52 protein-coding genes and 1 tRNA gene (2 of these 53 running past the window's edge) are annotated in these 55,269 nt (G+C 69.1%); 20 read left to right on the top strand and 33 right to left on the bottom strand.

The features are described from left to right. On the top strand, positions 1-55 hold the final stretch of the coding sequence (locus Q344_RS0117565) for an N-formylglutamate amidohydrolase (RefSeq protein ID WP_028287914.1). The gene continues 686 nt to the left of window position 1, outside the view; 55 of the gene's 741 nt are visible here — the last part of the coding sequence; the start codon falls outside the window, past its left edge; the stop codon is at positions 53-55. A 12-nt stretch (positions 56-67) separates the two neighbouring features. Here the strand turns inward: Q344_RS0117565 and Q344_RS0117560 are convergent, their stop codons facing one another. After that, positions 68-1,114 carry a cyclase family protein gene (locus tag Q344_RS0117560; protein WP_028287913.1) on the bottom strand — a complete coding sequence of 349 codons (1,047 nt, stop codon included), beginning with the start codon at positions 1,112-1,114 and terminating at the stop codon, positions 68-70. Positions 1,115-1,184: 70 nt separating this feature from the next. After that, positions 1,185-2,162: an NADPH:quinone oxidoreductase family protein gene (locus tag Q344_RS0117555; protein ID WP_028287912.1), complete on the bottom strand. Its 978-nt coding sequence runs from the start codon at positions 2,160-2,162 to the stop codon at positions 1,185-1,187. 199 nt (positions 2,163-2,361) lie between these two features. On the opposite strand from Q344_RS0117555, the gene Q344_RS0117550 reads away from it, so the two are divergent. Together Q344_RS0117550 and Q344_RS0117545 are read left to right on the top strand one after the other, a co-directional pair. Beyond that, on the top strand, positions 2,362-3,999 hold the full coding sequence (locus Q344_RS0117550; RefSeq protein ID WP_028287911.1) for a long-chain fatty acid--CoA ligase: 1,638 nt from the start codon (positions 2,362-2,364) through the stop codon (positions 3,997-3,999). Between the two features lie 222 nt (positions 4,000-4,221). Then, the gene (locus Q344_RS0117545; RefSeq protein WP_028287910.1) at positions 4,222-5,319 is read left to right on the top strand and encodes a cystathionine gamma-lyase; all 1,098 of its coding nucleotides are present in this window, start codon (positions 4,222-4,224) and stop codon (positions 5,317-5,319) included. A gap of 343 nt (positions 5,320-5,662) precedes the next feature. On the opposite strand, the gene uvrB is transcribed toward Q344_RS0117545, so the two are convergent. Further along, on the bottom strand, positions 5,663-7,858 hold the full coding sequence (gene uvrB / locus Q344_RS0117540) for an excinuclease ABC subunit UvrB (protein ID WP_028287909.1): 2,196 nt from the start codon (positions 7,856-7,858) through the stop codon (positions 5,663-5,665). Between the two features lie 437 nt (positions 7,859-8,295). On the opposite strand from uvrB, the gene Q344_RS0117535 reads away from it, so the two are divergent. The 5 genes from Q344_RS0117535 (at position 8,296) to Q344_RS0117515 (ending at position 11,101) form a co-directional block, all read left to right on the top strand. After that, positions 8,296-8,607 carry an ETC complex I subunit gene (locus tag Q344_RS0117535; RefSeq protein WP_028287908.1) on the top strand — a complete coding sequence of 104 codons (312 nt, stop codon included), beginning with the start codon at positions 8,296-8,298 and terminating at the stop codon, positions 8,605-8,607. Positions 8,608-8,747: 140 nt separating this feature from the next. After that, the gene (locus Q344_RS24330; protein ID WP_051630795.1) at positions 8,748-9,938 is read left to right on the top strand and encodes a DUF2235 domain-containing protein; all 1,191 of its coding nucleotides are present in this window, start codon (positions 8,748-8,750) and stop codon (positions 9,936-9,938) included. A gap of 87 nt (positions 9,939-10,025) precedes the next feature. Beyond that, a tRNA-Arg gene (locus Q344_RS0117525) sits at positions 10,026-10,102 on the top strand. Between the two features lie 130 nt (positions 10,103-10,232). Next, complete coding sequence (locus tag Q344_RS0117520; protein WP_028287907.1) at positions 10,233-10,499, top strand: hypothetical protein; 267 nt, start codon at positions 10,233-10,235, stop codon at positions 10,497-10,499. Beyond that, on the top strand, positions 10,496-11,101 hold the full coding sequence (locus tag Q344_RS0117515) for a hypothetical protein (RefSeq protein WP_244881792.1): 606 nt from the start codon (positions 10,496-10,498) through the stop codon (positions 11,099-11,101). Before Q344_RS0117520 ends, Q344_RS0117515 begins: the two co-directional genes overlap by 4 nt. Positions 11,102-11,111: 10 nt before the next feature. Here Q344_RS0117515 and Q344_RS0117510 read toward each other — a convergent pair whose 3' ends face one another. After that, positions 11,112-12,776 carry a cyclic peptide export ABC transporter gene (locus tag Q344_RS0117510; RefSeq protein ID WP_028287905.1) on the bottom strand — a complete coding sequence of 555 codons (1,665 nt, stop codon included), beginning with the start codon at positions 12,774-12,776 and terminating at the stop codon, positions 11,112-11,114. An 84-nt stretch (positions 12,777-12,860) separates the two neighbouring features. Further along, positions 12,861-14,012 (bottom strand): hypothetical protein, encoded by a 1,152-nt coding sequence (locus tag Q344_RS0117505; protein WP_028287904.1) that lies wholly within the window; start codon positions 14,010-14,012, stop codon positions 12,861-12,863. 245 nt (positions 14,013-14,257) lie between these two features. Here Q344_RS0117505 and Q344_RS0117500 point away from each other — a divergent pair, with 245 nt between their 5' ends. Further along, positions 14,258-15,088, top strand: coding sequence for a Frag1/DRAM/Sfk1 family protein (locus Q344_RS0117500; RefSeq protein ID WP_028287903.1), 831 nt, complete (start codon positions 14,258-14,260; stop codon positions 15,086-15,088). Here the strand turns inward: Q344_RS0117500 and Q344_RS0117495 are convergent. Together Q344_RS0117495 and Q344_RS0117490 are read right to left on the bottom strand one after the other, a co-directional pair. After that, a complete protein-coding gene (locus Q344_RS0117495) occupies positions 15,018-15,641 on the bottom strand; it encodes a CDP-alcohol phosphatidyltransferase family protein (RefSeq protein ID WP_028287902.1) in 624 nt (207 codons plus the stop codon). The genes Q344_RS0117500 and Q344_RS0117495 overlap by 71 nt on opposite strands. Further along, positions 15,638-17,182: a xylulokinase gene (locus Q344_RS0117490; RefSeq protein ID WP_028287901.1), complete on the bottom strand. Its 1,545-nt coding sequence runs from the start codon at positions 17,180-17,182 to the stop codon at positions 15,638-15,640. The genes Q344_RS0117495 and Q344_RS0117490 overlap by 4 nt, the downstream gene beginning before the upstream one ends. A gap of 127 nt (positions 17,183-17,309) precedes the next feature. Here Q344_RS0117490 and Q344_RS26175 point away from each other — a divergent pair, with 127 nt between their 5' ends. Then, on the top strand, positions 17,310-18,278 hold the full coding sequence (locus Q344_RS26175) for a stealth conserved region 3 domain-containing protein (RefSeq protein ID WP_036539828.1): 969 nt from the start codon (positions 17,310-17,312) through the stop codon (positions 18,276-18,278). Here Q344_RS26175 and Q344_RS0117480 read toward each other — a convergent pair. Next, complete coding sequence (locus Q344_RS0117480; RefSeq protein ID WP_028287899.1) at positions 18,251-19,351, bottom strand: glycosyltransferase family 4 protein; 1,101 nt, start codon at positions 19,349-19,351, stop codon at positions 18,251-18,253. The two genes, Q344_RS26175 and Q344_RS0117480, sit on opposite strands and share 28 nt — an antisense overlap. Then, positions 19,348-20,043 carry a CDP-alcohol phosphatidyltransferase family protein gene (locus tag Q344_RS0117475; protein WP_028287898.1) on the bottom strand — a complete coding sequence of 232 codons (696 nt, stop codon included), beginning with the start codon at positions 20,041-20,043 and terminating at the stop codon, positions 19,348-19,350. The genes Q344_RS0117480 and Q344_RS0117475 overlap by 4 nt, the downstream gene beginning before the upstream one ends. A 111-nt stretch (positions 20,044-20,154) precedes the next feature. Here Q344_RS0117475 and Q344_RS24325 point away from each other — a divergent pair, with 111 nt between their 5' ends. Continuing rightward, complete coding sequence (locus Q344_RS24325; RefSeq protein ID WP_028287897.1) at positions 20,155-20,910, top strand: phosphocholine cytidylyltransferase family protein; 756 nt, start codon at positions 20,155-20,157, stop codon at positions 20,908-20,910. A 7-nt stretch (positions 20,911-20,917) separates the two neighbouring features. On the opposite strand, the gene Q344_RS0117465 is transcribed toward Q344_RS24325, so the two are convergent. The 11 genes from Q344_RS0117465 to Q344_RS0117415 all read right to left on the bottom strand — a co-directional run bounded on the left by Q344_RS0117465 (position 20,918) and on the right by Q344_RS0117415 (position 32,584). Then, positions 20,918-22,045 carry an LptF/LptG family permease gene (locus tag Q344_RS0117465; protein WP_028287896.1) on the bottom strand — a complete coding sequence of 376 codons (1,128 nt, stop codon included), beginning with the start codon at positions 22,043-22,045 and terminating at the stop codon, positions 20,918-20,920. Then, positions 22,045-23,178, bottom strand: coding sequence for an LptF/LptG family permease (locus tag Q344_RS0117460; protein ID WP_028287895.1), 1,134 nt, complete (start codon positions 23,176-23,178; stop codon positions 22,045-22,047). The genes Q344_RS0117465 and Q344_RS0117460 overlap by 1 nt, the downstream gene beginning before the upstream one ends. A 12-nt stretch (positions 23,179-23,190) precedes the next feature. Then, entirely contained in the window at positions 23,191-24,072 is an 882-nt protein-coding gene (locus tag Q344_RS25225; RefSeq protein WP_051630792.1) for a phosphatidate cytidylyltransferase, read from the bottom strand. Then, complete coding sequence (locus tag Q344_RS0117450) at positions 24,069-24,881, bottom strand: SDR family oxidoreductase (protein WP_028287894.1); 813 nt, start codon at positions 24,879-24,881, stop codon at positions 24,069-24,071. The genes Q344_RS25225 and Q344_RS0117450 overlap by 4 nt, the downstream gene beginning before the upstream one ends. Next, positions 24,881-25,993 carry an inositol-3-phosphate synthase gene (locus Q344_RS0117445; protein WP_036539824.1) on the bottom strand — a complete coding sequence of 371 codons (1,113 nt, stop codon included), beginning with the start codon at positions 25,991-25,993 and terminating at the stop codon, positions 24,881-24,883. The genes Q344_RS0117450 and Q344_RS0117445 overlap by 1 nt, the downstream gene beginning before the upstream one ends. Positions 25,994-25,995: 2 nt before the next feature. Next, complete coding sequence (locus Q344_RS25220; RefSeq protein WP_051630790.1) at positions 25,996-26,616, bottom strand: DUF4833 domain-containing protein; 621 nt, start codon at positions 26,614-26,616, stop codon at positions 25,996-25,998. Positions 26,617-26,620: 4 nt separating this feature from the next. Next, positions 26,621-27,856, bottom strand: coding sequence for an aminotransferase class I/II-fold pyridoxal phosphate-dependent enzyme (locus tag Q344_RS0117435; RefSeq protein ID WP_028287892.1), 1,236 nt, complete (start codon positions 27,854-27,856; stop codon positions 26,621-26,623). Between the two features lie 247 nt (positions 27,857-28,103). Further along, the gene (locus tag Q344_RS0117430) at positions 28,104-28,667 is read right to left on the bottom strand and encodes a PqiC family protein (protein WP_028287891.1); all 564 of its coding nucleotides are present in this window, start codon (positions 28,665-28,667) and stop codon (positions 28,104-28,106) included. A 4-nt stretch (positions 28,668-28,671) separates the two neighbouring features. Beyond that, positions 28,672-31,314, bottom strand: a complete 2,643-nt coding sequence (locus Q344_RS0117425) for an MlaD family protein (protein ID WP_028287890.1) — start codon at positions 31,312-31,314, stop codon at positions 28,672-28,674. Continuing rightward, positions 31,311-31,955, bottom strand: a complete 645-nt coding sequence (locus Q344_RS24310; protein WP_051630788.1) for a paraquat-inducible protein A — start codon at positions 31,953-31,955, stop codon at positions 31,311-31,313. The genes Q344_RS0117425 and Q344_RS24310 overlap by 4 nt, the downstream gene beginning before the upstream one ends. Next, positions 31,952-32,584, bottom strand: a complete 633-nt coding sequence (locus tag Q344_RS0117415) for a paraquat-inducible protein A (RefSeq protein WP_028287889.1) — start codon at positions 32,582-32,584, stop codon at positions 31,952-31,954. Before Q344_RS0117415 ends, Q344_RS24310 begins: the two co-directional genes overlap by 4 nt. 208 nt (positions 32,585-32,792) lie before the next feature. Between Q344_RS0117415 and Q344_RS0117410 the strand changes: the two genes are divergently transcribed. After that, positions 32,793-34,175 carry an NAD-dependent succinate-semialdehyde dehydrogenase gene (locus Q344_RS0117410; protein WP_028287888.1) on the top strand — a complete coding sequence of 461 codons (1,383 nt, stop codon included), beginning with the start codon at positions 32,793-32,795 and terminating at the stop codon, positions 34,173-34,175. Between the two features lie 114 nt (positions 34,176-34,289). On the opposite strand, the gene Q344_RS0117405 is transcribed toward Q344_RS0117410, so the two are convergent. The 7 genes from Q344_RS0117405 to Q344_RS0117375 form a co-directional block, all read right to left on the bottom strand. Next, positions 34,290-35,435, bottom strand: a complete 1,146-nt coding sequence (locus Q344_RS0117405; RefSeq protein ID WP_028287887.1) for an iron-containing alcohol dehydrogenase — start codon at positions 35,433-35,435, stop codon at positions 34,290-34,292. Between the two features lie 5 nt (positions 35,436-35,440). Continuing rightward, positions 35,441-36,814 carry an aldehyde dehydrogenase family protein gene (locus tag Q344_RS0117400; RefSeq protein WP_028287886.1) on the bottom strand — a complete coding sequence of 458 codons (1,374 nt, stop codon included), beginning with the start codon at positions 36,812-36,814 and terminating at the stop codon, positions 35,441-35,443. Between the two features lie 212 nt (positions 36,815-37,026). After that, positions 37,027-38,391 carry a glutamine synthetase family protein gene (locus Q344_RS0117395; RefSeq protein WP_028287885.1) on the bottom strand — a complete coding sequence of 455 codons (1,365 nt, stop codon included), beginning with the start codon at positions 38,389-38,391 and terminating at the stop codon, positions 37,027-37,029. Positions 38,392-38,483: 92 nt separating this feature from the next. Then, positions 38,484-39,521 (bottom strand): TRAP transporter substrate-binding protein, encoded by a 1,038-nt coding sequence (locus Q344_RS0117390; protein WP_028287884.1) that lies wholly within the window; start codon positions 39,519-39,521, stop codon positions 38,484-38,486. Between the two features lie 63 nt (positions 39,522-39,584). After that, on the bottom strand, positions 39,585-40,910 hold the full coding sequence (locus Q344_RS0117385) for a TRAP transporter large permease (RefSeq protein WP_028287883.1): 1,326 nt from the start codon (positions 40,908-40,910) through the stop codon (positions 39,585-39,587). Continuing rightward, positions 40,910-41,506 (bottom strand): TRAP transporter small permease subunit, encoded by a 597-nt coding sequence (locus tag Q344_RS0117380; protein ID WP_028287882.1) that lies wholly within the window; start codon positions 41,504-41,506, stop codon positions 40,910-40,912. The genes Q344_RS0117385 and Q344_RS0117380 overlap by 1 nt, the downstream gene beginning before the upstream one ends. Next, a complete protein-coding gene (locus tag Q344_RS0117375) occupies positions 41,503-42,267 on the bottom strand; it encodes an N-formylglutamate amidohydrolase (RefSeq protein WP_036539874.1) in 765 nt (254 codons plus the stop codon). Before Q344_RS0117375 ends, Q344_RS0117380 begins: the two co-directional genes overlap by 4 nt. 96 nt (positions 42,268-42,363) lie before the next feature. On the opposite strand from Q344_RS0117375, the gene Q344_RS0117370 reads away from it, so the two are divergent. Next, positions 42,364-43,230, top strand: a complete 867-nt coding sequence (locus Q344_RS0117370; RefSeq protein ID WP_028287880.1) for a MurR/RpiR family transcriptional regulator — start codon at positions 42,364-42,366, stop codon at positions 43,228-43,230. A gap of 238 nt (positions 43,231-43,468) precedes the next feature. Here Q344_RS0117370 and Q344_RS0117365 read toward each other — a convergent pair whose 3' ends face one another. Genes Q344_RS0117365 through Q344_RS0117350 form a run of 4 tightly spaced genes read right to left on the bottom strand, consistent with a single transcriptional unit; the run spans position 43,469 to position 48,462 of the window. Further along, the gene (locus Q344_RS0117365; protein WP_028287879.1) at positions 43,469-44,965 is read right to left on the bottom strand and encodes a phosphomannomutase/phosphoglucomutase; all 1,497 of its coding nucleotides are present in this window, start codon (positions 44,963-44,965) and stop codon (positions 43,469-43,471) included. Positions 44,966-44,989: 24 nt separating this feature from the next. Beyond that, complete coding sequence (gene kdsA / locus Q344_RS0117360; protein ID WP_028287878.1) at positions 44,990-45,823, bottom strand: 3-deoxy-8-phosphooctulonate synthase; 834 nt, start codon at positions 45,821-45,823, stop codon at positions 44,990-44,992. Position 45,824: 1 nt separating this feature from the next. Continuing rightward, positions 45,825-47,825, bottom strand: coding sequence for a KpsE/RkpR family capsule polysaccharide export protein (locus Q344_RS0117355; RefSeq protein ID WP_229669168.1), 2,001 nt, complete (start codon positions 47,823-47,825; stop codon positions 45,825-45,827). Continuing rightward, entirely contained in the window at positions 47,803-48,462 is a 660-nt protein-coding gene (locus Q344_RS0117350; RefSeq protein ID WP_028287876.1) for an ABC transporter ATP-binding protein, read from the bottom strand. Before Q344_RS0117350 ends, Q344_RS0117355 begins: the two co-directional genes overlap by 23 nt. A gap of 335 nt (positions 48,463-48,797) precedes the next feature. On the opposite strand from Q344_RS0117350, the gene Q344_RS0117345 reads away from it, so the two are divergent. Together Q344_RS0117345 and Q344_RS0117340 are read left to right on the top strand one after the other, a co-directional pair. Next, positions 48,798-49,388, top strand: coding sequence for a uracil-DNA glycosylase family protein (locus Q344_RS0117345; RefSeq protein ID WP_028287875.1), 591 nt, complete (start codon positions 48,798-48,800; stop codon positions 49,386-49,388). Continuing rightward, on the top strand, positions 49,385-50,173 hold the full coding sequence (locus Q344_RS0117340; protein ID WP_028287874.1) for an SseB family protein: 789 nt from the start codon (positions 49,385-49,387) through the stop codon (positions 50,171-50,173). Before Q344_RS0117345 ends, Q344_RS0117340 begins: the two co-directional genes overlap by 4 nt. Before the next feature lie 115 nt (positions 50,174-50,288). Here Q344_RS0117340 and Q344_RS0117335 read toward each other — a convergent pair whose 3' ends face one another. After that, positions 50,289-51,146, bottom strand: a complete 858-nt coding sequence (locus tag Q344_RS0117335; protein WP_028287873.1) for an LOG family protein — start codon at positions 51,144-51,146, stop codon at positions 50,289-50,291. Positions 51,147-51,267: 121 nt separating this feature from the next. Between Q344_RS0117335 and dapD the strand changes: the two genes are divergently transcribed. The 3 genes from dapD to Q344_RS0117320 all read left to right on the top strand — a co-directional run bounded on the left by dapD (position 51,268) and on the right by Q344_RS0117320 (position 53,667). Next, positions 51,268-52,095 carry a 2,3,4,5-tetrahydropyridine-2,6-dicarboxylate N-succinyltransferase gene (gene dapD, locus Q344_RS0117330; protein WP_028287872.1) on the top strand — a complete coding sequence of 276 codons (828 nt, stop codon included), beginning with the start codon at positions 51,268-51,270 and terminating at the stop codon, positions 52,093-52,095. A gap of 208 nt (positions 52,096-52,303) precedes the next feature. Further along, positions 52,304-53,281: a hypothetical protein gene (locus tag Q344_RS0117325; RefSeq protein WP_028287871.1), complete on the top strand. Its 978-nt coding sequence runs from the start codon at positions 52,304-52,306 to the stop codon at positions 53,279-53,281. 134 nt (positions 53,282-53,415) lie between these two features. Further along, positions 53,416-53,667: a GlsB/YeaQ/YmgE family stress response membrane protein gene (locus tag Q344_RS0117320; RefSeq protein ID WP_028287870.1), complete on the top strand. Its 252-nt coding sequence runs from the start codon at positions 53,416-53,418 to the stop codon at positions 53,665-53,667. Between the two features lie 41 nt (positions 53,668-53,708). Here Q344_RS0117320 and Q344_RS0117315 read toward each other — a convergent pair whose 3' ends face one another. Then, positions 53,709-54,329: a hypothetical protein gene (locus tag Q344_RS0117315; RefSeq protein WP_028287869.1), complete on the bottom strand. Its 621-nt coding sequence runs from the start codon at positions 54,327-54,329 to the stop codon at positions 53,709-53,711. Positions 54,330-54,501: 172 nt separating this feature from the next. Between Q344_RS0117315 and Q344_RS0117310 the strand changes: the two genes are divergently transcribed. Together Q344_RS0117310 and dapE are read left to right on the top strand one after the other, a co-directional pair. After that, positions 54,502-54,852, top strand: a complete 351-nt coding sequence (locus Q344_RS0117310) for a hypothetical protein (protein ID WP_028287868.1) — start codon at positions 54,502-54,504, stop codon at positions 54,850-54,852. A gap of 97 nt (positions 54,853-54,949) precedes the next feature. Beyond that, positions 54,950-55,269: the 5' end (the start) of a succinyl-diaminopimelate desuccinylase gene (dapE, locus tag Q344_RS0117305; RefSeq protein ID WP_028287867.1), read on the top strand. Its footprint extends 844 nt past the window's final position; the window shows 320 of its 1,164 coding nt (coding positions 1-320); it begins with the start codon at positions 54,950-54,952; its stop codon lies off the right edge, out of view.

Raw genomic sequence — 55,269 nt, 5'->3', positions numbered from 1 at the left:
GGCCGCGCGGCTGGCGCCGATGCTGGCCGAGGCGCTGGCGATCTCGGGGCTCTGAGGCGCTGCCGCCTCAGACCGTGGCGATCGGTGTCACCGGCGAGCCGACCGCGCCCGGCAGGCGCAGCGGCGGCGCGGTGAGCAGGAACCGGGTCCGGCCCTCGGCCCGCAGGTATTCGGCCAGGGGCGTCAGGTGCCAGAGCTCGCCCAGCGGGATGCCGTTCTTGAACAGGCAATGTTCGTGCAGCGGCAGGTTCGAACACATCTCGTGGTCGTGGTCGCAGGGCTGCGCGGGCAGCCCCTCGACCGCGTAATTGTCCGAGATCAGCGCCGAGACGCCGCTGTCGGTGATCCATTGCAGGAGCTTGCCGTCCCGCCCGTTCAGCACGGCGCAGGCGTTGTGCAGGACATCCTCGTCCGGCGCCGCCATGTCGAGGATGCGCTGCCCGAAGCCGGTGTGGAAACAGGCCATGTCGCCCTGTTCGACCTCGACCCCGTCGGCCTCCATCACCCGCATCAGCTCGTCATAGCCGACGTAGGTCCGCCCGTCGCCCAGATGCGCGCGCAGGTCGATCATCACCGCGCGGCCCTGCATGCCGTGGACGGCGGCATTCTCCACCCCGAGCTTGGCCGCACGCGAGGTGCTTTCGCCCTTCATGCCCGACCGGACGCCCGCGTCCTGCGGATCGGACGGGCCGGTGATGTCCTGCCCGGCGCGGAAGCCGTTGTAGAAGACGTGCTCGTCCACCCCGTCGCCATCCACGTCGAAACGGCCGCCGACATGCGAGAACGCGTCCCACTGGGTCGAGTATTGCAGGTGCATGATGACGAGATCGTCGCAGAGCACGTCGGGCGCCGCCCCGTCGCTGGCGAGGAAGTTCACCGCCTCGCCGCGCAGGGTGGGCCGCAGCACCGGCGGGTGGCGGCGCGGGTTCAGCGCGTTGCCGCCCGGCCGGTCGAGCGGCAGCGAAAGGCAGAAGGTCCGGCCCTCCCGCACCTCGGCGATGCCCTGCCGGACCTTCTCGGGGGTGATGAGGTTCAGACGACCGAGCTGGTCGTCCTCCCCGAACTCCCCCCAGTTCGAGCCCTTCGGTTTCAGTTTCCAGCGTTTCGTGGCCATGGGGTTCCTCCTCCCTCCAGCGGCCTCCCCGCGCCGCGCGGCGCGGAAAGGCCCTGCGCCTGTCTCTGCGTCAGACCCCTTCGGGGATCAGGGCGAACTTGCCGACGCCGCCGCGCCCGAGCACCGTCTCGAGCACCTCGGCCGCGTCCTTCAGCGGGAAGCGCCCGGCGACGATCGGCTTGACCGTCCTGCTGCCGAACCAGTCGAGCAGCTCGCGCATGTTCTCGGCGTAGACCTGTGGCTCGGCCCGGGTGAAATTGCCCCAGAAGACGCCGACCACCGCGTATTCCTTCACCAGCGCGAGGTTCACCGGGAACTTCGGGATGTCGCCGCTCGCGAAGCCGATCACCAGCAGCCGACCGTTGCGCGCCATGAAGCGCGAGGCGGCGTCGAAGGCCTCGCCCCCCACGACGTCGTAGCAGACGTCGGCGCCCTTGCCGCCGGTCAGCTCCTTGACCTTGTCCTTGAGCCCGTCGTAGCCGATCACGTGGTCCGCGCCGCACTCCTTCGCGATCTTGCCCTTCTCCTCGGAGGAGACGACCGCGATCACCGTCGCGCCCATGATCTTGCCGATCTGCACCGCGGCGACGCCCGTCGCACCGGCCGCGCCGAAGACGACCAGCGTCTCGCCCGGCTTGAGCTGCGCGCGCTGCTTCAGGGCGTGGTGCGAGGTGCCGTAGGCGATGATCAGCGCGCAGGCCTCGGCCGCGTCCGCGCCCTCGGGCAGCAGGAAGGTCGAGGCCGCCGGGATCGCGGCCATCGAGGCATAGCCGGTCTGGCCCGCATAGCCGACGACCCGCTGGCCGACCTCGCGGTCGGTCACGCCCTCGCCGAGCGCCACGATCTCGCCCGCGACCTCGGAGCCGGGGATGAAGGGCCGGTCGGGGCGGACCTGGTACTTGCCCTGGACCAGCAGCCCGTCGGGGTAGTTCACGCCGCAGGCCTCGACCTTGATCAGGACCTGGCCGGGGCCGGCCTCGGGGTCCGGAAGGTCCTTGTACTCGAGGTCGCTCAGCGGACCGAATTCATTGCAGACGATGGCCTTCATCGAGATATGCCTCCCTGTTTCGCATTGCCGCCACCATAGGAAGCCGCGCGGCAGTGACCAGTGAATTCACCTTGTTTTCCCTATATTTGGAATGCCGCAGCGCGGCATCGGCGGCCACCCTCCGGATTCTGCGAAATTTACTTTCGCAGGTGTCGGAGCCGCGCTAACAAATCGCTAAGAAGAAAACGGGAGGAGACCCATGAAGGGCATGATGATGCAGCGTCCGCTGCTGATCAGCGAGATTCTGGAATTCGGCGCAGAGCAGTATCCGCAGGGCGAGATCGTCTCGGTCCGCACCGAGGGAGACGTGCACCGCTACACCTATCCGGACGCCGTGAAACGGACCCGCCAGCTTGCCCACGGGCTGCAGGCGCAGGGGGTGGAGCTTGGCGACCGGGTCGCGACCCTCGCCTGGAACGGCTACCGCCATTTCGAGCTCTATTACGCGATCTCCGGCATCGGGGCCGTGTGCCACACGATCAACCCGCGGCTCTCGGCCGAGCAGCTGATCTACATCGTCAATCACGCCGAGGACAAGCTCCTCTTCCTCGACACCACCTTCGTGCCGCTGATCGCGGCGGTGAAGGATCACCTGCCGAAGGACCTCACCTACGTCATCATGACGGACCGGGCGCACATGCCGAAGGACCTGGCCTTCGAGGCGCTCTGCTACGAGGACCTGCTGGAGGGCCAGCCCGAGACCATCGAGTGGCCCGAGTTCGACGAGAACACCGCGGCCGGCCTCTGCTACACCTCGGGGACCACCGGCAACCCGAAGGGCGCGCTCTATTCGCACCGCTCGACGGTGCTGCACGCGATGATGATCATCGTCATGCAATCCGACAGTTTCGTCGAAGGCGCCAAGGTGCTGCCCGTCGTGCCGCTCTTCCACGTGAACGCCTGGGGCCTGCCCTATTCGGCGCCGCTGGCGGGGCTCTCGATCGTCTTCCCCGGCGCGGCGCTGGACGGCGCCAGCCTCTACGACCTGATGGACAAGGAGGTCGTGCATTCCGCATGGGGCGTGCCGACGATCTGGATGGGGCTGATGGCCGAGATCCGCAAGCGCGGCCAGATGCCCGCGGGCTTCAAGGACGTGGTCGTCGGCGGTTCCGCCGCGCCGCGCTCGCTGATCAAGGGGTTCGAGGAAATGGGAGCCTCCGTCTCCCACGCCTGGGGCATGACCGAGATGAGCCCGGTCGGCTCGCACGGGGTCCTGCCCGCGACGCTGAAGGACGCGCCGCTGGAGGAACGGCTCGACATGAAGCAGAAACAGGGCCGCCGCTGCTTCGGGGTCGATTTCAAGATCGTGGACGAGGACGGCAAGGTGCTGCCGAAGGACGGCGAGGCCGTGGGTGAGCTCTACGTGCGCGGCAACACCGTGGTCTCGGGCTACTTCAAGAACGAGGAGGCGACCGCCAAGGCGCTGGATGCGGACGGCTGGTTCGGAACCGGCGACGTGGCCTCGATCGATCCGAACGGGGTGCTGTCGATCCAGGACCGGGCGAAGGACCTGGTGAAATCGGGCGGCGAGTGGATCTCGTCCATCGACCTCGAGAACGCGGCGATGGCGCATCCCGGGGTCGCCTCGGCCGCGGTGATCGCGGTGCCGCATCCGAAATGGGACGAGCGGCCGATCCTCGTGGCGGTGGCGGCGGGCGAGGAGAAGCCCTCGCTCGACGCGCTGCAGCAGTCGATGTCGGAGCATTTCGCCAAGTGGCAGCTGCCCGACGACATCATCTGGGTCGAGGACCTGCCGCTGACCGCGACCGGCAAGGTGTCGAAACTGACGCTGCGCCAGCGGCTCCTGGAGGATTACAAGCATCCCGACCTGCGCTGAGCGGCAGGCGGGCGCATGACGGGGGGCGGGCCATCGGTCCGCCCCTTTCGCCTGTGGCAGGGGCGGAGGGGGGCCAGCCCCCCGCCGGGCCTGCGGCCCGACTCCCCCCGGGATACATTGACCAGAGGAAGGTGGGGACCAGAGGAAAGACGGGGAGTCGCGCTTGCGGAGCGGCGCGGGTTGCGGATAGCTGGCGGCGACACGATTTCGAGGAGCCGACCCATGACCGATGAGACACTCGCCGCGACCCTGCTGCACCTGCGCGCCAAGGGGCTGGAGAAGGGGGCGCCGGTGGTGGCGCCGGTCGAGATGGCCTCGATGTTCCACCTGCCGGGCGACCCGGCCGGCGTTCCGGGCTACGGGCGGATGGACAATGCGACATGGGCCGCGCTGGAGGCGGCGCTCGGGCATCTCGAGCAGGCGCCGGCGCTGGCCTTCCCCTCGGGGATGGGCGCGATCTCGGCCGCGCTCTTCGCCTGCCTGTCCGCCGGGGACCGCATCCTCGTGCCGACGGACGGCTATTACACCACACGGCTTCTGGGCGACCAGTTCCTGAAGGCGCTCGGCGTCGAGATGGTGCTGCGCGACACCGCCCGCTTCGACGAGGGCGGGTTCGACGGCTTCCGGCTGGTGTTCCTCGAGACGCCCTCGAACCCGGGGCTGGAGCTCTGCGACATCGCCGCGGCGGCGGAGAAGGTCCATGCCGCGGGCGGTCTGCTGGTGGTCGACAACACCACGATGACGCCGCTCGGGCAGCGGCCGCTCGACCTGGGCGCCGACATCGTGGTGGCCTCGGACACCAAGGCGCCGAACGGACATTCGGACCTGCTGATGGGCCACGTGGCGACGCGGGACGAGGCGCTGCTGGCGCGGATCAAGGACTGGCGGAAGCTCGCGGGCGGGATCCCGGGGCCGTTCGAGGCCTGGCTGACGCTGCGCGGGCTCGAGACGCTGGAACTGCGGCTGAGCCGGATGGTCGCCTCGGCCGAGGCGATTGCCGGGCGGCTGGCGGAGCACCCCGCGGTGTCCGATCTGCGCTATCCGGGCATGTCGAACCACCCGGCGCTCAAGCAGATGGCCCATGGCGGCTTCCTGATCTCCTTCACGCTCGAGAGCGAGGCGGTCGCGGAGCGCTTCATCACCACCTGCCCGCTGATCCAGCCCGCGACCTCGTTCGGCGGCGTGCACACCAGTGCCGAGCGGCGTGCCCGCTGGGGCGATGCCGTGGCGCCGGGCTTCGTGCGGCTGTCGGTGGGGATCGAACCGCTCGAGACGCTCTGGAGCGCGATGGCCGAGGCGCTGCCCGGGGCCCGGGCCTAGTCGCAGGCGATCCGGTCGCCGTCGCGGTCGAGCCCGTGGACGTCCCGTCCGATGACCCGGACGGGACCCCGCACCTAAGCACGTCCGTGGCCGGAGCCGTCGGCGCACTCCACGTCCGGGGCGATCGGCACGCAGGCGCCCGTGTCATCCCCTGTCATTCGGATCGCAGGCCTGCGCCGTCTGCTCCTGCGCGGCGGCGGCGCCACCGGCGAGGATGGCGAGCGCGGCCACAGGGGCCGCGGCGGAAGATCGGCGCATGGCGGCCCCGCGTCAGGACGTTGTTGACCTTCGTTGACCTGCGCGAGGATCATGGCCGCCGCAAGCGCCCTCTCGGAGAGGATGCCTAGCGTTTGCGCCGCTTCACGTTGCCGCCGCGCTGGCCGGGGCGCCCGGCGGTGGAGCGCCCGCTCCGTCCGACCGCCTCGTCCGCCGCCTTCTCGACCGCCTGCTGGCGCGCCAAGGGGTCGTCGTGGATGGCGAGGTCGACGGCCTCCAGCCGCTTGACCTCGTCGCGGAGCCGCGCGGCCTCCTCGAACTCGAGGTTCTCGGCCGCCTTGCGCATGGCGTCCCGCAACCCGTCGAGATGGGCCTGCAGGTTCCCGCCCGCGACCGGCTTCTCGACCTTGGCGGTCACGCGGTTCATGTCCACGTCGCCCTTGTAGAGCCCGGCGAGGATGTCATCGACGTTCTTCTTCACCGTGGCCGGCGTGATCCCATGTTCCTCATTGTAGGCGATCTGCTTCTCGCGGCGCCGCTCGGTCTCGGCCAGCGCGCGCTCCATCGAGCCGGTGATCTTGTCGGCATACATGATGACGCGCCCGTCCACGTTCCGCGCGGCGCGGCCGATGGTCTGGATCAGCGAGGTCTCGGACCGCAGGAAGCCCTCCTTGTCCGCGTCGAGGATCGCGACCAGCCCGCATTCCGGGATGTCGAGCCCCTCGCGCAGCAGGTTGATGCCGATCAGCACGTCGAAGGCGCCGAGGCGCAGGTCGCGCAGGATCTCGATCCGCTCGATCGTGTCGATGTCGGAATGCATGTAGCGGACGCGGATGCCCTGCTCGTGCATGTATTCCGTCAGGTCCTCGGCCATCCGCTTGGTGAGGGTCGTCACAAGCGTCCGGTAGCCGTCGGCGGCGACCTTGCGGACCTCGTCGAGAAGGTCGTCGACCTGCATGTCGACGGGCCGGATCTCGACCTGCGGGTCCAGCAGGCCCGTGGGACGGATCACCTGCTCGGTGAAGACGCCGCCGGTCTGTTCCAGCTCCCAGCTTCCGGGCGTGGCGGAGACATAGATCGACTGGGGCCGCATCGCGTCCCATTCCTCGAACTTGAGGGGGCGGTTGTCCATGCAGGAGGGCAGCCGGAAGCCGTGTTCGGCCAGGGTGAACTTCCGCCGGTAGTCGCCCCGGTACATGCCGCCGATCTGCGGGACCGAGACGTGGCTCTCGTCGCAGAAGACAATGGCGTCGTCTGGGATGAACTCGAAGAGCGTCGGCGGCGGCTCGCCCGGCGCGCGGCCGGTGAGATAGCGCGAGTAGTTCTCGATCCCGTTGCAGACGCCGGTGGCCTCCAGCATCTCGAGGTCGAAGTTGGTGCGCTGCTCCAGCCGCTGCGCCTCCAGCAGCTTGCCCTCGGCCACCAGCTGGTCGAGCCGCTGGCGGAGCTCCTTCTTGATGCCCTCGATCGCCTGTTTCATCGTCGGCTTGGGCGTGACGTAGTGCGAATTGGCGTAGATCCGGATCTTGTCGTAGCTGCCGGTCTTCTGCCCCGTCAGGGGATCGAACTCGTCGATCGCCTCGAGCTCGTCGCCGAAGAACGACATCCGCCAGGCCCGGTCCTCGAGGTGCGCGGGCCAGATCTCGAGGCTGTCGCCCCGCACCCGGAAAGACCCGCGCTGGAAGCCCTGGTCGTTGCGCTTGTACTGCTGGGCGACGAGGTCGGCCATCACCTGCCGCTGGTCGTAGCTCTGCCCCGCCACGAGGTCCATCGTCATCGCCATGTAGAGCTCGGGCGAGCCGAGGCCGTAGATGCAGGACACCGAGGCGACGATGATCACGTCGTCGCGTTCCAGCAGCGCCCGGGTGGCCGAGTGGCGCATCCGGTCGATCTGCTCGTTGATCTGGGATTCCTTCTCGATATAGGTGTCCGACCGCGGGACATAGGCCTCGGGCTGGTAGTAATCGTAATAGGACACGAAATACTCGACCGCGTTGTCCGGGAAGAAGCCCTTGAACTCGCCGTAGAGCTGGGCCGCCAGCGTCTTGTTGGGCGCGAGGATGATGGCCGGGCGCTGCGTCTCCTCGATCACCTTGGCCATGGTGAAGGTCTTGCCGGTCCCGGTCGCGCCAAGCAGCACCTGGTCACGCTCGCCGGTGCCGATGCCGCCCGACAGCTCACGGATCGCCGTCGGCTGGTCGCCTGCAGCGGAGAATTCCGTCTTCATCACCAGCCGCTTGCCGCCCTCGAGCTTCTCGCGCGCGCGCACGTCCGGCGCGGGGGCGTTCATCATCGGCAGGGTGTCGGCGTCTTGCGGGGGCATCGGGGAACCTCGGATGGAGTACTGCCATGATGTGTGTCCCGGCGCCGGAAACGCAAGGGCGCGGGGCCGGACTTGCTGACAGCGTGGTGTCAGCAGATGGCAGCAGCAGGCCGGAGCCCCCGGGGCGGACCCGCTCGATACCATCGGCTGCAGAGACCGAAGCGTCTCCGCATGGCGTTGATATGTCGGCGAACATCCGCCCGGACCCTGCGCCTGACCGGGATCTGCCCCTTGCGGAGATGCGACTCACCCTCATAATCTGATTCCTGCATGCAGCGGAACTGGCTGCCCCGCCGCGGGATCCCCCGATCCCCTCACTCCCCGATCCCGCGGAGGGGCAGCCGGAACCGACGACGCCTCGGATCGTCCGGATTTCGGACTTGCCGCCGGGCAGGAATTTCAGCATAAAACCTTCGACTTCCGGGGAGTTTCTTCGCATGACCGCACGTATCTACCGCCCTGCCAGAACGGCCACGCAATCCGGCACCGCCCGGACCAAGAAATGGGTGCTGGACTACTTCCCCGACTCCGCGCGCGAGGTCGATCCGCTGATGGGCTGGACCTCCTCCGACGACACGCAGGCCCAGGTGCGGCTGCGGTTCGACACCAAGGAAGAGGCGCTGGACTACGCCCGCGACCACGGGATCGAAGCCGTCGTGACCGAGCCGAAGGAGCGCAAGCCCAACGTCCGCCCCGGCGGCTATGGCGAGAATTTCGCCACCAACCGTCGCGCGGTCTGGACCCACTGACCCAGGCGGCGGCGTGCCCGCGACGCTACCTTCAGCTGAAGACCAACGTCTCCGCACAACTCTGACTTGATCCGAGCGCCGGTTGCGCCTTCAATGGCCGCAGGCCGCCCCGCCGGAGGGGCGCAGCTTGGAGCGGAGCCGTGAAGCGCATCGTCATCTTCTGTGACGGGACCTGGAACAGGTCCGACAGCACCACGCCCACCAACGTGGTGCAACTGGCCCGCGCGGTGGAGCCGTCGGACGCCTCCGGCACCGTGCAGATCCCGATCTACATCCAGGGCGTCGGCACCGGCGACGGCGTGACCTGGCTGTCGCGCACGCTCGACCGGACGCTTGGCGGGGCCTTCGGCTGGGGCCTGCTCGAGAACATCGTCGAGGCCTACCGCCACCTCGTCTTCCTCTACGAACCCGGCGACGCGATCCAGATCTTCGGCTTCTCCCGCGGCGCCTATACCGCGCGCTCGCTCGCGGGCTTCATCCGCTCAACCGGAATCGTGAACCGCAACGCGCTCGACCGCATCCCCGAGGCGATCCGGCGCTACCGCACGATGGGCGATCCGACGACCCATCCGGACAGCGACGAAAGCCACCGCTTCCGCTCCGAGATGTCGCCCGGCCTCGTCACGAGCCGGCAGGAGGCCGAGTGGCGCCGTGCGCAGGGCCTTCCGGACGCGCCACGGCTCCGCATCGATTTCCTCGGCGTCTGGGACACGGTGGGTGCGCTCGGCGTGCCCGCGCATGTGCCGGTGATCGGCAGCCTCACCCGGCGCCGCTATCGCTTTCACGACGCCGATCTGTCCAGCATGGTCGCCTCCGCCCGCCATGCTGTCGCGCTGGACGAACGCCGCCGGGCCTTCGAGCCGGCGCGCTGGACCAACGTGGCCGAGTTGAACGCCGCAGCGCCGGACCCCTCCGCCCTGCCCTACCGGGAGCTCTTCTTCGCGGGCGATCACGGGTCGGTCGGCGGCGGCGGCGACATCCGCGACCTCTCCAGCATCGCGCTGGACTGGATGATCGAGGGCGCCGAACGGGCCGGGCTCTGCGTCAATGCCTCCCAGCGGGACGCCATCCGGGCGGAGTGCAAGCCGCTCGGCCCGCTCAGCAACCGCTCCAGGCCCTCGCGCGGCCTGGGCGAGAGCATCACCCGCTTCCGCCCCAAGGACCGGATCGGGCCGGAACGCCTCGAAGAGGTGCACGACACCGTCCTGACCCGATGGGGCGACACCACCCTGCCCGAGCGCTACCGCCCCGGCAGCCTCTCCGCCGTGAACGAGGCCATCCTCGCCTGGCACGAGGCGCAGGGCACGGAGGGGCCGACCCGCCACGCCTGACCCGTCAGAGGCGACGGCACGGAATCGCACCCCGCAGCGCGGTTTCGCTTGCACCGCCCGGAGCCTGCTGGGTAATCAGGCACCAGCGGTCCCTTAGCTCAACTGGATAGAGCAGCTGACTTCTAATCAGCAGGTTTGGGGTTCGAGTCCTCAAGGGATCGCCATCCGTGGCCTTCACGCATCGGATCGGCCCGATATGTGCGCGCCGTTTGATTCCGTCGCATGCCGGTCCTAGACTGGACTCCTGACCGGGCTGCGGGAGCGCGGTCGAGTGCATTTTGGAAAGTTGCCCAGATGCCTGATAAAGACGAGAAATCCCTGTCCGAGCTGCGCGAACAGAACGCGCAGCTCAGATACGACCTGGCCGACACGCAGCTGCGTCACCAGCTTCACCTGTCGAAGACCCGCTGGGTCTTCCGTCATATCCTCGGCTACGTCACGGACGAAAGGACGCGCGAGGACATCTTCGACCTGCTCACCCAGATCGACGGGGAGATGATGAAGACCGGCGACATATACGACACCGCGCCGGGCCTCCGACGACCTCCGCAGGACGCTTGAAGGACCCGGCGCGAGACGTCTCCGCCCCCTCCGGAGCGGGGCCCTATGTCGCGATGACGGCGATCGTCTTCGCGGCCTACGTGCTGTGCCACGGTATCACGGCGCTCGTACTGACGCCGCTGCAGGCGCGCCTGTTTCCCGAGGTGACGGTCTTCGCCAGCCTCGCCTACCTGCCGCATGGCGTGCGGGTCCTGTCGATCTGGGTCTGGGGCTGGCGCGCGGTGCCGGGCCTGATGCTGGGCGCCTACTTCTCGGAGCTGCTCTTCACGCCCGAAGCCGCGTCGAACATCACCGAACCGGTGCTCTTCTTCTCGATCCTCGTGGGCGCACTGAGCGCATTGATCGGGTTCGAGGCGCTGCGGATCGCGGGCATCGTCGACCGGGCCGGCCGGGGGCGGCGGGTGCGCTGGCACCGGATCCTGCTGGTCGGGCTGGTGACCTCGGTGCTGAATTCTCTGGGCCAGAGTTTCGTCTTCAGCGGCCAGATCGCGCCCGTGAACTGGGGGCCGGTGATGGCGGTCTACGCGTTCGGCGACCTCGTCGGCCTCTGCCTCGTCGCGCTGGCCCTCGTCCTGCTGCGGCGGGTCTTCCAGAACCGCTAGCCGCGCGGGTTCAGGCCTCGCGGGCGGGGCGCAGCGACAGCCCGTCCGCGCCCACGTCGGGCGGCCCGTCGTGGACGATGCGGCCGAGGTCCAGCTTCACCAGCCGGTCGCAGGTGCCGAAGTAGCGGTCGTCGTGGCTGACGGCGATCACGGTGATCCCTTCGGCCCGGAGCGCATCGAGGTAATCGGTGTAGAAGAACGCGCGGAACTCGGGGTCCTGCTCCGCGCCGAATTCGTCCAGCAGCAGCAGCGGCTTCTTCTGCGCCCGCGCCAGCACCAGCGCGAGCCGCTTGCGCTGCCCGGTGGAGAGCCGGACGGTCGAGAAGGAACCGTCCTCGTTCAGCGTGACCTTGTCGGCGAGCCCGACGCGCGCGATCTCGTCCCGGATGTGGTCGAAGTCGCGCTCCGGGTCGTGGCCGAACGCCTTGTCGAAGAGGTGGAAGTCGTGGAAGACCGAGGCGATCTGGTCGCGCCAGGACCCGATCGACCGCAGGTCGAGCACCGTGTCGCCCAGCCTGACCTCGCCACGGTCGGGCGGATAGAGCCCGGCCAGCACCTTCATCAGCGTCGTCTTGCCCGACCCGTTGCCGCCCACGAGGAAGACGATCTCGCCCGGGCGGGCCGCGAAGTCGATGGGCCCGAGGGTGAAGGTCGTGCCGAGCTCGGGGTCGGTGTAGTCGAGCTCCACGCCCTTGAGCCTCAGCCCCTCGCCGAAGCCCACGCCCTCGATCCGGCCCACGTCCTCGCGCGCCAGCGCCGTGTCGAGGCTGTCGAGCCGCTGCTTGGCGACCTCGGCCTGCATCATGGGCGAGACGATGTTCACCATCTGCTCGAGCTGGGGCACGAGGTAGAGCAGCAGGGCCAGCGTCTGGAAGGTCTGCGCCGAGCGCGTGCCGATGTATTCCGCGGGCACGAAGGCGATCACCCCCAGCAGGAGGAAGAGCATCGCCTTCGAGATGATGGAGGTGGCGTAGAACAGGAACTCCGCCCGCACGAAATGCCGGCGGGCCTGGTCGTTGTTCCAGTCGAGCTCCTGGATCAGCCCCTCGGCCATCGGCTGCGAGAGCTTCAGCTCCTTGAACCCGTCCAGCATGTCGCCCACGCCGCCGAACAGGCGCACCTCGTGGCGCCGCGCCGCGACGAGGTGCGACTTGGCGAATTTCTCCTGCAGGAAGTAGACCCAGATGCCGACCGCGATCGCCACCGCCGTCAGCGCGAAGACCACGGGCGAGAGCCAGACGAGGTAGACGAGGCAGAAGGACACCACCAGCATCGCCTGGAACGCGGTGACGAGCTTGGTCCAGATCCCGCCCAGGGTCCATGAATCGCGCGTGATGTGGGTGTAGATCTCGCCGCGCCCGTACCGCTCGACATTGCGCAGCGCGCTGCCCTGCACCTTGCGGATCGTCGTCTCGCGCAGGGTCTGGGTGAACCGCTGCGCCATCTCGGTGGCGCGGTACATCGCGAAGTAGCCGCCGACGAAGAAGACCAGCACGGCCGCGAGGAAGAGCGCCGGGTAGGTCCAGTCGAAGGTCCCGTCCGTCCGCGCGCTGATCGCCCCGTTGATCGCCGAGAGCATCGCGCCGTTGGCGAGGCCCACGATGATCGACATGGCGATCACGCGGTACTTGGGACCGGGCACGCCGTTCCAGACGAAAGAGACGAGATTCAGCATGGTCGGATCAACTTCGTATCGTTCCGGGCGGGCGGGTCCGCATGACCCGCCCGTATAGCGCGAGGCGGTGGCGAATTGAAGGGTTCAGGACGCCGCGGCCGTCGTGACGGTCGCGCCGTGGCCGCTGAGCCGTGGCTGCAGCTCGGCCGGTTTCCAGGCATGGAAGCGGGCGATCCAGTGGTTCGAATACATCTCGGGCGGCAGCGGCCGGTCGAACCACGGCGCGAATTCCTCGAGCCAGCCGCGCAGCCGCTCTTCGGTGACCTCGGACCAGTCCTGCACGATGGCGACGGGAAGCCCCTCGTAGATCGGGTCCATGGGCGTCGTCTTGACGATCGGGATGGACTTCAGCAGCAGCGCCTCCCACGTCCGGTGGCAGTCGATGGAATTGCCGCGCGGCGAGGCTTCGAACACGGCCTCCTTGTGGCGGCGCCAGACGTCGTTCCGGGTGGTCTGCCGCGGCTCGATGATCGAGAAGGGCTTGTCCTTGAGCGCCGCGATCGCCTCGGCCCGCGCCTCGGCGCGCGGCAGCGCGTGGTGATGGCGCAGGAAGGTGTCCATGTTGAGCTGGAAGTTGCAGTAGACCTTCAGCGGCCGCTCGCGGATCGGGGCGATCTCGTCCCGGATCGTCCTCAGCTGCGCCTGCTGCGCGCCCGGCACCGCGGAGACGCCCATGTCGCCCGAGCGGTTCGGGCTGTTCGGGTCGAGCTTGTGATAGTTCATGCCGAGCGGCAGGGGCACGATCCGGCCGGTCTCGAGGTAATGCGGCGAGAACTCGTAATTCTCGATGAACCAGCAGAGCACGTTGTCGTCGCCCAGCACCCGCTCCACGTCGAAGAACCGGGTCGGGTTATTCTCGCGCGCGGTGACGAGGACGAATTTCGACTGCATGCGCGGCAGGAATTCCTCGATGAAGCGGGGCACCAGGCTGGTGTTCACCCAGATCACCGTGCCATGCGGATGCGGGTCGGTCAGGGTCGCGGGCGGACCGTCGTCGAACTCTTCCCAGATGATGTCGCAGGCGTCGCGCATCACGGTGGACGAGACGAACATGTCGGCCTCTTCCTCGGCGATCCGTTCGGGCGGGAAGCTGTCGGTCCGCGCGCGGCGGCGCCACGAGGGATCGAGGTTGCGGATCACCCACTTCTTGAACGGGTAGTGATGCCACGCGATGGCGAAGGCCACCACGCCCAGGACGACGGCGAGGCCCAGAAGCCACCAGAGGATCGTCATCATGCGCCCGCTCCCGCGGGGAAAGTGCTGCCGGTCATGCCTGTCCTCGTTCCTGTGCGCGGATTGCGGCACCGCTTTGCCGGGGGCGGCCGCGGAATGCAAGCCGACACGCCGCGACAGGTCGGACACGTAACGTGACAAAGCCGTAAAGACACGGACAAAAAGCCGCGACAGGCGCCGGCCCCGCTGGCCCAGATGCCTCCGACCGGCTAGGACGGGGCAACATCACCCCGGGGGCAGACGACCGCATGACCGACAACGACGACAGGGCGCGGCCCGACAGCCCTCCGCCCGCGCGGATGTCCGCACCGCTCGCCGCGCTCGGCCTGTTCTGCACCTTCGCCGTGCCGGCCTATATCGATTACTGGATCGTCCGCATCCGCTGGGAATACATGGCGGCCTTTCCCGAAGACAGCCTGCGCAAACCGCCGACGATCAGCCGTGCCATGGCCGATGTCCCGCTGGGCGCCGACATGGGCCTTGCCCTGTCGGTCTGCGCGGTGCTGCTCGCCATCGGGGCCGGCATCATCTCGCTGCTCTACATCCGGACCGCGGCGGCCCTGCCGCTGCCCGAGCCCGAGCGCCGCCAGCTGGCGTGGCGCGGGCTGGGGATCTTCCTGATCCAGCTGCCGGTCTCGATCGGGATGGTCATGCAGTCGGTCTACACGCTCGCCATCGACAACGACCTGCACATGATCGGCAGCTACCTGCTGTTCTTCTCGGCCGCCATCGGGCAGATCATCTCGATCTTCGTCTGCGTCGAGGTGCTGCGCCAGTGCGAGGCCGTCGGCACGCGCCGCGCGCTCGGGCTGATCCATCCGGTCGCCACGCGGATGCGGACGTGGTTCGCGGTCTGCGCGCTTCTGTTGACGGTGTTCTACCTCGGGCTCTTCGTGGCCAAGGACGTCTGGGACTCGGCCACGCTCTACGCCGTCTACGTCTCGACCGAGGTCGTGGTGATCGCCGCGCTGATGGCCTATCTCATGCTGCACGCGGTGGAATTCGTGCTCATCCTCCGGGCCCACGGTCGATCCGGCGCAGCATCGAGAAAGCCCGCCAGCCCCGCTGAAGGGCGGTGAGGTTCGTCAGCCCCGCGAAGATCAGCAGCCCCGCCGCCATCACGTTCGGCACCCACGCCTGCGGCACCAGCCCCGCGACCACGAGCAGCACGCAGGTGTAAATGATCCGCTCGAGCCGCTCGAAGAGCTCGGGCCAGCCGTCGTTCGAGATCTCGGCCTCGAGCGCGGTGCGGGCCTTGGCGTAGGAGGTGATGACGCTGCCCGCGAAGCTCAGCAGGGCAAGCGCCCAGAGGTCGTGGACATGGGCGATGGCGGCCAGCACGACCAGCTCCTGATAGCGATCCACCATGGCATCGAGGTAGCCGCCCGCCTTCGAGCGCATGTCGCGCCGCCGCGCCACCGCCCCGTCGAGCGCGTCGAAGGCGAAGGAGACCGCCAGCCACAGCCCGAAGACCAGGTCGCTGCGGTGCCAGAGATAGAGCCCCGCGCCGAGGCAGATCAGCCCCAGCCCGGCCAGCGTCACCTGGTTCGGCGTCATCCGTGCCTTGACCAGCGGGGTCGAGGCCTTTTCCCAAAGCGGGTCCAGCACATGCTTTATGAGACCGTCGATCATGCCCCGCTCCCGTAGCTTTTCACCATCCGCTTCCGCAATGTCCTGAGCCGCGCGTAGCGCCGTTCCAGCATCTCGCGCCGTCCCGGAAGCGGGGCATAGCGCGTCTGCACGCGATTGCCGAGCCGCGCGGCCGCGTGCCAGACGTCGCGGTCCCAGCCCATGTAGGGCGCGGCCAGCGCGGCGGTGCCCAGCACGCCCGCGAACCGGGTCTCGCCGGTGGTCACCTCGCGGTTCAGCGCGTCGGCCACGGTCTGCGCCAGCTCGGGGTTCGCCGCGCCGCCGCCGACCAGCGGCAGCGGACCGTCGAGCTGCACACCCCGCTTCTTCGCCACGGAATCGTAGGCCCAGCGAAGGTTCAGCGCCACGCCCTCGATCGCCGCGCGGGCGACCGCCTGGCGGTCATGGTCGATCGACAGGCCGTAGATCGTGCCCCGCAGCGCATCGTTGTCGACCGGCACCCGCTCGCCCGCGAACCACGGCAGCAGGAAGGGGTCGTCGTCGCGCCAGGTGCCAAGCTCTCCGTAGGCCGCGGCGAGGTCCGGCGTGTCGCCATAGCCCATCAGACGCGCCACCCAGTCCAGCGCCGAGCCCGCGCTTTCCTGCGTCGCGATCAGGAGCGGCCGGAACCCTGCGGCGCTGGCGACGGTGGCATAGGAATGCGGGACCGAGATCACGCGCTTCGGGAAGAAGCCGCTGACCCAGGCCGAGGTCGAGATGCACAGGTGCAACGCGCCGTCCTCCACCGCGCCCGAGCCGAGCGCGGTCGCCGTCACGTCGCCGCCCCCCGCCACCACCGCGAGGTCCGGGGGCAGGCCCAGTTCGGCCGCCGCGCGCGGGGTGAGCTCTCCGACCACCTCGCAGCCGTCGACGATCTCGGGCAGCTTGTCGAGCGGCGTTCCGGTCATCTCGGACAGCGTTTCGGACCAGCCCTCCCGGCCGGGGCGCGTGTCCATGAGCCACGTCAGGTTCGCGCTGTCGCCGGTCGTCACGAAACGCCCGGTGGCGCGGTGCACGAGCCAGTCCTTCACGTCGAGCGTGCGATAGGTGCGGGCCCATGTCTCGGGCTCTTCCCGCATCAGGAAATGCATCTTGGCGATCGGATCCATGCCGTTCTTGGCCGGGGCACCGTTGGCCACCCGGATCCACTTCGCCAGCCGCGGCAGGTTGTAGCCCAGGGCCTCGGGGAAGCCGCCGATCAGCCCGCGGGCGAGGCGGGCGGCGCGGATGTCCTGCCAGATGATCGCGGGCCGGAGCGGCACGCCGTCGCGGTCCACGCAGGTCACGCCCGCCATCTGGGCCGAGAAGACCAGCGCCCCGGCCCGGGACAGCGTGCCGGGCATGTCCGCCTCGATGTGCGACAGCCCGCGGGCGAGGGCCGCCCACCATTCCTCGGGCCGCTGTTCGGCGACCCCGCCGGATCCCAGCTGCACCGGGTAGCTCTCGATCCGCCGCGACAGGAGCTTCATCCCTTCCGCGACCACCCCGAGCTTCACGCTCGAGGTCCCGAAATCGGCCGCGATGATCAGCGTTCCCCGGCTCATCTGTGCATCTGTCCCGTCCCGCGCCCGGTCTGCGCCGGGCGCGGTTCTTGTGGCATGGGGTTCCGGGCGCGGCAACCCGGCATTCCCCTCTCGCCAAGCGCCGCCGGGACGGCTATGCGAGTTGGCCATGACGGCTCAGAACACCAGCAAGATCGACGTGGTCTACACCTGGGTGGACGACACCTTTCCCGGCTATGCCGAGCAATTGTCGCGCTACGCGGACGTGCCCGCCGACACCAACCCGAACCGCACGCGGGACAACCTCGACCTGCTGCGCTATTCGCTGCGTTCGCTCAGGCACCTGCCCGAGCTGGGGCATGTCCACCTGCTGACCTGCCGCCCGCAGATCCCCCGGTGGCTGGACCCGGACGCCGAGGGCATCACCGTGCACCACCACGATGCGGTGATGGCGCCGGAGATCCTGCCGACCTTCAACTCCTTCGCCATCGTCAGCCATCTGCACCTGCTGCCCGGGCTCGGGGCGCGGTTCCTCTACCTCGAGGACGACATGGTGCTGCTCCGCCCCGGGCTGATGCAGGCGCTCGAGGACCGGGACGGGCGGCGCGTCTCGCATTTCACCCAGGCGAAGCTGCCCGTGGCGCGCAGGCTCGGCCCGAAGGCCAGCCCCTGGAACCACGCGCTGGCCAACACGGCCGACCTGCTCGACCGGAGCTATGGCCCCGCCCCCCGCAGGCACGTGATCCACGGGCCGCGGCTGATCGACCGGGCGGAATATGCCGCGATGCTCGCCGCCTTCCCGGAAGAGACCGCCGCCACCCGCGCCAGCCGCTTCCGGGGCACCGACAACATCCCGCCCGAGGTGCTCTATCCGCATTACGCGGTGGCAGAGGGGACGGCGCGGGCCGCCAGCACGGCAGAGACCCGGGCAGTCGAGGGCTATGTCTCGATCGAGAACTTCATGCCGTGGACGCTCTGGACGATGCGCCGGATGGAGCGCCGTGCCCCCCTGACCGCCACCTTCAACGACAGTTTCGGGGACCGGCCCAACCCGCGCATGGTGGCGTGGATGCGCCGCTGGCTCGAGGCGCGGTTCCCCGAGCCCTCCCCCTACGAACGGCCGAGCACGCGCTCGTAGAGCGCGACGTATTCGGGCCCGACCCGGCTCACGTCATAGGCCATGGCATGCCCGCGCGCCCAGTCGGTCAGCCGGGCCAGCCGCGCGGGATCGGTCGCCAGTTCGGCCAGCCGTGCAGCCAGTGCCGCGGCATCGCCCGGCGGGAAGAGCAGCGCGCTGCCCGCGCCCGTCATCACGGTGGAATAGCCGACATTCGCCGCCGCCACCGGCACGGTGCCCGCCGCCATCGCCTCGATCAGGACAAGGCCGAAGCTCTCGCCGTAGCCCGCCGGCGCGACCGAGACGTCGGCATCGGCGATCAGGCGGATCGCCTCGGACCGGCCGGGGCTCTGCACCAGCCGCGCGCCCTGGGGCAGCGGGCCGGGCAGGTCGCCCCGCCCCGCCAGCACCAGCTCGGCATCGCGCAGCGCGGGCGGGCGCTGCGCCCAGGCCTTCAGCAGGACGTCGACGCCCTTGCGCGCCTCGAACCGGCCCAGGTAGGCGACCCGGAAGGGCCCCGGCCGCCGGATGCCGCCGGTGTCGCCCGCCCGCCAGTCGGCCAGGTCGATGGTCGGCGGCAGCACCTCGGGCAGCGGCGTGACGCCCAGACGGTCCCATTGCCGCAGCGGCGCGACGGAGGGCACCACGAGGGCGTCCAGCCGGGCGTGGAAATGCCGCGCGGCGCGCGCGATGTAGCGGTCCTCGATCCCCGGGCGGTCGGTCTCGGGCAGGGTCGCATGGAAGGTGGCCACGCTCGGCAGGTCCAGCCGGCGCCAGAGCTGCCACGGCATCATCGGCGTCCACGGCGTGTGCAGGTGGACGATCTCGGCCCCCCAGTCCCGCAGCGCGCGCACCGCGGCGCGCAGGCGGCCAGGCCCGGCGAGCGAAAATTCGAACCCCGTGCCGTGCAGCGACATCTCGCGCGCCCGGCCAAGCGCCATCTCGCCCGGCGCCAGATCCGCGCCGGGGCTCACCGGCGAGACGATGCGCGTCTCGTGCCCGGAGCGGTCGAGCCAGGCGCAGAGGTCGCGGACGTTGCTCTGGACCCCGCCGGGGCGCGCCATCGGGTAGGGGCTGACGTGGACGATCTTCATGCGGCGTCGGACCTCAGAAGGCGCAGCAGCGCGTCGCCCAGATCGAGCGCGCTGTAGCCGAGCAGCAGCCAGACGACCCAGGGCGCCGAAGGCGCGGCCAGCGCGAGGAAGGGGATCGCGCCGGACAGGCCGACCACCGCGGCCTCACCCACGGCGAGCGGGGTCCAGCGGGCCGGCGCCGCCTCGGTCGAATGGCCGCCCATGCTGTCGTTGACCACGCGCGCCAGCAGCCGCGCCCAGCCCGCCGCCATGCCCAGCACGGCCCAGCCGCCGAAGGTGCCGCCCGCCGCGATGATCCCGATCGACAGGTAGAGCAGCCCCCAGAAGGTCATGTCGACGATGAAGTCGAGCCGCGCGCCCCGTGCGCTCGTCATGCCCGTCCAGCGGGCCACGTCGCCATCGACGCAATCCAGGACGATCACCACGAACCCGGTCACGCAGACCGCCCAGGCCGCCCCTGCGGGCGGCAGCAGCCAGGCCATCAGCGGCAGCAGCCAGACCAGCGCCCCGCCCAGCAATGTCACCCGGTCGGGCCGGATCCCCGCCCGCAGGCACAGGGACGTCAGCACGAAGCTCGGCCAGCGGTGCAGCACCCACATCACCCAGTTGCCGCGCAGTTCCTCGCCCGACTTGGAGCTTGCGAAATAGGCGCGGGCCAGGGTCCGCGGGCCGGGATGGTCGGGGGAAGTCACGCGGGGGTCTTCTCGGTTCGTGTCTTGGCGCAGGGTGGCGCCTCATGTATCAGACGAATGACAATTGGGTAAGGGTTCCATGACACGGGGCCACTCCGGGAGAAAGAGCGAATGGGTGAGTTTACGGCGCTGATCGTCGCGGCGGGTCTTGGTGTGCGCATGGGCGCGCGGGGACGGCTGACGCCCAAGGGTCTGATCGCCCTCGACGGGCTGCCGCTGGTGCGCGCCTCGGTCATGCATCTCGCCGCGCGCGGGGTCGAGCGGGTGCGGATCGTGACGGGCCACCTGTCGGAACTCTACCAGCAGGAATTCTCGGCCACGCCGGGCGTGGAGCTGATCCACAACCCCGATTATGCGACGACGGGCAGCCTCAGGTCGATGATGACCGGGCTCGCGGGGCTCGACGGGCCGCTGCTGGTGCTCGAATCCGACATCATGTACGAGCCGCGCGCGCTCGATCCGCTGATCGCGGCGGGCTCCGGCATGGTGCTGTCGGGCCCGACCGGCGCGGGGGACGAGGTCTATGTCTGGACCGACGCCGCGGGCAACCTCGTGGACATGTCGAAACAGGCGGATCACCGCAGCGACGCGCCGCGCGGCGAGCTTGTCGGCATCACCGCCTTCACCGCGGCGCATGTCGCGGCCTTCCGCGGCACGGCCGAGGCGCTGCTGGCCGACCGGCCCAAGCTCGATTACGAGGCGGGCGTCGTGGCCTTCGCGCAGGACACGGACTTCCACTGCCCGCTGATCCCGGATCTCGCCTGGGCCGAGGTGGACGACGAACAGATGCTCGCCCATGCCCGCGAGCATGTCTGGCCGCGCGCCAGCGCCGGGCTGGTGGAGGCGGCGCGGCGCAAGGCGATCTGATCCGCCCTCAGCCGAGCGGCAGGCGGCGTCCCCGGGATTCCCGGTGCATCAGCCATTGCAGCACGGCCGAAATCGTCAGCGCCAGCGCCGGCGGGATCAGCACCGCCACCGGCACCGACAGCGCGCCCTGTTCGCCGAGCGCCCAGAAGATCTTGAGCGACAGGGTCACGAGGTAGCCGCCGAAGGCCATCCCGACGAGGATCGGCACCCGTGTCACCCGCCCCCGGAAGCCGGTCATCGCCAGCGTCGCCCCGAGGATCGAGAACAGGCCCGGCAGCAGCCATGCCGTCCCGCGCCGCCAGATCGTGGTGCGCATGTAGGGATCCTCGGGATCGGCCTCGGCCCGGGTCAGCAGCACCTCCTGCGGCAGGTAATAGGCCGAGGGGTTGAGATAGCGCAGCCGGTTGGTCTGGAACCAGAGCGGCAGCTCCATGGTCTGGGCCGGCAGGCCGATCAGGCGGCCGTCGGGGGTCGAGGTCCAGATCTCGGCATCCTCGAATTCCCACTGCCCGCCGCCGAGGGGCCGCACCGTGTCGGCCCGGATCAGCCGGTCGAACCCGGCCCCGTTCAGGCCGATGAAATAGCTGACCTCGCGCAGTTCCGGCTGCGGCCCGACAAGGACACGTCCGGCCAGCGCGGAATCCTCGCGCACGAACCAGTGCTGGTCGTCGGTCAGACCCTCGGCATAGCGTTCGGCGTAATCGCCCGCGCCCAGCTCGACCTGCGCGAAGACCGCCGCGGGCCGCCAGTCGCGTTCCAGCTTCCATTGCAGCCAGCCGGTCACCGCGCCCATCCAGCAGAGCGCGGCGATGGTCGGCAGGGCCGAGACCCCGGCGGCCGAAAGGATCACCGTCTCGAGCAGCGCCCGCCGCCGGATCTCGGCCAGGAAGGCACCGAGGAGCGCGGCCACCGGCATCAGCCGCGCGACGATGTCGGCGGTGCGGTAGAGCGTATACTGCCCGATGACCGCCACGAGGTTGCGCCCCTCGGCGGCGGCGCGGATCGACTCGAAGCTGTCCGCGAAATCCAGCATCAGCGCGATGAAGATCAGCACCATCTGCACGATCACGAAGGCCGCGACATGCTCGCGCAGCGCCATCCGCATGGCCCGGCCGGTGAGGCTCCGCATCGCCATCAGCCGCGCCCCGGCCGGACGAGCGCCTCGCCGGCGCGCCAGAGCGCGGCCAGCGGCAGCCCGAGCAGCGCCAGCGTCACCACCCCGGAGGCCGCCCAGAGCGACGGCCCGGCGGCGATCCCGCCCAGCCATGCCCTCGTCACGAGGTCGCAGGCCACCAGCGCCAGAAGCGCCAGCGGCAGGGCGGCGGCGCGCACCCCCCGCACCGAGCCGCCCCAGACGGCCATCAGCGCCAGCAGGGCGGCGGCCGGCACCAGCAGGGCCCGGGCCCAGATGCGCGCGATGCGTTCGGGGTTCGTCGCCTCTTCCAGCACCTCGCCCGCCATCAGCGCCTGCAGCGCGGGCACCACCGGGCGCTCGTTCTCGCGCGGGGTGCGGTCGAGCACGGGCAGGATGTCGTCCATGTCGAAGCCCACGTCGACCGAACCGGCGGCCATGCGGTTCATCTGCGCCTCGGTCATCTCGCCGTCGAGCCGCGGCAGATCGCCGAAGGCGGTCACCTGCCCCAGCCGGAAGTTGCCGCGCTCACCGTCCTCGTCGGGCCCCGTCACCTCCCATTCCCCGGCGAAGGCGAAGCGCCACGGCCGGGCGTCGGCCGGGCGCCGCACCATGAGCGAGGGGCTCGCATCATCCGCGCCGGTGGCGACGAAATCGACGCCCTGCGCGCGGAAGGTCGACCCGCTCTCGCCCGGCTCCGATATGCGGGCGCGGATGTGCTGCACGGTCAGCGCGTGCAGCGCGACCCTCTGGGCATAGCTCGCGGCGGGCGCGATGATCCCGGCGATGGCGAAGCTGAGCAGCCCGCCCAGCAGTCCGACCAGCAGCACGCCCCGCACCAGCCCCCCGACCGGCGCGCCCGCGGCGGTCAGCACGACCAGCTCGCCCTGCGTGCGGGCGCGGCCGACGGCGCTCTGCACGCCGACCAGCAGCGCGACCGGCAGGGCGAGGTCCAGGATCTCGGGCACCTCCCAGAGCAGCAGCCGCACGAGGTCCCAGCCGGTGCCCCCGGTCTTGAGGACGCGGTCCATCAGCCCGGTGAACTGTTCCGAGAGGAAGACGATCTCGACGAGCGCGAGGATGATGAGCGAGGTCGCGAGGATCGGGCGGAGGGTCAGGCGGAAATAGGGACGCATGGCCCGGACACCCTACCCTGCCCAGACCGCCAGCAGAACGGCGAGCGCGCCGCCGGTCGCGATCCAGCTGTCGAAGATGTCGAAAAGGCCGCCCTGGTGCGGCACCAGCGGCGGGAAGTCCTTCACCCCGGCGCGGCGCTTCATCAGCGAGGCGGCAAGGTCGCCGGTCACGGTGAAGACCCCGATCAGCAGCGCGAAGGCCAGCGCCCGGCCGTAGCTCAGGTTGTCGAGGAAGGCCGCGGCCACGAGGACCGTGAGGACCAGCATGGCGACGCCGCCCGCGAGGCCCTCGATGGTCTTGTTGGGGCTGAGGACGGGGAAGGCCTTGCGCCTGCCGAAGACCTTGCCGGCGAGCAGCGCGTAGCTGTCGAAGGTCTCGATCCCGATCCAGGCGGCGAGGAAGATCGCCGGGTTGGTGCCGGCGCAGGCGGTGGCGAAGGCCAGCAGCGGCAGGACCGGGAAGACCAGCAGGTCGGCAGCCGGTTCCCCGGGCCGGGCCAGGCGCCAGGCGGCGGCGGCCAGCCACGACAGGCCGAGCGCCGCGACCGCGACGGTCCAGGGCAGCAGGAAGCAGAGGATCAGCACCGCGCCCGCGGCCCCCGCCCAGAACACCGCGTGGCCGCCGCCCGAGGGGCGGTGGCGGACCGAGGCGGCCTCCCAGACCACGCGCAGGGTGAAGGCGAGCATGGCGGGGACCATGAGCACCGGCGCGAAGGCGAAGATCACCAGCACCGCGCCGACGGTCAGCGCCTCGATGTTCAGGATCGGCCAGATCTTCCGCGCACTGGCCGAGGTGGCGGGGATCCACATCATCGCGCCCACGATGGCATAGCCGAGCGCCAGCACGACCAGCGCGGCCGCGACGACGCCCAGGGTCGGCGGCGGGGCGATCATTTTGCGAACGTCCGGATCACGCGGCCCTGGTGCCAGCGCAGGATCGGGGCGATCAGCGGCGCGATGAGGTTCAGCAGGCTCACCTGCCAGCCCGGCGTGACGGCGAAGTGGCCCTTCTCCATCCCCCGGACGAGCCGCGCGGCGACCGCCCCGGGCTGCCAGAGCCCGCCGCCCCCGGTGATGACCGAGGTCGCCTCGGGCTTCGTCAGCCTTTCGGCGGCCAGCTGCGGCGTGTCGGTGTCCGGCGGATAGCAGAGGGTGACGGTGATGTTGTCGGGCGCCAGTTCGACGCGCAGCACCTCGGCCAGGGCGCGGACGGCGTATTTCGTCGGCGCATAGGCCGCGTAGCCGTAGATCCCGAAGAAGGCCGCGGCCGAGGCGATCAGCCCGATCTGGCCGCCGCCCGCGTCCCGCATCAAGGGCGCGGCGGCGTGCAGCAGGTAGAGGCTGCCGTGGTAATTGACCGCCATCTGGCGCTCGAAGCTTTCGAGCGGCTGCTCGAGGAAGAGCCCGGGCTCGACGATCCCCGCGCTTGCCACGACGCAGCCGGGGGCGCCATGGGCCGCCACGGCCTGCGCCGCGGCGGCGGCCACCGCGTCACGGTCGCTGACATCGACGGGAATGCAGAGCACCTCGGCCCCGCTCACGCCCGACCGGATGTCGGCGGCGGCGGCCTCGAGGCGCGCCCCGTTCCGTGCCATCAGCACGACGGGGCGCCCCTGGGCAGCCAGAAGCCGCCCGATTTCGAGCCCGATCCCGCTCGACCCGCCCGATACCCAGGCCGGGGCGCGCTGACCGGGCGCTGGCATCAGCCGTCCGCCTTCTCGGCGAACTCGATCATCTTGCGATAGGCCTCTTCGTCACCCATCTGCTCGGGCGGGTGCTTGAAGATGAAGGCCGAGGCCGCCTTGACCGGACCGGCAAGACCGCGGTCGCGCGCGATGCGGGCGCAGCGGATCGCCGCCAGCGCCTCGGCGGCGGCGTTCGGGCTGTCCTCGACTTCCAGGCGCATCTCCACGCTCGTCGGCACGCCGCCGAAGAGACGGCCTTCGAGACGGATGTAGGCCACCTTGCGGTCGTTCAGCCACGGCACGTAATCCGAGGGTCCGACGCGGATGTCGTTGTTCTGGAGCCGGGCCTTCATGCTTTCCTGAACGGCTTCGGTCTTCGACTCGCGCTTCATCGCCAGCCGGTCGCCGTCCATCATGTTCAGGAAGTCGGTGTTGCCGCCGACGTTCAGCTGGTAGGTCCGGTCGATCTGCACGCCGCGCATGTCGGCGAGCTGGGTGATCGCGCGGTGCATGATCGTCGCGCCGAACTGGGCCTTGAAGTCGTCGCCGAGCACCGGGATGCCCGCATCCTCGAACTTCTTGGCCCAGGTCGGGTTGGAGACGATGAAGACCGGGATGCCGTTGACGATCGAGACACCCGCCTCGAGCGCGCACTGGGCGTAGAACTCGACGGCCTCGATGGAGCCGACGGGCAGGAAGATGATCAGCACCTCGGCGCCGCTCTCCTTCAGGACCGAGACGACATCGTCCTTCGACAGCGCGGGTTCCGGCGACACCTGGAAGGCGCGGCGCGGGTCCTGGTTGCGCATGAAGTTCGACACGCCGTCGAGGTCCGGACCGCGGCGGACCACGGCGGTGTGCTCGGACACCTCGGTCTCGAAGATCGCGGTGCAGTTGGGCTCGGCCATGATGGCCTCGCCCAGCGACTTGTTCACCTTGCGGGCATCGACGTCGAAGCCTGCGACGAATTCGATGTCGGTCGGGGCGTAGCCGCCCAGTTCGGGGAAGCTGACCCCGATGGCCTTGTCGCCCATGCGCTTGCAGTAGCTGACGCCCTGCACGAGCGAACTTGCACAGTTCCCGACCCCGGCGATGGCCACCCGGATCGGGGCCTTCTTGTCTGTTGTCATTCCTAGAGCTCTCCGCCCTTCACTCGATATGTTTCAGTTACGTATTGTCCCGAAGGCAGGCGCCCGACTATCTTGAGGCCTGTCACGCTCGGGATCAGCCCGTCCTCAACATCGAGGTAGGCATAGATCAAACGCGCTTCCGCGTTGCCCATTGGCATGAAAAGCGCCGGACGGCCACCCTCCATCCGCAGGGTCATGGATTTCGCGGGCAGCGCCCTGAAGGTCACCCGGTAGGTGCCATCGCCATTGGGCTGCGCGTTGACCCCGTAGGCCATGCGCCGTTCCAGCCCGCCAAGCGCCTTGGCCTCGCCGCCGGTGTTGAACCGCCGCCAATAGGCCGAGACCGGGGCCTTCGGGTCGATCTGGCCACCTGCGACGCGGGTGCCGTAGACCACCGTGTTGGCGTTCGGCGAGCGCTGGATATAGAAGACCTGCCCGCCGTCGTTCGGGACCGGGTAGTCCTTTCGGATCACCGGCAGGGCGGCCGTGGTGTCGCGCGACACGAGGTCGAGCTGGGGCGCCGCCCAAGCGGGGGCGGCGAGGATCAGGGCGGTGAGAAACGCGAAAAGAAGCGCCACCAGCCCCCTGACCGGGGCCGGGGTCGCGGTTCGGGTCTGTGCCATGCGGTTATGTTCCGACAGCTTTGCCCGCGAGGTCGGCCGTCATCTCGGCCGCTTCGGCCAGAGCCGCGACCACGCGGTCGATGTCGGCCTCCTGATGGCCGGCGGAGATGAAGAACCGGATGCGCGGCAGGTCCTTCGGTACGCCGACGTGGATGATCGGCGGCGCGAAGATCCCCTGCTCCAGCAGGATGTGCGAGACGGCGAGCGTCTGCGCCTGCGTCTGGAACAGCACGGGGATCACCGCCTCGCCGAGCGCGGTATGCGTGTTCAGCCCGGCCGCGCGGGCCTTGCTCAGGAAATACTGGGAGTTGTGGCGCAGCTGCCGGACACGCTCGGGCTCGGCCCTCAGGATGTCCAGCGCGGTCTGCGCCGTCGCCAGCGTGGCGGGCGAGAGGCCCACCGAGTAGACGAAGCAGGGCAGCGTGAAGCGCAGCCATTCGATCACCTCGCGCGAGGCGGCGATGAAGCCGCCGGAGGAGACGAAGCTTTTCGACAGTGTGCCGATCTGCAGCTCGACCCGTTCCGGATCGACCCCGCAGCGTTCGCACAGGCCTGCGCCCGTTTCACCCAGAACGCCGTAGGAATGCGCCTCGTCGAGGAGCAGCCAGGCGTCGTGGCGATCCTTGATGTCGACCAGCCGGGGCAGGTCGGCGAGATCGCCATCCATCGAGTAGAGTCCCTCGACCGCGATCAGGACGCGGGCGTAGTTCGACCGCTCCGTCTCGAGCAGGTGCTCGAGATGGTCGAGGTCGTTGTGGCGGAATTTCTTGTAAGCGAATTTGCCCGCCTTCGCCCCCATGACGATGGAGTTGTGCGCGAGGTCATCGGTGATGACCAGGTCGCGCGGCCCCAGGATATGGGAGATGATGGACATGTTGGTCAGGTAGCCCGAGATCATGGCGAGCACGCCGCCGACCCCGAGGAACTCCGCCATGTCCTCTTCGAACTTGCGGTGCGCCGAGCGCTCCCCGCCGACGAGGCGCGAGGCACCGGCCCCGCTGCCGAAATCGTCGATCGACTGCTTGGCCGCGTCGGTGACGCGGGGGTCCTTCAGCAGGCCGAGATAATCGTAATGTGCAAAGCTGACGTATCCGCCGGGCTTCTTGGCAGCTTCCTCGGCGACCTTGTCGGTGGCGGCAAACCAGGGGTGCCCACCTTCAAGCAGCGCGGAACCGGCCATTCTGAAACGGCGGCGCGCATAGGCCTCGAAACTCGAACTCTTGGGGTTCGGCTTGTCCACTCTTCCCTCCGACGCGAGCGTCTCATTATGGGTGTCGGGGCCGTAAGGGAATGGCGCAGACGGTCACCGATCGCACGCTGTCATAGAGATCATAAAAACATCATGCAATGCGTCAAAGTCTAATTAAGGCCCGTTCCGTCACGTTGCGCCCATAGTTGCTTTTCCCGCCCCCGATCCCGCCGGAAACAGAAACATTTGTAACACTCGGGGACGGCGCTAGGCCGGAATCCGCCGGGATTCCGCCGGATCAGCGCAGCGCCCGGCGGGCGATATCCGCCGCGAGATCGCGCATCACCTGCGCCCGTGCCGCGGCGATCGCGGCCGCGCCGCCGCCCTCGGGGATGGGGGCCGCGAGGCTGAAGAGGCCCGCGCGGTCGCGGCCGCCGTCCTCGGGCGCGCCGAAGAACTGGCCGGTCATCACGAAGCGGCCGGGCTCGGCGTACATCTCCTCGACCCGGACATCGAGCCGGGCCGCGGCCCGCTCGGCGAAAGGCCAGGGCTCGGGCGCGACCCGCGCGCCGGTGATCTGGCCCAGGTAGCGCGTCAGCTCGAGCGTCACCGCCCGAGAGGGGTCGTCGGACCAGAGCAGGTCGGTGGACGAGGTCAGCGCCCCGTCCGCCCCGCGGATGTAGATCTCCTCGGCCGCGGCGTAGCTGGGCAGCGAGACCGCCAGCACCTCGACGCTGTTGTAGGCGATCCCGACGCGCTCCTGCGTCACCGGCACCGCGGGCACCGAGTAGCGCAGCGCGTTGTCGCCACATCCGGCGAGAAGGGCGAGGGCCGCGGTGGCACCGATCAGGTTCGTTCGCATCGTCCTACCTTCCGAAGAGTATCGAGTTCGGTTTGCGTTCCAGCGCCCGGGCGAGGGCCGAGACGGCCGCCGCCGCGCGCTCCACCTCCCGCAGCGCCTGCGAGGCGTCGCGGCCGATGCCGTTGGCGTCATAGCCACGCAGCGTCTCGGAGGCCTGCGCCAGCACCGCTTCGGCGCGCTGGATCAGGGCCGGCAGGTCCGAGGCCGCGGCCGAGATGTTGTCCGCCGCCGCGCGGGCCGAGGCGAAGGTCTGGTTGGCGTTCTCGATCACCCCGCCCTCGCGCAGCTCGTCGAGGATCTGGCGGAGCGAACCGAGCGCCGCCGAGAGGTCCGCGGGCAGCTGCCGCGCCGCGTCCGTCCCGATCAGCGCGTCGGCGCTTTCGAGCAGGCTCGACAGGTCGTCGGCCAGTTCGTTCAGCGGCAGCGTCTCGGCCTTGGCGGCGACCGCGTCGATCTTCTCGATCAGCGCCGGCACCCCGTCGAGCGAGGTCGAGACATCCTGCGCGGCGGAGCGGACGGAGGCCAGCGCCTCGCCCGCCTTGCCCGCGATGTCCTGCGCCCGCAGCTCGGCGATGAGCCCCTGCAGTTCCGCGATCCCGTCGCGGACCGAGGCCGGAAGCTGTCGCGCCGCCTCGGTGCCGATGACCGCGTTCACGTTGGTCAGCACGCCCTGAAGCTCGTTGGCGAGCTCTTCCAGCGGCAGGTTCTGCGCGTTGGCCGCGACCGCGTCGATCTTCTCGACCAGCGCCGGCACGCCCTCCACGGACGAGGAGACCTCGGTCGCGGCGTCGCGCAGCGCGTTCAGCGCCTCGGTCGCGGCGCCCGCGATGTCGCGGTCCTGCAGGTCCGACAGGAAGGTGTTCAGCGTCTCGAGGCTCGCCGCCGCCGAGGCGGGCAGCGCCTGCGCCGCCTCGCTGCCGAAGAGCGCATTGGCGCTCGCCGCAAGCGCGGTGATCTCGGCCACCATCTCGTCGAGGCCCAGCTCGGCCGCCTGCTTGGCCACCACGTCGATGTCCGCGATCAGCTCGGGCGCCCCGTCGAGGGCGGCGGTCGTCGCCTGCGCGGCCGCCGAAACGTCGTCGATCGCGCTCAGAAGACGGGTCGCCGCCTGCTGTTCGTTCAGCTCTTCCAGCAGGGTCCGGACCTCGGTCACGGCCGCGGTCAGCTCCACCGGCAGCTGCTGCGCCGCCTCGGAGCCGACGACGCCGCGGGCGTCGCCCACGAGGCCCCGTACATCGCCCGGCAGCTGCTGCAGATCGTCGTTGCCCATGAAGCTGCTGACGTTGTCGAGCGCGCCGATCACCGATTGCATCAGCTCCTCGATCGGCAGCGAGTTGATCCGTTCGAAGACCCCTTCCGCCGTGGCGGTGACATCGGCGATGTCCGCCTCGGTCGTCGGGATCTCGGGGTTCGGCTGCGCCTCGGTGTCGATATGCGCGGTTTCGAGCCCGTCGACCTTGGTCAGGTCGACCTTCAGCCCGCCGGTCAGGATCGAGGACGTCACCAGCCGCGCGCGCAGCCCGTCCTCGACGAGTTCGTCGAGGAAGGCCAGCGCCGCGCCCGGGGTCGCCTCGCCCTCGGGCAGGCCCAGCCGGCCCGGCCGGATCGCCAGCGTCGCCGCCAGCCGCACATTGCGGTCGCCGAAGCGTTCCTGATCGACCATGCCGTTGACGGCCGTGACCCGGCCCACCCGGATGCCGCCCAGATCGACCGGGTTGCCGGTCGACAGGCCCGCGACGTTCTCTTCGAAGATCGCGGTCAGGAACAGGGGCTCGCCCCCTTCGGTCGCATTCGCGCTGGCCTGCGCGGTCTCTTCGTCCGGGAAGACCGAGAACACGGCGCCGTCCCGCGCGGGCAGACCGCCCGAGACCGCGGTCGAGAAGGTGATCCCGCCGGAAATCAGCGTCGCGACGGAGGAGAAGTCGATCTCGGCCCCCGCGGGGCCCAGCTTGAAGGTGAAGCCCGAGGTGTCCCAGAAGCGGGTCGCGTCCGAGACCAGCCGGTCGTGCGGCTCGAAGATCATCGCCTCGGCCTCGACGGTGCTGCCGTCATCCGAGATCTCGGCCCGGCCGACCCGGCCCACCTCGATCCCGCGATAGACCAGCGGCGCGTTCTCGGTGATCCCCGCCTCGCCCGTGGCGCGCAGCTTGATCGCCAGGCCGCCGCGCCCGTCGCGCGAGAGGGGCGCCTCGGCCAGACCCTCGAACTGATCCGCGGGCACGCCGGGGACGTTGTCCCACAGGCCCTCGATGAAAACCCCGGTCAGGACGGTGTCGAGCCCCTCGATCCCCTCGGTCGAGATCCGCGGCTGCACCACCCAGAACTGCGCCTCGTCGTCGACATAGGGCGCCACGTCCTTGTCCAGGCGCACCCGAACCAGCACCCGGTCGAGCGAATTGGTGAAGGTCACGCGCTCCACGACGCCGACGGCCACGTCACGATACCGCAGCTCGGTCTCGTTCGCGGTGACGCCGCTGGCGTTCTCGAAGGTGATGTCGATCACCGGGCCCCGGCTGGTGTAGGTCTGCCACGCCACGCCAAGGGCGATGACGAGCGCCACCAACGGAATGATCCACACGATGGAGACACGTTCCAGGAAGGACCGGCGCCGCGGACGCACCGGGACGTTGGGAGGCGTTTCGGTCATTCGGCGCGTCGCTCCGGCGCGCCCTGGTATTCGTCATGCGTCACTGTGGTGTCGGGGTCCCATATGAGGCGGCTGTCGAAGGCCTGTGCCGAGAGCATGGTAAAGATGACCGACAAGGCAAAGTAAAGGCTTGCCGGTCCCGGAGCCACCGCGGCGAGCGCCCCGAGCTGCACCAGAGAGGACAGGAGGGCCACGACGAAGACGTCGATCATCGACCAGCGGCCGATGTATTCCACGATTTCGAACAGCTGCTGCCGCCGCAGCTCGCTCAGCTGGCTGCCGTGGCGCACGCCGAGCGCGAGCGCGGCGATCACGGCGAACTTGCCCATCGGAATCAGCACCGAGGCGACGAGGATGACGATGGCGACACCCCAGTTGCCGTGCTGGGCAAGCTCGGCCGCGCCCCCGATGATGGTGCTCTCGTCGACCATCACCAGCGTTCTCGTGTGCAGCATCGGCAGCACGTTGGCGGGCACGTAGCAGGCCAGCCCCACCATCCACCACGCCCACACCCGCTGCAGCGACTTTGTGTGGCGCGAGGTGATCTCGTGCCCGCAGCGGCCGCAATATTCGGTGCCCATCGGCCAGACCCGCGTGCAGCGGCGGCAGGCGACGAGCCCGGCGTCCCGCGCCGTGATCATTCTTCCAGGGCTTTCCATACCGAGTACCTGCACAAGAAGGTGTCCTGCACGACGACCAGGATCACGAGGGACGAGAACATGTAGAAGGCCGGCCCGAATTCGACGTCGGCCAGGTCGACGACCTTCACCAGCGCGACCGCGCAGCCGATGGCGAAGACCTCGGCCATGGACCAGGGGCGCAGGCTCTCGGACAGGTTGAAGGCGGCCCTGGCGCCACGGGCGGGCGGGCGGTCGAAGACCACGGGCACCAGCACGTAGAGCGTGAGCAGCGCCCGCAGGACCGGAAAGAAGACGATGAGCGCCGCCACGGTCAGGGCCAGCGCGTAGAAGGTGCCGCCGCGGAAACTGAGCGCCGCGTCGAGGATCGAGCTGGAATGCCATGCGCCCCCGATGTGGATCGTCAGGAACGGAAAGATCGTTGCCGCGACCACGAGGATCACCACCGTGAGCGAGATCGCGATCAGCTGCATGCCGGCCCGGGCCCGCGGCGCGATCAGCACCGTGTGACAGCGCGCGCAGACCGCCCGCTCACGCGGGTCGGGCTCGACCACGCGGTAGAGCGCGTCGCATTTCGGGCATGCGATGAGGTCCGAGGTGTCTTCCGACCCGGATGCGGGGTGGCTGTCCATGACCGTCGGGGATCCCTGTGACGAACGGAGGGTTCTCGAAAGCTATATCAGCCTTGGCTCCCGTCAACCAGCCGCCGTGCCCTTTCCCGCGCCCGGACAAGGCCTTGGCGGAACAGAATTTCGTGAGGGAACAACGCGCCGAGGCCCCCGTTGCCTCTGGAAAGGGCCCTGCGCCCGCCCATCCGGATTTCCCGCGGAAAGGATCCCCATGCCAGGCACGTTCAACACCATCAACCCGGCCACCGAAGAGGTGATCGAGACCTACACCTACATGACCGACAACGCCGCGGACGCCGCGGTCGAGGCCTGCCACGCCGCCTTCCTCGAATGGCGCACGCGGTCGGTCGAGGACCGCGCGGAGGTGCTCCGCGGCATCGGCAAGGCGCTGCGGGACCGCAAGGAGGACCTCGCCGCCCTGATGACCCGCGAGATGGGCAAGACGCTCTCGGCCTCGCGCGACGAGGTCGAGCTCTGCGCCGCCATCTGCGACTGGACCGCCGAGCACGGGCCGAAGGAACTGGCGCCCGAGGAGCGCGCGATCTCCAACGGCAAGCGCGGCCGCGTGGTGCATGCGCCCATCGGGGTGATCTACGGCATCCAGCCGTGGAACTTCCCGGCCTACCAGGTGATCCGCTACACCATCGCGAACCTGATGGCGGGCAACGGCGTGCTGCTGAAGCACGCGGCCTCCTGCACCGGCTCCGGCCTGATGCTGGCCGAGATCATCGAGGCGGGTGGCCTGCCGAAGGACCTCTTCACCGTCCTGCTGATCGACCACGACCAGTCGGACGCGATCATCGAACACGACAAGGTGCGCGGCGTGACCCTGACCGGCAGCCCCGGCGCGGGCGCACATGTCGGTGCCAAGGCGGCGGGTGCGCTGAAGAAGTCGGTGCTGGAGCTCGGCTCGAACGACGCCTACGTCGTGCTCGAGGACGCCGATCTGGAGACCGCGGTGAAGGCCTGCGTCACGGGCCGGATCTACAACAACGGCGAGACCTGCGTCGCCGCCAAGCGCTTCGTCGTGGTGGATGCGATCTACGACAGGTTCCGCGACGCCTTCGTCGAACAGATGAAGGCCGTGGAGGTCGGCGATCCCACGCAGGACGGCACGCAGCTCGGCCCGCTCGTCACCGGCGACCAGCGCGACACGCTGCACAAGCAGGTGGAGGAGAGCGTCTCGAAAGGTGCGAAGATCCTCTGCGGCGGGGAGAAGCCCGAGGGCACGGGCTATTATTACCCCGCCACCGTGCTGGACGAGGTGACGCCCGGCCAGCCCGCCTATGACGACGAGCTCTTCGGCCCCGTCGCCTCGCTGATCCGGGCGAAGGATGCCCAGGACGCCATGCGCATCGCCAACGACAGCCCCTATGGGCTCGGCGGCGGCATCATGTCGGGCGACGTGGACCGCGCGGTGAAACTGGCCGAGGCCGAGTTCGACACCGGCATGGTCTTCATCAACGGCTTCGGCCTTGCGACGCCCGAGATGCCCTTCGGCGGCGTGAAACGCTCGGGCTATGGCCGCGAGCACGGCGGCTTCGGGATGAAGGAGTTCACCAACACCAAGGCCGTGATGGTGGTGGCCGGGTAACCGCCCGACCCGGAAAAGCAGAAGCGCCCGCCGATCCCCCGGCGGGCGCTCCGTCATCTCAGGGGCAGGGCTCAGGCCCCGCCCACCTCTCGGAAGAGAGGTGTCGGCCAGGCCTCAGACGAGGCTCTCGAGCAGCGCCTTCGTGTTCTCGTAGGTCATCTCCACCGGGTTTCCGCCCACGCTCGGATCCTTCAGCGCGGCCTCGGTCAGCGTCTCGATATCCGGGTCCTTCACCCCCAGCTCGGTCAGGCTCTTCGGCACGCCGAGCGCGTCGTTCAGCCCGTTCACGTAATCGCAGAAGCCCACGAAGCCGCCCTTGATCCCGAGATAGGCCGCGGCCATGTCGAAGCGCTCCGCGATCACGTCCTTGTTGAACTGGAGCACCGCCGGCATGCAGACCGCGTTGGTCGTGCCGTGGTGCGTGTGATGCCACGCCCCGATCGGATGCGAGAGCGCGTGGATCGCCCCCAGACCCTTCTGGAACGCCGTCGCGCCCATGGCCGCCGCGCTCATCATCTGGGCGCGGGCCTCGATGTCGGTGCCGTCGTTGTAGGCGCGCGGCAGGTAGTCCTTGACCAGCCGCATCCCCTCCAGCGCGATGCCTTGGCTCATCGGATGGTAATGCGGGGAGGAGAACGCCTCCACGCAATGCGCAAACGCGTCGAGCCCGGTGCCGGCGGTGATGCCCTTAGGCATCCCCACGGTCAGCTCGGGGTCGCAGATCACCACGGCGGGCAGCATCTTCGGGTGGAAGATGATCTTCTTCTCATGGGTTTCGGAATTGGTGATGACGCCGGCGCGCCCCACCTCCGATCCGGTGCCGGCGGTCGTCGGCACCGCCACGATGGGCGCGATGCCTGCCGGGTCGGCGCGGGTCCACCAGTCGCCGATGTCCTCGAAATCCCAGAGCGGGCGCGATTGCCCGGCCATGAAGGCCACGGTCTTCGCGAGGTCCAGCCCCGAGCCGCCGCCGAAGGCCACGACGCCGTCATACCCGCCCTCGCGGTAGACCTTCAGCCCGGCCTCGACATTCGTCTCGTTCGGGTTCGGATCGACCTCGGAAAAGATCGCGCGGCCCATGCCCGCGCCGTCCAGCACGTCGAGCGCCTGCGCGGTGATGTCCATCGACGCCAGCCCCTTGTCGGTGATCAGGAGCGGTTTCTCGATCCCCGCCGCAATGCAGGCCTCGGCCAGTTCCGAGATGCGGCCCGCGCCGAAGCGGATCGAGGTGGGGTAGGACCAGTTGCCGGTCAAAGCCATGGGGGTCAGCCCTTCTTCAGGTGGTAGGATTTCGGCCGGGTCAGCGCGTGATAGCCCAGCACGGAGAGGCCCGCGCCGCGTCCGGTGTCCTTGCAGCCGGTCCAGCAGAGCGCGGGGTCGAGGTAGTCCTGGCGGTTCATGAAGACGGTCCCCGTCTCCAGCCGCGCGCCGATCGCCTCGGCGGCGGCGGCGTCCTTCGTCCAGATCGCCGCCGTCAGGCCGTATTTGCAGTCGTTCATCAGCTCGATGGCGTGCTCGTCGTCGCGGACCTTCATGATGCCGACAACGGGGCCGAAGCTCTCTTCGGTCATCACGTCCATCTCGTGGGTGACGTCCGTCAGGATCTGGGGCGTCAGATAGGCGCCCTCGTCATCGGCCTCCATGTGGTCGATATGGGCGGTCGCGCCCATGTTCAGCGCCTGCGCGATCTGGCGGCGGACGAGGTCGGCGAAACGCACATGGGCCATCGGGCCGATGTCGGTCGTCGGGTCCATCGGGTGGCCGAGCCGGTAGCCCTTCACCAGTGCCACGGCCTTCTCGACGAAGGCGTCGTAGAGGCTCTCGTGGACATAGATCCGCTCGATCCCGCAGCAGCACTGGCCCGAGTTGAACATCGCGCCGTCGATCAGCCCGTCGACCGCCGCCTGCACGTCGGCATCCTCGCGGACATAGCCCGGGTCCTTGCCGCCGAGCTCGGTCGCGACCTGCGTGAAGGTCCCGGCGGCGGCGACTTCCATTGCCTTGCCGCCGTTCACCGACCCGGTGAAGTTCACGAAATCGAAGGCGCGTTCCCCGATCAGGGCCGAGGTCGTCTCGTGGTCGAGGAAGACGTTCTGGAACACGTCCGGCGGGACACCTGCGTCGTGGAACGCCTCGGCGAGGTGTTCACCCACGAGCATCGTCTGGGTCGCGTGCTTCAGGATCACCGTGGAGCCCGAGATGAGCGCCGGCGCCAGCGTGTTGATCGCCGTCATGTAGGGATAGTTCCACGGCGCCACGATCAGCACGACCCCCGCCGGTTCGCGCTTGATCACGCGGCGGGCGGTGGCGCTGTCCTCGATCACCATCGGCGCCAGCGCCTCCTCGGCGATCTGCGCCATGTAGGCGGCACGCTCGTTGAAGCCGCCGAACTCGCCGCCGTAGCGGATCGGGCGCCCCATCTGCTGGGCGAGCTCCGTCACCATCCGGTCGGTCTGCTCACCGATCTTCGCGACGCCCGCCATGACGAGGTCGATCCGCTCCTGCAGCGGGCGCGCGGCCCAGTTCTTCTGCGCGGCGCGGGCCTGTGCGGCGGCGGAGCGGGCGGCGTCGAGGGAGAGCGCCTCGCGGGTCGCGAGGACGGAGCCGTCGATGGGGGAGATGCAGTGGAGTGTGGTCATGTCGGGCGCCTTTCTTCTGGCGTGGGGTCCTTGGAGTGGAGGGCAGCGCCCGACCCTGGGTGGGCGCTGCGACCTCGAAGGTCAGCGAGGCATCGTCGCGCACATGCCGATGCTTCGGCGCGGGGCGGAGACGATGCGCCCTCCCGGGGGGGAGGGTCGGGCGCGGCCCGGCCTGCGGCCGGGCGAGCCCGTTCGAACGTGGCGCTTCCGTCTTACGCCTTCTCGAACCCCCGCGCGATTTCCCAATCGGTCACGGCGGCGTCGAAGGTCTCCTGCTCGACCTCCGCCGTGCGGCAGTAATGGTCGATGGTCCAGTCCCCGAATGCCTCGCGCAGCATGGCCGAGGCCCGCATCCGCTCGGTCGCGGCCCCCAGAGAGCGCGGGATCTCGGGCACGGTCGCGTCGTCGTAGATGTCGCCCTCGACCGGAGGGGCGAGCTCCAGCCCCTCCTCGATCCCCTTCAGCCCGGCGGCGAGCAGGGCCGCCTCGGCAAGGTAGGGGTTCACGTCGGACCCGGGGATCCGGCATTCCATCCGCACCCCCTTGGAGCCCTCGCCGCAAAGCCGGAACCCGGCCGTGCGGTTGTCCACCGACCATGCGATCTTGGTCGGCGCGAAGGTCCCCTTGGCGAAGCGCTTGTAGGAATTGATGTAGGGCGCGAGGAACCAGGTGATGTCGGCCGCGTACTTGATCATCCCGGCGCAGAACTGGCGCATCAGGGGCGACATGCCGTGATCGCCGTCCTTGTCGTAGAACGCGGGCGACCCGTCCTTCCAGAGCGACACGTGCACATGGGCGGCCGAGCCGACCTTGCCCGCCTTGTACTTCGACAGGAACGAGGCCGAGACCCCCTGCTGCCAGGCGATCTCCTTCACCGCCTGCTTGGCGATCGTGTGGTTGTCGGCGCAGTCCAGAGCCTCCGCGTAGCGGATGTTCAGCTCCTCCTGCCCGGCTTCCGCCTCGCCCTTCGTGTTCTCCACCGGCACACCGGCGGCGACGAGGTGATTCCGGATCGGCCGCATCACGTGCTCTTCCTTCATCGTGCCGAGCATGTGGTAATCGATGTTGTAGGCCGAATAGGGCTCGAGCTTGCGATACCCCTGCTCGCGCAGCTCGTTGTAGCCGCCCTTGAACAGGAAGAACTCCAGCTCCGTCGCCATCATCGGCGTGAGGCCCATCTTCTCCGCCCGGGCGATCTGGCGCTTCAGCACCGCGCGGGGGGAATGTTCGATGTCGCCGTGGTCATGATGGTCCCGCACGTCGCAGAGCACCATCGCCGTGCCCTCGAGCCAGGGCACCAGCCGCAGCGTGTCGAGGTCGGGCTTCATCATGTAATCGCCATAGCCCGCGTGCCACGAGGTCGAGGCATAGCCCTCCGGCGTCGCCATATCGAGGTCCGTCGCCAGCAGGTAGTTGCAGCAATGGCTCTCTTCCCAGGCGCTTTCGACGAAATGCCCGGCAGTGAAGCGCTTGCCCATCAGGCGGCCCTGCATGTCGACGATGCAGGCCAGCACCGTGTCGATCTCGCCGGCCTTGGCCTTCTTCTTGAGATCGGCGAATGTCAGGTTCCCGGGCATGGGGTCTCTCCTTCAGGTGACGAGGCCGGGCGTCCCCGCCCGACCGTTTCTCATTGGGGCCCGGCCGCCCCCCGTGCGCAAGGTGGCGCCGCTCAGAACGTGTACGGCGGGCCGGCCTGGTTGATGACCGAGTTGTACTCCTCGAAGATCCCGACGATCTTCGCCTCGATCTCGCCTTCCTGCGCGATTTCCTTCCAGAAGGCCTTGGCCGCGTTCTCGACCTCGGCCCATTCCTCGGCCGGCACGGTCCGCAGCTCCAGCTTGTCGCCGGTCGCCCGCAGCCGCGCCTCGCCGCCCCAGTACCACTGGTTGCGATAGGTGTCAGCCGCCTTGATCCCCGCCATGACGAGCTGCTTGAGGTGATCCGGCAGGTCCGCCCAGCGACCCTGGTTGGCGAAGATCGACCCGATCCAGGCGCCCGAGATGTTGTTGGTCAGGAAGTAGTCGGTGACGTTGGCCCAGCCGACCGTGTAATCCTCGGTGATCCCCGACCACGCCATGCCGTCGAGCTCGCCGGTCTGCACCGCGACCTCGGCATCCTCGTAGGGGATGTTCACCGGCACCACGCCGAACTGCGCAAGGAAGCGCCCCGCCGTCGGGAAGGTGTAGAGCTTCAGCCCGTCGAGATCGGCAAGGCTGGTGATCTCCTTCTTCGTGTTGAAGTTGCACGGGTCCTGCCCGGCCGAAGACAGCCAGGTGACGCCCACCTTCTCGTACTCGGACCGCCAGATATCGCCCAGCCCGTATTGCTCGAACAGCACCGGCACGTCGAGGATGTGCTTGGTCGCAAACGGGAAATACCCCCCGAACTGCCGCACCGGGGTCGGCGAGGCCATCGAGTCGTCGTCCGAATGCACCATGTCGATGGTGCCGCGCTGGAGCGCCTGGAACAGCTCTCCGGTCGGCACGATCTGGTCGGCGAAGAACAGCTCGATCTCCATCTCGCCGTCGGCCGCCTCGTTGATGTAGTCGACGATCGGCTTCGTCACCTCTTCGCCGAGCGCGGCGCCGGCATAGGTCTGCATCCGCCAGCGGATCGGCTCCTGCGTGCGGCCGATGCGCGGGGCGGCAAGCGTGGCGGGGGCGACCATCGCGGCGCCGGCCAGCATCTTTCTTCTGGAAAGTGTCATCTGTCAGAACTCCCTGGTTTCGGTTTCATCGGTCTGCGCCCCCGTGCGCCGGGGGTCTGGTTGTCAGTTGTCGTAGATCGTGTCGGGCAGCCACAGCGCGATCTCGGGGAAGAGCATCAGCACCACCAGCGTGAAGACCATCACAGCCACGAAGGGCAGGATCGAGCCGTAGATGTCGCGAAGGGTGATCTCGGGCGGCGCCATGGCGCGCATGAGGAACAGGTTATAGCCGAAGGGCGGCGTCATGTAGGCGATCTGGCAGGTCACGGTGTAGAGCACGCCGTACCAGATCAGGTTGAAGCCCAGTTCCCCGACCAGCGGCACGTAGAGCGGCGCGACGATCACCAGCATCGCGGTGTCGTCGAGGAAGGTCCCCAGCAGGATGAAGCTGAGCTGCATCAGGATCAGGATGCCCCAGGGCCCGAGGCCGAGCTTCTCGGTGAAGAAGCCCTCGATGGCCTTCACCGCGCCCAGCCCGTCGAAGACCGCGCCGAAGGCCAGCGCGGCGAGGATGATCCACATGAACATGCAGGAGATGCCCAGCGTGTTGCGGACCGAGTTCTCGAAGACCTCCCGCGTCATCCGGCCCTTCACGACGGCGGCGAGGAAGGCCGTGATCGCGCCGATGGCCGAGCTTTCCACGAGGCTCGTCCAGCCGTTCACGAAGGGCACCATCATCGCGAAGAAGATGAAGAGCGGCAGGAGGCCCGCGCCGAGGAGCCTCAGCTTCTCGCCCATCGGGACGGTGCGTTCCTCCTTCGGCAGGACCGGGCCCAGCTCCGGCTGCAACCGGCAGCGGACCGCGATGTAGACGATGAAGAAGAAGGCCATCATCAGCCCCGGGACCACCCCGGCGAGCCACAGCTGCCCCACGGGCTGCCGCGCGATCATCGCGTAGAGCACCAGCACCACCGAGGGCGGCACGAGGATCCCCAGCGACGACCCCGCCTGGATCACCCCCGTGACCATCCGCTTGTCATACCCCCGCTTCAGCAGTTCCGGCAGGGCGATGGTCGCCCCGATCGCCATGCCCGCGACCGAGAGCCCGTTCATCGCCGAGATCAGCACCATCAGCCCGATCGTCCCGATGGCGAGGCCGCCGTGCAGCCCCCCGGTCCAGACGTGGAACATCTTGTAGAGATCGTCCGCGATCCGGCTCTCGCTCAGCACGTAGCCCATGAAGATGAACATCGGCAGGGTCAGCAGCGGATACCATTTCATCAGCTTCATCGCCGCCGCGAAGCCCAGGTCATAGCCGCCCCGGTCGCCCCAGAGCAGCAGGGCGGCCACCACGGCCACGAAGCCGATGGCGCCGAAGACCCTCTGGCCGGTCAGCAGCATCACCATCATGCTCGAGAACATGAGCAGCGCGATCATCTCGTAGGACATCAGGCCTTTTCCCCCATGTCCTCACCGCGCAGACGCAGGACATCCTTGAAGAACTCGGAAACGCATTGCAGCAGCATCAGGAAGATGCCGACGCACATCGTCAGCTTGACGGGCCAGACGATGGGCCGCCAGGCGGTCGGGGAATGCTCGATGACACCCATTGGCTCGGCCGCGCCCGCGGGGCCGCCGGTGAAGAAGCCCGAAATGACCTCGCCGTAGAAGCCCCAGAAGCCGCCCGAGAAATGCCCGAGGCTGTAGGCCAGCGACGACAGCCCGCCCCAGAGCAGCACCCCGAGGTAGAAGATCAGGAAGAAGATGGTGAACGCGTCCCACCACGCCTTCTTGCGCAGCGACCATTCGCTGTAGAGCAGGTCCATCCGCACGTTCGAGCCCAGCTGGATCGAGTAGGGGCCGCCGAGGATGTAATAGGCCACCATCGCGAACTGGGCCATTTCGAGCGTCCAGAGCGAGGGCGTCGCGAAGACCTTGGAATAGGAGGACCAGAGCAGGATCCCCATGATGACGAAGATCCCGTACATCATGAGCCGCCCGATGCCGCGGTTGAAGCCGTCGACGATCCGGATGAACCCCCTCATGCCGCGCCCTCCGGCGCGATCGAGGCGATGCAGACCGCCGCCAGGGCGCCACCCATCTCGTGCGCGGCGGCGGTGTCGGCGATCAGGTCGTTGCGGATCTCGATCATCACGCTCTGCCGTCCCTGCCCGTGTTCCCTCAGCGTGTGCGTCACCCCGTCCGCGGCGGAATAGGGCACGTTCAGCGCAACCCCGGACGGCAGGATCGAGGACTTCCCGAGCATTGCCCGCGCCAGCCTGTCGTCGGCGTCGTGCAGCAGGCCGATCTCGGCGCTGCGGGGGGTGCCGAACCAGACCGGCGTGAAGGAATGGACCGTCACCAGCGCGGCGTTCGGGCGGTCCGCCAGCACCTCGGCCAGCGTCCGGCGGAAGGGCTCGTAGACCTCGCGCACCCGCAGCGCCCGCGCCTCGGGCGTGAGGTCGCGGTTGCCCGGCACCTCGACCGTCTCTGTCCGCGCGGGCATCGCGCCCTCGGCCTCGGGCGGGCGGTTGCAATCGTAGACCAGCCGCGACACCCGCGCGGCCACGAGCGGCGCGTCCAGTGCGGCGGACATCGCCCGGGCCACCTCCATCGCGCCGGGATCCCAGACGGCATGGCTCCAGCGGTCGGCCTCGGAAAGCCCCAGGTCGGTCAGCCCGGCCGGAATGAAGGGGCTCGCATGTTCGCAGACAAGCACCACGCCGGCCGTCCCCTGCGGGTTCAGGCACTCGACCGGAGAGCCCTCGCCGGCGGCGAGGATGCTGGGTTCGCTGGGGCTCGTCATGCCGTTCAGGTGACCCTCGGGCAAGGGACTTGTCAACGGACAATTTGTAGTCTTTGCTACAGAAGCATGTTGCCTTGTAGAAAAACCTAGCAGCCGATGAGCGACCGTCCGGAGATCGTCAAGGACCGCATCCACGCGCTGCGCAGCGACCTCACCGCTTCCGAGCGGCAGCTGGCCGCGGTCCTCCTCAAGGACTACCCCGTGGCCGGGCTGCAATCGGTGACGCGGCTGGCGGCGGCGGCCGGGGTTTCCACACCGACGGTCATCCGGATGGCGCGCAAGCTGGGGTTCGAGGGCTATCCCGACCTCCAGAACGCGCTGCGCGAGGAGGCGGCGGCCCAGATCCGCGCGCCGATCGCCCGGCGCGAGGCCTGGACCGCGGGCGGCGAGGACGGGCATGTGCTGCACCGTTTCGCGGCGGCCGTGACGGCGAACCTGCGGATGACGCTCGACCGGGTGGACCCCGAGGAGTTCGACCGGGTCGCGCGGCTTCTGGCCGATCCGGCGCGCAAGGTGCATATCGCGGGCGGGCGGATCACGCGGTCGAACGCGGATTACCTGTTCAACCATCTCCAGATCATCCGGTCCGACGTGACCCTCCTGTCGCAGAGCCCGAACGTCTGGCCGCAATACCTGCTCGACATGGGGCCGGAGACGGTGCTCGTGCTCTTCGACATCCGGCGCTACGAGGCGGAGCTGCTCAGGCTGGCGGAGCTCGCGCGGGAAAGGGGCGCGGTGGTGGTGCTCTTCACGGACCAATGGGGCTCGCCCATCACGGCGGTCGCCGGGCACGTGTTCAACGCGCCGGTGGAGGCGCCCTCCTCCTGGGATTCCACCGTCGCGATCATGCTGCTGGTCGAGGCGCTGATCGCCGAGGTCCAGGCGGCGAGGTGGGACACCGCGCGGGACCGGATCGAGGCGCTGGAACGGATGTTCTCGGCGACGAAGCTGTTCCGGTCGTAGGCCAATCCGTCAGCCCGCGCCACAGGATCGCGCCCGACCCCGAGGGCGGCGTCGAGCTTTGCGCCGTCATGTCCGAAAGCCCCGAAGTGGCGAACCTGGACGGACCACCGCCAGATCGCGCCCGCCCTGGGGGGCGGGGTCGGGCGCGATCCGATCCGGCAAAGCCGGATCGGGAAGAGGTGCAGGCGTCGCGCTTAAACCAGGCCGCAGGGCGCGCGCCCTGCACGCACGGCGCCGCTCAGAACGTCTGGTCGTAGGCGCCGACGCCCTCTTCGGTCCGGATCACCGCGTCGATCTCCTCGAAGATCGCGCGCAGTTCCTCGCCGCTTTCCGAGCTCTCGCAGACGACCACCAGGTTCGGCGTGTTGGACGAGGCCCGCACCAGCCCCCAGGAGCCGTTGTCGAGGATCACCCGCGCGCCGTTCACCGTCACGACCTCCTTGATCGGGCGGCCCGCGAACGTCTCCCCGGCCTCGGCCTTGGCGACCAGCTTCTGCACCAGCCGCTCGAGGATGTCGTATTTCTCGGTATCCGCCGCATGGGGCGACATGGTCGGCGTCGACCAGGTCTTGGGCAGCGCCTTGCGCAGGTCCGACATCTTCATGTCGGGGTTGCGGTCCATCAGCTTGCAGATCTCGACCGCCACCCGCATCCCGTCGTCATAGCCGCGGCCCACGGGCTCGGCCATGAAGTAATGTCCCGACTTCTCGAACCCGGCCAGAGCGCCCAGCTCGTGCACCCGGCGCTTCATGTGGGAATGCCCGGTCTTCCAGTAATCCGCCTTCACGCCGTTCGCGATCAGCTCGGGATCGGAGGCAAACAGCCCCGTCGACTTCACGTCCGCCACGAAGGTGGAGCCCGGGTAGATCTTCGACAGGTCGCGCGCGAGGATCACGCCCACCTTGTCGGCGAAGATCTCCTCGCCCTCGTCGTCCACCACGCCGCAGCGGTCGCCGTCCCCGTCGAAGCCCAGGGCGAAATCCGCCCCCGAGGCCTTCACCGAGGCGGACATGTCGTGCAGCATCTCCATCGCCTCGGGGTTCGGGTTGTAGTTCGGGAAAGTGTAATCCAGCCGGTTGTGGCTATCCACGACCTCGACCCCCAGCCGCTCGAAGAGCGCGGGCGCATAGGCCGCGGCCGTCCCGTTGCCGGTGGCGCAGACCACCTTCAGCTTCCGGGTCATGCGGAAATCGCCGACGAGGTCGTCCATGTAGGCGTCCCAGACGCCTTCCACGAATTCGTAGGAGCCGCCCTCGCGCGGCTCCCCCTTGCCCTCCAGCACGATCTCCTTGAGCTCGCCCATCTCGTCCGGCCCGTGGGTCAGCGGCATCTCGAAGCCCATCTTCACCCCTGTCCAGCCGTTCGGGTTGTGCGAGGCGGTGACCATCGCCACGCCCGGAACGCCCAGGTGGAAGGACGAGAAATAGGCCATCGGCGTGATGCAGGGCCCGATGTCCTTCACCGCGATCCCGGCCTGCATGAGGCCGAGCACCAGCGCGTTCTTGATGGTCAGCGAATAATCCCGGTAATCGTTGCCCACCGCGATCACGGGTTCGATCCCGCGGCGGCGCATCTGGGTGCCGATGCCGAGGCCGAGGGCGGTCATGCCCGGCAGGTTGATCTCGTCCGGATATTTCCAGCGGGCATCGTATTCGCGGAAGCCCGTCGGCGTGATCATCGGGTCGCGCAGGAAGGACCAGGTGTTCGGCGTCACCTCGGTAATCGGCTTGGTCACGTGGAAAACTCTCTTCTGTCTCGATCAAATCCGGAGCGGGTCGGCCTTGGCGATCCTGTCGAAGGCCATCAGCCCGGCCACCAGCCTATCCATATCCCTTAACGGGACCATGTTGGAACCGTCAGAAGGCGCACGGTCCGGATCCTCATGTGTCTCGATGAAAACGGCAGCAATGCCAAGGCTGACCGCGGCCCGCGCCATCACCGGGGCGAATTCCCGCTGACCGCCGCTGGACCCGCCAAGGCCGCCGGGCTGCTGCACGGAATGGGTCGCGTCCATCACCACCGGGTAGCCCGTCGCGGCCATCTGCGGCAGGCTGCGCATGTCGGCGACCAGCGTGTTGTAGCCGAAGCTGGTGCCGCGTTCGGTCAGCAGGATGCGCGTGTTGCCCGTGCTCTCGATCTTGGCGACCACGTTCGGCATGTCCCAGGGGGCGAGGAACTGGCCCTTCTTCACGTTCACCACCGCGCCGGTTTCGCCCGCGGCCAGCAGAAGGTCGGTCTGGCGGCAGAGGAAGGCGGGGATCTGGAGCACGTCGCAGACCTCGGCCACCGGGGCGCATTGCTCGGGCGCGTGCACGTCGGTCAGGACCGGCACCCCGAGCGCCGCCTTCACGTCGCCCAGCACCTCGAGCCCCGCCGCCATGCCGAGGCCGCGCCTGCCGGTGACGGAGGTCCGGTTGGCCTTGTCGTAGCTCGACTTGAAGATGAAGCCCGCGCCATGGGCGGCGCAGATCTCGGCCATCTTCTCGGCGATCATCAGGGCGTGGTCCCGGCCTTCCAGCTGGCAGGGGCCGGCGATCACGGTCAGGGGCCGGTCGTTGCCGACGGCCACCTGGCCCACGTCGATTGTCTTCATGTCAGGCAGAGACCTGCTCCCTCAGAATCGAGGCCGTCAGGCTGATCATCAGGTAGATGCCCGCGAAGATCAGGAAGGCCAGCAACGTGTTCTCGAAGGCGCGCGGGTAGGACGGGTCCTCGGGCGGCACCGGCCGCACGCTGGTCGTCAGGTAGCGCACCTGCCGGTTGGCCTCCAGCTCGGTCTGCTTCTCGTTCTGGAGCGCCGATTGCAGGAACAGGTCGGCGGTGGCGAGGTCGGCCTGCGCCATCTGGATCTGCGCGGCCTTGGCGGCGAGCGAGCTGTCGCCGCTGGTCGCCTCGGTCATCTTGGCGTTCAGCTCGGCCAGCAGCGTTTTCAGCCGGTCCACATCCGCCCGCGCCCCCTCGACCCGGGCCGAGTTCGGCCGGGAGTTGTCGAGCAGCGCGGCCAGCTGAAGCTCCTTCTCGTTCAGCTGGACCTCGTAGCTGTTGATCTGCTGCCGGAGCCCCGCGATGATCCCCTCGGGATCGACGAAGGTCCCCTCCTGCAGGGCGACCAGCCGCTCCTGCGCCTCGCGCCGTTCGACCTTGGCCCGCTCGAGGCTTGCCTGCGCGGTGGCCATGCCGTCCTCGCGCTTGCGGCGGGACAGCTCGTCGACGCGTTCCTCGGCGTACTGGATCAGGTTCTCGCTGAACTGGGCGGCCACGGCGGGGTCGGCCGCGGCGACCTCCATCCGGATCACGCCTTCGGTCGGGTCGTAGCCGATCTTCACGTTCCGATTGTAGATCTTGTAGGCCTCCTCGTTCGAGGGATCGGCCTCGAGCCGCTGGATCGGGTCGATCCACGGCTGGCTGAAGTGGCTCTTGAAGCCCACGTCGCGGTCGAGCCGCAGCATCGCGTCCTTCGACCCGAGGTAGCTCTGGACCGCGATCGAATCCTGGTTCGTCGCGAACTGGGTGCCCGACAGCAGCCCGCCCAGCCCGCCGCCGCCCTGGTTGTCGGCCTGAAGGATCAGGAATTCGGACTTGGCGGCATACATCGGCGTGGCGACGACGAAGAAATACCATCCGGCAAGGAAGGTCGGCGCGAAGACGAAGAAGAAGAGCCGCGTGAAGAGCAGCATCATCCGCTTGCGGCGGCGCCGGGCGAGGTCCTGCTGGAGCTTGCCGATCTCGGCCGCGCGCCGGTCGGCGGGGCGCAGCTCGGTCGACGGCAGGTTGGTGGGCTTGACCGGCACGGTCTGCGGCAGCTGCACGGGCCCCTCGCCCTCGCCCTGCGGCACGACGAGCTGGAGCATGTTCGCCCGTTCGAACGGGTCGATCCCCTGGGCGCGCAACTGCCGCACAGCGTCGAAATCCGAGGTCGCGGCGATGCCGTATTTCTGCGCCACCCGGCGGGCCATGCGAAGCTGGCGGCCGGTCAGCCCCTCGCGGCGGATCGCGTCGATGTCGAGATCGGCGCGCGCTTCGCGGGCCGAGGCGACCTCGCCCTCGCGCGGTGGCTGTTCGGGTTCGGCGGCGGCCGGCCGCAGCGAGGCGGCGGCGGCCTCGGGGCGCATGGCGGCGGCCTCCGCGGGCGGCTCGGACCGCGGCGCGGGGCCTGCGGCGCGCGGCGCGGCCGCATCGGGCGTCAGGCGGAGCGGCGGCTGCGTCGGGGCGGCGGCTTCGGGCGCCGGCGCCTCGGGGCCGGCGGCGGCCTTGCGGCGCGCGAGGTCCTCGGCCCGGCGTTTCACCACGCTCACCACCCCCGCCGAGGCGGCGGCCTCCGGCGCCGACGGGGCGCCCGGCGCCTCGGCCTGCGATGCAGCGCGCCGCGGCGCCTCGGCCTCCGATGCAGCGCGCCGCGGCGCCTCGGGCCGGGGCGTGCGCGCAGCCGGCGCCGCGGGGCGCGGGGCGGGCGGGTTCGGGGCCGCAGCCGCGGGCCGCGCGGCTTCGGGCGTCCGCGCCTCGGCCGCCGGCGTCGCCGCGGGCTTCGCCCCCGATTGCGACAGCGGCGTCGCGCGGCGGACGCGGAATTTGCTAGCCTTGGGTTTCGTAGTCATACAACTGCTTCGCTTCTTCCAAGGTGTCGAACATGTGGAGCTTGCCGTCCATCAGGACCGCCGCCTGCTGCGCGAAGGCCTCGAGCGTGCGGGGCTGGTGCGAGACGATCACCGTCGTCGTCCGCTCCAGCCGCTCGCGCAGGATTTCCCCCGCCTTGCGGTTGAACTCCACGTCGGTGGAATTCGGCATCCCCTCGTCGATGAGATAGAGATCGAAATCGAGCGCCAGCATCAGCGCGAAGCTGAAGCGCGCCCGCATGCCGCTGGAATAGGTCCCGAGCGGCTGGTCGAAATATTCGCCCAGGTTGCAGAGCCAGCGGCAGAAGGCCTCCACGTATTCCGGGTCGAGCCCGTAGAGCCGGGCGATGTAGCGCGAATTCTCGAAGGCCGAATGGCGGCTGACGACGCCGCCCATGTAGCCCAGCGGAAACGAGATGCGCGCGGTGCGGCGGATCGTGCCCTCGTCGGGTTTCTCGAGCCCGCACATCATGTTGATGACGGTGGTCTTCCCGGTGCCGTTCGGAGCGAGAATGCCGAGCGAGCGGCCGCGGTCGATGCGGAAGGACACCCGGTCGAGGATGATCTTCCGGTGCGAACCGGTCCAGAAACTCTTGCTGACATTGTCGAATTCGAGCATTCGCTGCCCCGGTTCTGCTCTGCGCTACTCTCTGACGGAGCTTGGGTACGACGCCACGCGCTCTCAGGGGCCCACTATGCGCCTATCGGGCGGTTCCTGCCAAGATTTATGGGCGAAATTGTGTTCGACGTTGCGCCTTTCGGCGTCAATCGCGAACAAGGCTGGAGAAAAACGCCGGAAGGGAAACGGTGAAGGCACCTCCGCCCGACCCTCGCTCCGCGCAGACGGACGAATATTCCGCCGACCGCGCCCTGATGGCCCGGCGGCCGCCGCACGTCTGCCCGGTCCCCGCCCGACATTGACGCCACCCCCGCCCTGCCCCAGATACTCCACCGATGCCAGACACCCCGCTGCCCGACCGGATCCGCGCCTGCCGACTCTGCGCCCCGCGCTTCGCGGCGACGAAGACCCGGCACGCCCCGCGCCCCGTCGCGTGGTTCCGTCCCGGCGCCCGGCTGCTCGTCGCCGGACAGGCCCCCGGCATCCGCGTGCACGAAAGCGGGGTGCCCTTCGACGACCGCTCCGGCGACCGGCTGCGCGACTGGATGGGCGTGGACCGCGCCACCTTCTACGACATGAGCCGCATCGCGGTGGTGCCCATGGCCTTCTGCTTCCCGGGCTACGACGCCAAGGGATCGGACCTGCCGCCGCCGCCCGAATGCGCCGCCACCTGGCATGGCGCGGTGATGGAAAGCCTGCCGGGCCTGCGCCTGCGCCTTCTGATCGGCGGCCATGCGCACCGCTGGCATCTCGGCACGAAGACCTCCGTGACCGAGACCGTCGCGGGCTGGCGCGCCCATCTTCCCGAGACCATCCCCTTGCCTCACCCGTCCTGGCGCAATACCGGGTGGCTGAAGAAGAACCCATGGTTCGAGACCGAGCTCCTGCCGGTCCTCCGCACCCGCGTCGAGGAGGCGCTGTCATGACCGAGACCCCGCTCGACCGCGCCCATGCCGCGATGGAGGCCGCGCCGGAGAACGACGCCGCGCGGCTGCGGTTCTACGAAAGGCTCGCCGACAACGAGCTTTTCCTTCTGCTGACCGCCGAGGCGAAGGACGACAGCCTTTCGCCCGAGGTCTTCGATCTGTCCGACGCGAAATGGATCCTCGTCTTCGACACCGAGGAACGGCTGGCCGCCTTCACCGGGCGCGAGGCGCCCTATGCCGCCCTCTCGGGCCGGGCGATCGCGCAGATGCTGGCGGGTCAGGGCGTGGGGCTCGGCGTGAACCTCGAGGTCGCGCCGTCCTCGATCCTGCTGCCGCCCGAGGCGGTGGACTGGCTCGCCTCGACCCTGGGCCATGCCCCGGAAGAGGTCGAGGGCCGCATCAGCGCCTTCCACGCGCCCGGCGGCCTGCCGGACGCGCTGCTCGAGGGGCTCGACGTGAAGCTCTCGCTCGCGGGGGGGCTCGCCGAGAGCGCCTACCTGGTCGGGACCGAGGACGAGGCCGGGCGGCGTTCGCACCTGCTGGCCTTCATCGATGCCCGGCCGGGCGCGGAAGGCCCGCTCGCCAAGGCCGCGGGCGAGGCGCTGACCTTCTCGGGCATCGACCAGGGCGAGATGGACGTGGCCTTCTTCGCCGCGAGCGATCCAGCGGCCGCGGCGCTGGCGCGGCACGGGCTGAGGGTGGAGCTGCCGAAGGCGGAGCCGGTGGACAGGAAGATCCCCGCGGCCCCCGGCAGCGATCCGGACAAGCCGCCGATCCTGCGGTGACGCAGCGCATGGAGGGCTGAAGCGCGGACCACCGGCGGATCGGCTGGAGGTCGGACGGCACCGTCGCGGCGACCCCGGACCTGCGGTGCAGGCCGGGCCCGAGCCCGGCCCGCGCTCATACCGCCTGGTCGCGGCCGGGAATGAACTCCCGCTTTTCGCCCGCATGGGGCCAGGATTCGATCAGCTGCATCGCCTCGTCCGCGGTCTCCACGAACCGGAAGAGCTCGAGGTCCGCGTCCGAGATCGTGCCCGCCTCGGCCAGCGCCTGCCAATTGATGATCTTCTCCCAGAACGCCTTGCCGAACAGCAGGAAGGGCACCTTCTCCATCCGGCCGGTCTGGATCAGGGTCAGTGCCTCGAACATCTCGTCGAGCGTGCCGAAGCCGCCGGGGAAGACGCAGACCGCCCGGGCGCGCATCAGGAAGTGCATCTTCCGGATCGCGAAATAGTGGAAGTTGAAGCACAGGTCCGGCGTCACGTACTCGTTCGGCGCCTGCTCGTGCGGCAGCACGATGTTCAGGCCGATGCTCTGCCCGCCGGCATCGTCCGCGCCGCGGTTGCCGGCCTCCATCACGCCGGGCCCGCCCCCGGTGCAGATCACCCATTCCTTGCCGTAGCTCTCAAGCGATTTCTCGGTGACGCGGCGGGCGAAGATGCGCGCCTCCTCGTAATAATGGCTCAGCGCGGCCAGCGTTTCGGTCCGGGCGCCGTCCTTGTGCTCGGGCGCGGGGATCCGGGCCCCGCCGAACAGGACGACGGTCGACTCGATGCCGCGTTCCTCCATCACCAGCTGCGGCTTGAGCAGTTCGAGCTGCAGACGCACCGGCCTCAGCTCGTCGCGGCAGAGGAAATCGTCGTCCGCGAAGGCAAGCCGGTAGGCCGGCGCGCGGGTCTGCGGGGTGTCCGGTACGTCCTGCGCCGTCTCGATGTCGGAACTTGCGTCGCGGAACGGCCGCCTGCGGTCTTCGGTCATGTCGTGCTCCTTCATGGCCCCTGCCTATCCCGCCACGACGCAACAGGCCAGCGTCACGCGCGATTGCGCCAGCCGGCGTCCCCGGCTATGACCCACGCGACACTTTACGCAGGAGCAGCGCATGAACCTCGCCCAGCTTGAAACCGCGATCGAAGCCGCGTGGGACACCCGCGACCAGATCACCCCCGCCACCACCGGCGAGACGCGCGAGGCGATCGAGAATACGCTCGAGGCGCTCGACAGCGGCCAGCTCCGCGTCGCGGAGAAACAGGTCGACGGCCAGTGGCACGTGCACCAATGGGCCAAGAAGGCGGTCCTTCTGGGCTTCCGCCTGAAGGACATGGAGCAGCAGGAAGGCGGCCCGCAGGGCGGCGGCTGGTGGGACAAGGTCGACAGCAAGTTCGCCGGATGGGGCGACAACCAGTGGCGCGCCGCCGGTTTCCGTGCGGTGCCGAACTGCGTGGTGCGCAAGTCGGCCTACATCGCGAAGAACGTGGTGCTGATGCCCTCCTTCGTGAACCTCGGCGCCTATGTCGACGAGGGCACGATGGTCGACACCTGGGCGACGGTCGGATCCTGCGCGCAGATCGGCAAGGGCGTGCACCTGTCGGGCGGCGTCGGCATCGGCGGGGTGCTTGAGCCCATGCAGGCCAACCCGACCATCATCGAGGACAATTGCTTCATCGGCGCCCGCTCCGAGGTGGTCGAGGGCGTGATCGTGCGCGAGGGCTCGGTTCTGGGCATGGGCGTCTTCCTGAGCCAGTCCACCAAGATCGTGAACCGCGAGACCGGAGAGGTCTCCTACGGCGAGGTGCCGCCCTATTCGGTGGTCGTCTCGGGGTCGCTGCCCTCGAAGAACGGCGTGAACCTCTATTGCGCCGTCATCGTCAAGACGGTGGACGAGAAGACCCGCTCCAAGACCGGGGTGAACGAGCTGCTGCGCGACTGACGGCCTCCGTCGGGCGGTCGTTGAAGGGGGCGCGTCGGGAGACCGGCGCGCCCCTTCGCGTCCGTCCACCGGGCGACCGCTTCACATTCCGCACCCCGCAGGGCCGCGGCGCGGTTGAATCCTTGACTGTGATCCCGGTCGTGGCACCCTGATCGGCAGGGGGTCGTGCCGTTCCCATCCCGGGAGCGGCCTGACAGGAGAGTTCGGCTTGCGGTTCCATTTCCCTCGTTTCACCCTCGGCATCCTCCGGGTCGCCGCGCTCGTGGCGCTGCTGCCGTCCTTCGCGGTCGCGCAATCCTCCGCGATCCCCGGCTGGCTGGGACGCCACGTGGGCACCGGACAGGGCCAGATCGCCCCCGTGGTGCTGGAACGGGCGCGGGCGCTCCACCGCGAGAAGCGGGCGCGGGGCGAGGTGTCGAACCCATGCTACCTTGCCATGGATGCGACGCGGCCCAGCACCGTCGGCACCGCGCCGGGCGAACGGTTCTACATCATCTGCGAAGACGCGAAGACCTTCCGCGCGGTCTCCTCGGGCTACGGCAACGGGCGCAAGCTGCGGGGGCACGATTTCTCGAACGGCCGGCAATGCGCGCAGAACTTCAGCAACGCCGAGGGCTCCAAGCTGACCATGGGCGGCAATTACGTGACCGCCGAGGCGCGCACCTCGTTCAAGGGGTACTACCGCCAGTCCGGCAAGCGGACGCCGTTCCAGCGGACCTTCCTTCTGTTCGACGGCGAAGGCGAGACCGAGAATGCCCGCGAGCGCGAGATCGGCGGGCACCCGGCGGTCTTTCTCAAGTGGCAGTGCCGCTACCGGAGTCCCGACAGCCCGTTTGCCGACGAGGCGGGATACGTCCCCTACGGAGAGCTCGTGAACTACACCGGCGGGCGCAGCAACGGCTGCACCACCTGGTCGCAATCCGCGTCGCAGGACATTCTAGACCTGACCGAGAAGAACCCGACGACGCTCTACATCTACCCTGAATCGGGGGACATCGAGGCGGTGGCGAAGGCGGTCGCGGCCGGCACCGACCCCGCCCGCGCCGGGCTCTACTGGAACGCCTCGTGCCTGAAACAGATCGGCGCGCCGAAGTTCTGGCCCAAGCAGTCGCTCCAGCCGGTGATCGACGCATGGCGGGACTCGCTGCCCGAGCAGCCGCCGCTCGACCTGCCGATCTGCCGATGACCCGCGCCCGGCGACCGTTGCATGGGCGCAACGGTTGTGCGGCGCGCATGTCCACACGGAACCGTGAGGCGCCGGACGGTGTTGGGACCCGGATGCCCCTAGGGGCAAGACCTTGACACTTAAGGAGTGACCCCATGGAAGGACTGGGCTGGATTGCGGCCATCATCGTCGGCGCCCTCGCCGGTTGGATCGCAGAGAAGATCATGGGGGGCGACCATGGCCTCCTGACCAACATCATCCTCGGCATCATCGGCGCCGTCGTGCTGAACTTCCTGCTGATCGCCATCGTCGGCGCAACGCTCGGCGGCTGGATCGGCCAGCTGATCGTCGGCGTGATCGGCGCCTGCATCCTGATCGGCGGCTACCGCGCGATCAAGCGGGCCTGACGCCCTCGGGCAAGCGGGCCTGACGCCCACGGGGCTGAAGCCTAGTCGCAGAACAGATCGATGAGGCAGTCACCCGGGAATTTCAGCAGGGTAATAAAATACCCCGAGATATCCGGGTCTGGCGCCTGGAACACGGAGGCGCGGATGAAAATCCGCGCCTCTTCTCCGTCCTCGGACAGCTGGCCCGTCGTGCCGACGATCTCGCCGCCGCGCACCCGCAGGATCAGCCCCTGCACGTCCCCGTCGCTCGCCTCGTGCAGGAACGCCCCGTAACCCGCCGGGTCTACCGCCCGCACCGCATCGACCAGCGCCGCGACGTCCACGCTCACCCGGATGCGGTCCGAGCGGATACGCTCGGTGGTCACGATGCCGGTCAGGTCCATCTCGCCGCCGAAGCCGCCGAAATCGACCCTGCCCGCGATCACCTCCGCCACGTCGTTCCGCTTCACGCTGCGACAGGTCACCCCCTGCGCGGTCTCCGTGGCCTTGCCCGCACCGCAGACGCCGTCCGCCCCCATGCCGAACGCATCGAGCATCGGCAACGTCAGATCGATCGCCGACCGGGCGACGACGACCTCCGGGCTCTCGAAATCGAGGGTCATGTCGCCGCGCATGCAGGCGGGCAGAAGGGCCAGGGCCGCGAGACCGATGAGGGAGCGCATGGGTGTCCTTTTCTTGCAGTCGGACGGAAGCTGACGCCATTTCGCGTCAGGTGCAAGTTCCCGTTTGCGGCCCTGAAGGATTGCAGGCCCGAAGTGCACCGGCGCCACACTCCGCTGGACTTCGCGCCCGCTTTCTGAGAGGTCCGCGCCGAACCTGGCCCCGGAGTTGGCGATGAGCGAGACGAAGAAACCGAAACGGCAGAAGGTCTACACCCTGCTGGTCGAAGTCGGCCGCAAGGAAGACGACGGGCTGCCCGACGGCGCCACCGGGGCGGCGCTCATGTGCTATGCCTCGGGCGTGGACGAGGCCGAGGCGGTGCGCGAGACGGTGGCGGTTCTCAAGCAGGCCGACCTCGCGCCGCTCGACGTCTCGGGCTACGGCACGCTCGAGGAACGGCTGGCCGAGGGGCATGACATTCCCGACGAGGAGCGTGTGCTGATGCAGCAGGCGCTGGACGACAACGCGGTGATCGTCGCCCAGATGACCCCCTTCTACGAAGGCGAGGGCGAGACCCGTCACTGACGGCCCCGCGCCTCCGCGCCCGCAGGCCCGGTTCGGGGTCATTGGCAGCCGGCCGGCCCCGCGCTAGGGTCCGCCCATTCCACTGCCGAGGACCCGGATGACCGACACGACCACCGCCCCCGAAACCGATCCCGTCGCCCTGACGGCGGCCCTGATCCGCTGCCCCTCGGTCACGCCGGAGGAGGGCGGCGCCCTCGTCCTGCTGGAAGAGCTTCTGACCGGCGCGGGCTTCGAATGCCACCGGGCGGACCGGGGCGAGGTCTCGAACCTCTTCGCCCGCTGGGGTGCGAAGGGCCATGCCCGCACCTTCGGGTTCAACGGCCACACCGACGTGGTGCCCGTGGGCGATCCCGCCGACTGGTCCGTCGATCCCTTCGGCGCGGTCGAGAAGGACGGCCTGCTCTGGGGCCGGGGCGC

This window comes from Pseudooceanicola nanhaiensis DSM 18065 (assembly GCF_000688295.1).
Lineage (GTDB): Bacteria > Pseudomonadota > Alphaproteobacteria > Rhodobacterales > Rhodobacteraceae > Pseudooceanicola > Pseudooceanicola nanhaiensis.
This window is presented reverse-complemented; position numbering and strand designations above follow the sequence as displayed.

Excerpts from the sequence above, each read along its gene's own strand:
- Q344_RS0117560 (WP_028287913.1), bottom strand. The coding sequence starts at position 1,114 with ATGGCCACGAAACGCTGGAAACTGAAACCGAAGGGCTCGAACTGGGGG.
- Q344_RS0117555 (WP_028287912.1), bottom strand. The coding sequence starts at position 2,162 with ATGAAGGCCATCGTCTGCAATGAATTCGGTCCGCTGAGCGACCTCGAG.
- Q344_RS0117550 (WP_028287911.1), top strand. The coding sequence starts at position 2,362 with ATGAAGGGCATGATGATGCAGCGTCCGCTGCTGATCAGCGAGATTCTG.
- Q344_RS0117545 (WP_028287910.1), top strand. The coding sequence starts at position 4,222 with ATGACCGATGAGACACTCGCCGCGACCCTGCTGCACCTGCGCGCCAAG.
- uvrB (WP_028287909.1), bottom strand. The coding sequence starts at position 7,858 with ATGCCCCCGCAAGACGCCGACACCCTGCCGATGATGAACGCCCCCGCG.
- Q344_RS0117535 (WP_028287908.1), top strand. The coding sequence starts at position 8,296 with ATGACCGCACGTATCTACCGCCCTGCCAGAACGGCCACGCAATCCGGC.
- Q344_RS0117520 (WP_028287907.1), top strand. The coding sequence starts at position 10,233 with ATGCCTGATAAAGACGAGAAATCCCTGTCCGAGCTGCGCGAACAGAAC.
- Q344_RS0117510 (WP_028287905.1), bottom strand. The coding sequence starts at position 12,776 with ATGCTGAATCTCGTCTCTTTCGTCTGGAACGGCGTGCCCGGTCCCAAG.
- Q344_RS0117505 (WP_028287904.1), bottom strand. The coding sequence starts at position 14,012 with ATGATGACGATCCTCTGGTGGCTTCTGGGCCTCGCCGTCGTCCTGGGC.
- Q344_RS0117500 (WP_028287903.1), top strand. The coding sequence starts at position 14,258 with ATGACCGACAACGACGACAGGGCGCGGCCCGACAGCCCTCCGCCCGCG.
- Q344_RS0117495 (WP_028287902.1), bottom strand. The coding sequence starts at position 15,641 with ATGATCGACGGTCTCATAAAGCATGTGCTGGACCCGCTTTGGGAAAAG.
- Q344_RS0117490 (WP_028287901.1), bottom strand. The coding sequence starts at position 17,182 with ATGAGCCGGGGAACGCTGATCATCGCGGCCGATTTCGGGACCTCGAGC.
- Q344_RS26175 (WP_036539828.1), top strand. The coding sequence starts at position 17,310 with ATGACGGCTCAGAACACCAGCAAGATCGACGTGGTCTACACCTGGGTG.
- Q344_RS0117480 (WP_028287899.1), bottom strand. The coding sequence starts at position 19,351 with ATGAAGATCGTCCACGTCAGCCCCTACCCGATGGCGCGCCCCGGCGGG.
- Q344_RS24325 (WP_028287897.1), top strand. The coding sequence starts at position 20,155 with ATGGGTGAGTTTACGGCGCTGATCGTCGCGGCGGGTCTTGGTGTGCGC.
- Q344_RS0117465 (WP_028287896.1), bottom strand. The coding sequence starts at position 22,045 with ATGGCGATGCGGAGCCTCACCGGCCGGGCCATGCGGATGGCGCTGCGC.
- Q344_RS0117460 (WP_028287895.1), bottom strand. The coding sequence starts at position 23,178 with ATGCGTCCCTATTTCCGCCTGACCCTCCGCCCGATCCTCGCGACCTCG.
- Q344_RS25225 (WP_051630792.1), bottom strand. The coding sequence starts at position 24,072 with ATGATCGCCCCGCCGCCGACCCTGGGCGTCGTCGCGGCCGCGCTGGTC.
- Q344_RS0117450 (WP_028287894.1), bottom strand. The coding sequence starts at position 24,881 with ATGCCAGCGCCCGGTCAGCGCGCCCCGGCCTGGGTATCGGGCGGGTCG.
- Q344_RS0117445 (WP_036539824.1), bottom strand. The coding sequence starts at position 25,993 with ATGACAACAGACAAGAAGGCCCCGATCCGGGTGGCCATCGCCGGGGTC.
- Q344_RS25220 (WP_051630790.1), bottom strand. The coding sequence starts at position 26,616 with ATGGCACAGACCCGAACCGCGACCCCGGCCCCGGTCAGGGGGCTGGTG.
- Q344_RS0117430 (WP_028287891.1), bottom strand. The coding sequence starts at position 28,667 with ATGCGAACGAACCTGATCGGTGCCACCGCGGCCCTCGCCCTTCTCGCC.
- Q344_RS0117425 (WP_028287890.1), bottom strand. The coding sequence starts at position 31,314 with ATGACCGAAACGCCTCCCAACGTCCCGGTGCGTCCGCGGCGCCGGTCC.
- Q344_RS24310 (WP_051630788.1), bottom strand. The coding sequence starts at position 31,955 with ATGATCACGGCGCGGGACGCCGGGCTCGTCGCCTGCCGCCGCTGCACG.
- Q344_RS0117415 (WP_028287889.1), bottom strand. The coding sequence starts at position 32,584 with ATGGACAGCCACCCCGCATCCGGGTCGGAAGACACCTCGGACCTCATC.
- Q344_RS0117410 (WP_028287888.1), top strand. The coding sequence starts at position 32,793 with ATGCCAGGCACGTTCAACACCATCAACCCGGCCACCGAAGAGGTGATC.
- Q344_RS0117405 (WP_028287887.1), bottom strand. The coding sequence starts at position 35,435 with ATGGCTTTGACCGGCAACTGGTCCTACCCCACCTCGATCCGCTTCGGC.
- Q344_RS0117400 (WP_028287886.1), bottom strand. The coding sequence starts at position 36,814 with ATGACCACACTCCACTGCATCTCCCCCATCGACGGCTCCGTCCTCGCG.
- Q344_RS0117395 (WP_028287885.1), bottom strand. The coding sequence starts at position 38,391 with ATGCCCGGGAACCTGACATTCGCCGATCTCAAGAAGAAGGCCAAGGCC.
- Q344_RS0117390 (WP_028287884.1), bottom strand. The coding sequence starts at position 39,521 with ATGACACTTTCCAGAAGAAAGATGCTGGCCGGCGCCGCGATGGTCGCC.
- Q344_RS0117385 (WP_028287883.1), bottom strand. The coding sequence starts at position 40,910 with ATGTCCTACGAGATGATCGCGCTGCTCATGTTCTCGAGCATGATGGTG.
- Q344_RS0117380 (WP_028287882.1), bottom strand. The coding sequence starts at position 41,506 with ATGAGGGGGTTCATCCGGATCGTCGACGGCTTCAACCGCGGCATCGGG.
- Q344_RS0117375 (WP_036539874.1), bottom strand. The coding sequence starts at position 42,267 with ATGACGAGCCCCAGCGAACCCAGCATCCTCGCCGCCGGCGAGGGCTCT.
- Q344_RS0117370 (WP_028287880.1), top strand. The coding sequence starts at position 42,364 with ATGAGCGACCGTCCGGAGATCGTCAAGGACCGCATCCACGCGCTGCGC.
- kdsA (WP_028287878.1), bottom strand. The coding sequence starts at position 45,823 with ATGAAGACAATCGACGTGGGCCAGGTGGCCGTCGGCAACGACCGGCCC.
- Q344_RS0117355 (WP_229669168.1), bottom strand. The coding sequence starts at position 47,825 with ATGACTACGAAACCCAAGGCTAGCAAATTCCGCGTCCGCCGCGCGACG.
- Q344_RS0117350 (WP_028287876.1), bottom strand. The coding sequence starts at position 48,462 with ATGCTCGAATTCGACAATGTCAGCAAGAGTTTCTGGACCGGTTCGCAC.
- Q344_RS0117345 (WP_028287875.1), top strand. The coding sequence starts at position 48,798 with ATGCCAGACACCCCGCTGCCCGACCGGATCCGCGCCTGCCGACTCTGC.
- Q344_RS0117340 (WP_028287874.1), top strand. The coding sequence starts at position 49,385 with ATGACCGAGACCCCGCTCGACCGCGCCCATGCCGCGATGGAGGCCGCG.
- Q344_RS0117335 (WP_028287873.1), bottom strand. The coding sequence starts at position 51,146 with ATGACCGAAGACCGCAGGCGGCCGTTCCGCGACGCAAGTTCCGACATC.
- dapD (WP_028287872.1), top strand. The coding sequence starts at position 51,268 with ATGAACCTCGCCCAGCTTGAAACCGCGATCGAAGCCGCGTGGGACACC.
- Q344_RS0117320 (WP_028287870.1), top strand. The coding sequence starts at position 53,416 with ATGGAAGGACTGGGCTGGATTGCGGCCATCATCGTCGGCGCCCTCGCC.
- Q344_RS0117315 (WP_028287869.1), bottom strand. The coding sequence starts at position 54,329 with ATGCGCTCCCTCATCGGTCTCGCGGCCCTGGCCCTTCTGCCCGCCTGC.
- Q344_RS0117310 (WP_028287868.1), top strand. The coding sequence starts at position 54,502 with ATGAGCGAGACGAAGAAACCGAAACGGCAGAAGGTCTACACCCTGCTG.